The 42344-nt window shown below is 64.1% G+C and carries 35 protein-coding genes (1 of these 35 only partly in view); 20 read left to right on the top strand and 15 right to left on the bottom strand.

Annotated elements, in window-relative coordinates; translation table 11 throughout:
- Positions 1–307 (bottom strand): dephospho-CoA kinase (locus GTP90_RS12555; protein ID WP_161083859.1); only part of this gene is annotated, 307 nt, incomplete at its 3' end.
- Positions 308–314: 7 nt separating this feature from the next.
- On the bottom strand, positions 315–1190 hold the full coding sequence (locus GTP90_RS12550; RefSeq protein ID WP_161083858.1) for a prepilin peptidase: 876 nt from the start codon (positions 1188–1190) through the stop codon (positions 315–317).
- A gap of 186 nt (positions 1191–1376) precedes the next feature.
- Here GTP90_RS12550 and GTP90_RS12545 point away from each other — a divergent pair, with 186 nt between their 5' ends.
- Complete coding sequence (locus GTP90_RS12545; RefSeq protein ID WP_161083857.1) at positions 1377–1694, top strand: sensor histidine kinase; 318 nt, start codon at positions 1377–1379, stop codon at positions 1692–1694.
- Here the strand turns inward: GTP90_RS12545 and GTP90_RS12540 are convergent.
- The 6 genes from GTP90_RS12540 to uraH form a co-directional block, all read right to left on the bottom strand.
- Entirely contained in the window at positions 1672–2895 is a 1224-nt protein-coding gene (locus tag GTP90_RS12540) for a type II secretion system F family protein (protein WP_161083856.1), read from the bottom strand. The two genes, GTP90_RS12545 and GTP90_RS12540, sit on opposite strands and share 23 nt — an antisense overlap.
- Before the next feature lie 11 nt (positions 2896–2906).
- Positions 2907–4649 carry a type IV-A pilus assembly ATPase PilB gene (pilB, locus tag GTP90_RS12535; RefSeq protein WP_161083855.1) on the bottom strand — a complete coding sequence of 581 codons (1743 nt, stop codon included), beginning with the start codon at positions 4647–4649 and terminating at the stop codon, positions 2907–2909.
- Between the two features lie 118 nt (positions 4650–4767).
- Complete coding sequence (locus tag GTP90_RS12530) at positions 4768–6057, bottom strand: HlyC/CorC family transporter (RefSeq protein WP_161083854.1); 1290 nt, start codon at positions 6055–6057, stop codon at positions 4768–4770.
- A 222-nt stretch (positions 6058–6279) separates the two neighbouring features.
- Complete coding sequence (locus GTP90_RS12525; RefSeq protein WP_161083853.1) at positions 6280–6534, bottom strand: type II toxin-antitoxin system Phd/YefM family antitoxin; 255 nt, start codon at positions 6532–6534, stop codon at positions 6280–6282.
- Positions 6535–6634: 100 nt separating this feature from the next.
- Positions 6635–8140 (bottom strand): tetratricopeptide repeat protein, encoded by a 1506-nt coding sequence (locus tag GTP90_RS12520; protein WP_161083852.1) that lies wholly within the window; start codon positions 8138–8140, stop codon positions 6635–6637.
- A 46-nt stretch (positions 8141–8186) separates the two neighbouring features.
- Positions 8187–8540, bottom strand: a complete 354-nt coding sequence (gene uraH / locus GTP90_RS12515; protein ID WP_161083851.1) for a hydroxyisourate hydrolase — start codon at positions 8538–8540, stop codon at positions 8187–8189.
- A 109-nt stretch (positions 8541–8649) separates the two neighbouring features.
- On the opposite strand from uraH, the gene puuE reads away from it, so the two are divergent.
- The 10 genes from puuE to GTP90_RS12465 all read left to right on the top strand — a co-directional run bounded on the left by puuE (position 8650) and on the right by GTP90_RS12465 (position 25511).
- Positions 8650–9603 carry an allantoinase PuuE gene (gene puuE / locus GTP90_RS12510; RefSeq protein ID WP_161083850.1) on the top strand — a complete coding sequence of 318 codons (954 nt, stop codon included), beginning with the start codon at positions 8650–8652 and terminating at the stop codon, positions 9601–9603.
- 7 nt (positions 9604–9610) lie between these two features.
- Positions 9611–11080, top strand: a complete 1470-nt coding sequence (gene xdhA / locus GTP90_RS12505) for a xanthine dehydrogenase small subunit (protein ID WP_161083849.1) — start codon at positions 9611–9613, stop codon at positions 11078–11080.
- 11 nt (positions 11081–11091) lie between these two features.
- On the top strand, positions 11092–13425 hold the full coding sequence (gene xdhB / locus GTP90_RS12500) for a xanthine dehydrogenase molybdopterin binding subunit (protein WP_161083848.1): 2334 nt from the start codon (positions 11092–11094) through the stop codon (positions 13423–13425).
- Positions 13426–13435: 10 nt separating this feature from the next.
- Entirely contained in the window at positions 13436–14476 is a 1041-nt protein-coding gene (gene xdhC / locus GTP90_RS12495; RefSeq protein ID WP_161083847.1) for a xanthine dehydrogenase accessory protein XdhC, read from the top strand.
- A 28-nt stretch (positions 14477–14504) separates the two neighbouring features.
- Positions 14505–15812 carry a guanine deaminase gene (gene guaD, locus GTP90_RS12490; RefSeq protein WP_161083846.1) on the top strand — a complete coding sequence of 436 codons (1308 nt, stop codon included), beginning with the start codon at positions 14505–14507 and terminating at the stop codon, positions 15810–15812.
- Positions 15813–15829: 17 nt separating this feature from the next.
- Positions 15830–17308 (top strand): amidohydrolase family protein, encoded by a 1479-nt coding sequence (locus GTP90_RS12485; protein WP_161083845.1) that lies wholly within the window; start codon positions 15830–15832, stop codon positions 17306–17308.
- A 608-nt stretch (positions 17309–17916) separates the two neighbouring features.
- A complete protein-coding gene (locus tag GTP90_RS12480; protein ID WP_161083844.1) occupies positions 17917–21339 on the top strand; it encodes a TonB-dependent receptor in 3423 nt (1140 codons plus the stop codon).
- A 163-nt stretch (positions 21340–21502) separates the two neighbouring features.
- Positions 21503–23200 (top strand): bifunctional metallophosphatase/5'-nucleotidase, encoded by a 1698-nt coding sequence (locus tag GTP90_RS12475; protein ID WP_161083843.1) that lies wholly within the window; start codon positions 21503–21505, stop codon positions 23198–23200.
- An 8-nt stretch (positions 23201–23208) separates the two neighbouring features.
- A complete protein-coding gene (locus tag GTP90_RS12470) occupies positions 23209–24435 on the top strand; it encodes a phospholipase D-like domain-containing protein (protein WP_161083842.1) in 1227 nt (408 codons plus the stop codon).
- Entirely contained in the window at positions 24432–25511 is a 1080-nt protein-coding gene (locus GTP90_RS12465; RefSeq protein WP_161083841.1) for a S1/P1 nuclease, read from the top strand. Before GTP90_RS12470 ends, GTP90_RS12465 begins: the two co-directional genes overlap by 4 nt.
- Positions 25512–25517: 6 nt before the next feature.
- Here the strand turns inward: GTP90_RS12465 and GTP90_RS12460 are convergent, their stop codons facing one another.
- The gene (locus GTP90_RS12460) at positions 25518–26414 is read right to left on the bottom strand and encodes a transporter substrate-binding domain-containing protein (RefSeq protein WP_254451841.1); all 897 of its coding nucleotides are present in this window, start codon (positions 26412–26414) and stop codon (positions 25518–25520) included.
- A gap of 241 nt (positions 26415–26655) precedes the next feature.
- Between GTP90_RS12460 and GTP90_RS12455 the strand changes: the two genes are divergently transcribed.
- Both GTP90_RS12455 and GTP90_RS12450 read left to right on the top strand, forming a co-directional pair.
- A complete protein-coding gene (locus tag GTP90_RS12455) occupies positions 26656–27441 on the top strand; it encodes a TorF family putative porin (protein ID WP_161083840.1) in 786 nt (261 codons plus the stop codon).
- 19 nt (positions 27442–27460) lie between these two features.
- Positions 27461–29563, top strand: coding sequence for a methyl-accepting chemotaxis protein (locus GTP90_RS12450; protein ID WP_161083839.1), 2103 nt, complete (start codon positions 27461–27463; stop codon positions 29561–29563).
- A 27-nt stretch (positions 29564–29590) separates the two neighbouring features.
- On the opposite strand, the gene GTP90_RS12445 is transcribed toward GTP90_RS12450, so the two are convergent.
- Complete coding sequence (locus GTP90_RS12445) at positions 29591–30361, bottom strand: DeoR/GlpR family DNA-binding transcription regulator (protein WP_161083838.1); 771 nt, start codon at positions 30359–30361, stop codon at positions 29591–29593.
- Positions 30362–30437: 76 nt separating this feature from the next.
- Between GTP90_RS12445 and GTP90_RS12440 the strand changes: the two genes are divergently transcribed.
- The 4 genes from GTP90_RS12440 to GTP90_RS12425 all read left to right on the top strand — a co-directional run bounded on the left by GTP90_RS12440 (position 30438) and on the right by GTP90_RS12425 (position 32227).
- Positions 30438–31022: an NUDIX domain-containing protein gene (locus GTP90_RS12440; protein WP_161083837.1), complete on the top strand. Its 585-nt coding sequence runs from the start codon at positions 30438–30440 to the stop codon at positions 31020–31022.
- Between the two features lie 88 nt (positions 31023–31110).
- On the top strand, positions 31111–31419 hold the full coding sequence (locus tag GTP90_RS12435; protein WP_161083836.1) for a type II toxin-antitoxin system HigB family toxin: 309 nt from the start codon (positions 31111–31113) through the stop codon (positions 31417–31419).
- Positions 31416–31871: a helix-turn-helix domain-containing protein gene (locus tag GTP90_RS12430; protein WP_161083835.1), complete on the top strand. Its 456-nt coding sequence runs from the start codon at positions 31416–31418 to the stop codon at positions 31869–31871. Before GTP90_RS12435 ends, GTP90_RS12430 begins: the two co-directional genes overlap by 4 nt.
- Positions 31868–32227, top strand: coding sequence for a c-type cytochrome (locus GTP90_RS12425; RefSeq protein ID WP_161083834.1), 360 nt, complete (start codon positions 31868–31870; stop codon positions 32225–32227). The genes GTP90_RS12430 and GTP90_RS12425 overlap by 4 nt, the downstream gene beginning before the upstream one ends.
- Here the strand turns inward: GTP90_RS12425 and GTP90_RS12420 are convergent.
- The 5 genes from GTP90_RS12420 to tal all read right to left on the bottom strand — a co-directional run bounded on the left by GTP90_RS12420 (position 32224) and on the right by tal (position 38106).
- A complete protein-coding gene (locus GTP90_RS12420) occupies positions 32224–33195 on the bottom strand; it encodes an ABC transporter permease (protein WP_161083833.1) in 972 nt (323 codons plus the stop codon). The two genes, GTP90_RS12425 and GTP90_RS12420, sit on opposite strands and share 4 nt — an antisense overlap.
- Before the next feature lie 7 nt (positions 33196–33202).
- Positions 33203–34282 carry an ABC transporter permease gene (locus GTP90_RS12415; RefSeq protein WP_161083832.1) on the bottom strand — a complete coding sequence of 360 codons (1080 nt, stop codon included), beginning with the start codon at positions 34280–34282 and terminating at the stop codon, positions 33203–33205.
- Entirely contained in the window at positions 34279–35808 is a 1530-nt protein-coding gene (locus GTP90_RS12410; RefSeq protein WP_161083831.1) for an ABC transporter ATP-binding protein, read from the bottom strand. The genes GTP90_RS12415 and GTP90_RS12410 overlap by 4 nt, the downstream gene beginning before the upstream one ends.
- A 99-nt stretch (positions 35809–35907) precedes the next feature.
- Positions 35908–36903, bottom strand: a complete 996-nt coding sequence (locus tag GTP90_RS12405; RefSeq protein ID WP_161083830.1) for a BMP family lipoprotein — start codon at positions 36901–36903, stop codon at positions 35908–35910.
- A 120-nt stretch (positions 36904–37023) separates the two neighbouring features.
- The gene (gene tal, locus GTP90_RS12400) at positions 37024–38106 is read right to left on the bottom strand and encodes a transaldolase (protein ID WP_254451840.1); all 1083 of its coding nucleotides are present in this window, start codon (positions 38104–38106) and stop codon (positions 37024–37026) included.
- Positions 38107–38647: 541 nt separating this feature from the next.
- Here tal and GTP90_RS12395 point away from each other — a divergent pair.
- The 3 genes from GTP90_RS12395 to GTP90_RS12385 all read left to right on the top strand — a co-directional run.
- Entirely contained in the window at positions 38648–40978 is a 2331-nt protein-coding gene (locus GTP90_RS12395; RefSeq protein ID WP_161083828.1) for a TonB-dependent receptor, read from the top strand.
- Between the two features lie 76 nt (positions 40979–41054).
- Positions 41055–41762, top strand: coding sequence for a DUF969 domain-containing protein (locus GTP90_RS12390; RefSeq protein ID WP_161083827.1), 708 nt, complete (start codon positions 41055–41057; stop codon positions 41760–41762).
- On the top strand, positions 41759–42344 hold the 5' portion of the coding sequence (locus GTP90_RS12385; RefSeq protein WP_161083826.1) for a DUF979 domain-containing protein. 371 nt of this gene lie beyond the right edge of the window; only the first 586 of its 957 coding nucleotides appear in the window; the start codon lies at positions 41759–41761; its stop codon lies off the right edge, out of view. Before GTP90_RS12390 ends, GTP90_RS12385 begins: the two co-directional genes overlap by 4 nt.

Below are 42344 nucleotides of genomic sequence, written 5' to 3'. Positions count from 1 at the left end.
CCAGCAGCGCCGGCAGCAGCGCCAGCGTCAGGAAGCCGTGCGCCACCGTCGCGCCGTACGGCGACTCGCGCGCGGCCCGCTCGGCGTCGGTGTGGATCCCCGGGAGCGCGCCGGCGGCGTCGGCGAATTCGGGGCCGAATTCGGCCACGATGGCCGGCATCGCGGCGCCGCCGGGCGCGGTCAGGCTGTGGGCGATCTGGTCGGTGTCGACGATGCTGGCGCCGCGCGCGGCGAACAGGTCGGCCACCGTGCTCTTGCCGCTGCCGATGCCGCCGGTCAGGCCGATGGAGAAGGGCAGTGTGGTCATTGGTGGCTTACAGGTAGGGATAGAAGTTGCGGGTGAATGCCATGATCGGGTCGCGGTACAGGAACACGATCAGGCCGGCGGCCGCCAGGTAGGGGCCGAACGGGATCTGGTAGTCGAAGCCGCGGCGGTTGGCGACCATCAGCCCGATGCCGATCACCGAGCCCACCAGCGAGGACATCAGCACGATGGCCGGCAGCATCGCCCAGCCCATCCACGCGCCCAGCGCGGCCAGCAGCTTGAAGTCACCATAGCCCATGCCGTCGCGGTGACGCACCAGTTTATACAGCAAATTGACGGACCACAGCGCCATGTAGCCGGCCACCGCGCCGATGACGGCGTCGCGCAGCGGGACGAAGGTGCCGTCGATGTTCATGATCAGGCCGGCCCAGATCAGCGGGTAGGTCAAGTCGTCCGGCAGCATCTGGGTGTCGAAGTCGATGAAGGTCATGGCGATCAGCAGGTACAGGAACAGCAGGCCGGACAGGCCGGCCCAGCCGCTGCCGAAGTGCCACACCACCACCGCCGACAGCGCCGCCGTCAGCAATTCGATGGCGGGGTAGCGGGCCGAGATCGGCGCCTTGCAGTTGCTGCACTTGCCGCGCAGGACCAGGTAGCTGAGCACCGGGATGTTCTCCAGCGCGGTGATCTGGTGCTGGCAGTGCGGGCAGGCCGAGCGCGGCACCATCAGGTTGTAGCGGTCGGTGTGCGGCTCGTCCTTGCCGGCCTCGACGGCGCAATAGTTGTCCGACTCGCGCTGCATCATCTTTGGCAGCCGGTGGATCACCACGTTCAGGAAGCTGCCGAACAGCAGGCCGAACAGGCCGGCGATCAGGCTGACGGCGAGTTGGCCCGCGGGCGCAAACAACAGGGTCGGTTCAAGCATGGAAGGTCAGGCCGCGTAGATAGTCACAGAGGCCCATATTAAAGCATTGCAGCAACATTGCGGTCGGTTTTTCAGGCATCGAGTCCCTCCTTGGGGGTATGGTAACTAAGTTGGAACTCAGGCAAGGTAGAGAACCTGCCACCCGTGTCGCGGAGCTCGTTCTTGTCCTGCCTTGTCGAGATCTTATTGCTGCTCCTGTCGGGCTGCCTGGTGCTGGCCTGCTTGTTACGCGCCAGGCGCCGCCATCGCCGGCAGTTGGCGCGGATGGCGGAGCGCGAACGCGCCGCGCTGATTTTGCAGGATACGCTGCTGCAGAACCTGCAGGGCCTGATCCTGCGCTTCCAGGGCGTGAGCCACCGCCTGCCGGAGGACAGCGCCGAACACGCCACCATCGAGGCCATCCTCGACCAGGCGGACGAGGTGCTGGCCGACGCGCGCGACCGCATGCTGACGCTGCGCGGCGCGCCCGGGGACGACGGCCCTAGACCACCGAACCGAGCTTGAAGATCGGCAGGTACATGGCCACCACCAGGCCGCCGATCAGCACGCCCAGGATGACCATGATGGCCGGCTCCATCAGGCTCGACAGCGAGGCCACCGCGTCGTCCACTTCCTCCTCGTAGAAGTCGGCCACCTTGCCCAGCATGGCGTCCAGCGAGCCGGACTCTTCGCCGATGGCCACCATCTGCGTCACCATGTTGGGGAACACCTCGGCGTTCTGCATCGCCACCGTCAGGCTGGTGCCGGTGCTGACCTCGTTCTGGATCTTGCGGGTGGCGTCCAGGTAGACCGCGTTGCCGGCCGCGCCACCCACCGAATCGAGCGACTCCACCAGCGGCACGCCGGCCGCGAACATGGTGGCCAGCGTGCGGGTCCAGCGGGCGATGGTGGCCTTGCGGATCACATCGCCGAACACGGGCAGGCGCAGCAGCAGGCGGTCCATGAAGCGCTGCATCTGCAGCGAGCGCTGCCACGCCCGGAAGAAGAAGTAGATGGCCGCGAACAGGCCGCCGAAGATCAGGTACCACCAGGCCACGAAGAATTCCGACAGCGCCATCACGAACAGCGTGGGCGCCGGCAGGTTGGCGCCGAAGCTCTTGAACACTTCCTTGAACGCCGGCACCACCCAGATCATGATCACCGCCGTGACGATGAAGGCCACCGCCAGGATCGACACCGGATACATCAGCGCCGACTTGATCTTGGCCTTCATGGCCAGCGTCTTTTCCTTGTAGATCGCCAGCCGGGTCAGCAGGTCCTCCAGGATGCCGGCCTGTTCGCCGGCGCCCACCAGGTTGCAGAACAGCGGATCGAAGTACAGCGGGAACTTGCGGAACGCCTGGTTGAGGCTGGTACCGGTCTCGATATCGGCGCGCAGGTCCATCACCAGCTTGGACACCGACGGATTGGCGTGGCCCTTGCCGACGATGTCGAACGATTGCAGCAGCGGCACGCCGGCCTTCATCATGGTGGCCAGCTGGCGCGTGAACAGCGAGATATCCTTGTCGGTGATCTTCTTGCCGCTGCGGTAGGCCTTCTTCTTGACCTTGGTGACCATGATGCCCTGGCGGCGCAAGGTGACGTTGACCACGGCCTCGCCGCCGGCGCGCAGCTCGCCGCGCACCGTCTTGCCGGTCTTGTCCTTGCCCTCCCAGGCGAAGATCGATTCCTTGACCTGGTTGCCCGCGTTGCCCGTAGTCGCCATGGCGTTGCTTCCTATTCGTTGGTACAGCCAAGTACTTCTTCAAGGCTGGTCAGGCCGTTCCTGACCTTCACCAGCCCGGACTGGCGCAGCGACTTCACGCCTTCCTCTTCCGACTTGGCGGCGATTTCCATGGAGTTGCCGTGCGCCAGGATGATGCTTTCGATGGCGGGCGAGATCGGCATGATCTGGTAGATGCCGACCCGGCCCTTGTAGCCGCCGCCGTTGCAGCGCTCGCAGCCGACCGGGCCGTAGGGCTTCCAGCTGCCGTCCAGCTCATGCTCCTTGAAGCCGGCCTTGAGCAGCAGCTCGTGCGAGATCTCCACCGGCTGCTTGCAGGTGCACAGCCGGCGCGCCAGCCGCTGGGCGGTGATCAGGATCACCGACGAGGCGATGTTGAACGGCGCCACGCCCATGTTCATCAGCCGCGTCAGCGTGGACGGCGCGTCGTTGGTGTGCAGCGTGGAGAACACCATGTGGCCGGTCTGCGCCGCCTTGATGGCGATGTCGGCCGTCTCGAGGTCGCGGATCTCGCCGACCATGATGATGTCCGGGTCCTGGCGCAGGAAGGACTTGAGCGCCACCGGGAAGGTCAGGCCGGCCTTGTCGTTGACGTTGACCTGGTTCACGCCCGGCAGGTTGATCTCGGCCGGGTCCTCGGCGGTGGAGATGTTGATGCCGGGCTTGTTGATCACGTTCAGGCAGGTGTACAGCGACACCGTCTTGCCCGAGCCGGTTGGGCCCGTCACCAGCACCATGCCGTAGGGGCGCTGGATGGCGTCGAGCAGCAGTTCCTTCTGGTCCGGGTCGTAGCCGAGCGCGTCGATGCCCATCTGCGCCTGGGTGGCGTCGAGGATACGCATCACGGTCTTCTCGCCGAACAGCGTCGGCAGGGTGGAGATGCGCAGGTCGATGGTCTTGGTGGGCGAGACGATCAGGCGCATGCGGCCGTCCTGCGGGATGCGCTTTTCCGAGATGTCCAGCTTGGCCAGCACCTTGATGCGCGAGACCAGCTTTTCCTTGATCGAGATCGGCGGCTGGGCGTGCTCCATCAGCACGCCGTCCACGCGGAAGCGCACGCGGTAGAACTTTTCGAACGGCTCGAAGTGCAAGTCCGAGGCGCCCATGTTGACCGCGTCCATCAGCATCTTGTTGAGGAAGCGCACCACCGGGGCGTCCTCGACCTCGTTGGCGCCGGCCTCGGCGGCAGCGGCGTTGGCGGCGGCCGAGGCGTCCTCCTCCTCGGCGAACTGGATGTCGGACTCGTCGCCGCCCAGGTCGCTGATGGCTTGCTCGCTGCTCTTGTTCAGGCGCGCCAGCAACTGCAGCAGCGCGTCGTGCGCCACGATGACGGGCTCGACGGTGGACTCGGTCTGGAACTTGATCTGGTCCAGCGCCTGGGTGTTGGTCGGATCGGAAATCGCCACCGACATCTTGTTGCCGCGCTTGGCCAGCGCGATCACGCGCTGCGCCTGCATCAGCTTGTTGTCGATGATCTTGGCAGGCAGTGCCTCGATGTTGAGCGCCTGCACATCCATCAGCGGATAGGCGAAGGTCTCGGAGCAGAACATGGCCAGCGCGCGGGCGTCGATGGCGCCGCTGGCCAGCAGCACGTCGATGAAGGCCAGCTTGTCGGCCACGGATTTTTTTTGCAGCATCTCGGCCTGGGCCGCGGAAAGGCGCCCGGCTTGCATCAATGCCCGTGCCAGCCCCGGCATCGGGGCGCCTGGCGCGGCGTTGGGTAGGACTGCTGCCATAGATGCGTCTGCTGGATGGGGGGCGTCACAAAATGATGCCTTCAGGCATCATATTTGTAAAGGCGTTTGTCGTTCCTCGGAAACGATTGTACTCCCCAATGTTGTATATCCAGCCGGATTAGTGCGTGCGGCGACTCCCCGGGCGTATCAATTTGACGACTTTGATCGCCTGGTCGTGGACTTGCACCACTTCGATGATGCAGTTGGCGACCTTGATGCTGATGGGTGCGTCTGGAATTTCTTGCAACAGTTCCAGCAGCAGGCCGTTCAGCGTCTTGGGGCCGTCCAGCGGGAAGCCCAGGCCGAGGCGCTTGTTGATGTCGCGCAGCGCGGTCGAGCCCTCCAGCAGGCATTCGCCCTGCTCGGTCCAGCCGAAGCTGTCGGCGCGGGCCGCGCCCGGCATCGATGTTGTAAATTCACCGATCATTTCCTCGATGATATCGTCCAGGGTGACCAGGCCCTGCACCTCGCCGTACTCGTCGACGATGATGCCCAGCCGTTCCTTGTTCTCCTGGAAGTACTGCAACTGGGTGAAGACGCCGGTGTCCTGCGGGATGAAGTAGGGCGTGCTGAGCAGGGAGCGGAAATGCTCGACGGTCAGCTCGTCCTCCTGGTTCAGCAGCGCCACCGCCTTGCGCACATGCAGGATGCCGATGATGCGGTTGATCTCGCCCTCGTAGACGGGCAGCTTGTTGTGGTAGCAGGTGGTCAGCTCGCGCTTGATCTCGTCGACCGTCAGCTCCAGGTTCAGCGCCTCGATCTGCGAGCGTGGCGTCATGATGTCCTCGACCGAGATGGTCTCCAGGTCGAACAGGTTGAGCAGGATGCTCTTGTGCTTTTGCGGGATGAAGTTGCCGCCCTCCAGCACGATCGAGCGCAGCTCCTCCGGCGACAGGCGCGCCTCGTGGGCGTGGGCGCCGGCCTTGATGCGGAACAGCTTGAGCACCAGCGAGACGAACAGGTTGACGAACCAGATCACCGGCTTGGCCAGCGCCATCAGCGGCTTGAGCACCATGCTGGTGGGCAGGGCGATGCGTTCCGGGAAGGTGGCGCCGATCACCTTGGGCGAGATTTCCGCGAACACGATCAGCAGGAAGGCCACCACGCCGGTGGAGATGGTGATGACGTTGTCGTCGTGGCCGAAGGTCTGGATGGCGATGGCGGTGACCAGCGCTGTGGCCATGGCGTTGATCAGCGTGTTGGCGATCAGCACCAGCGACAGCAGCTTATCGGTGCGGTCGAGCAGCCACAGGGTGGTGATGGCGCGGCGGCTGCCGCGTTTGGCCATATGGCGCAGGCGATAGCGGTTGGCCGCCATCAGGGCGGTTTCGGCCATGGCGAAGAAGGCCGAGCACAGTATCAGGAGGGCGAGCGCCAGAAATTGCGCCCAAAACGGCACGGTATCCAAGGGTCACCGTAAAGAATCTTGCGTGGGAAACTGGTCGGCCTGATCACTGCACCGGCCCAGACGGCATGGCCCCGAACCGCGGCCACAGAGTGTCGAATTCTAAGGCAAGCTTGGCTTCCATGCAAGTTGGGCGATGTTGCCTTATTTGGGTTTGCGGAGTTGAGCGAGGTTATAAGCTTTGTTTTTGTCGCGCTTCGATACGCTGAGGACGATGACGGTATGTCATAGTTCATCGAGGGAGACCTTGACGGTCTTTCCGCCCCGGCGTTGCCTTGCCAGTTCGGCTAACTCCAGATCCTCCAGCTTATCGATCAGTGCTTCGAATGCTACGGCTGACACCAGGTACGCGGTTGGCCGATTGTGGTTCAGAATCGCAATGGCCTCATCGCCGGCCTCCTCGATAATGGCGCCGAGATTGCGGCGCAGCTCAGTAATGCTGATAGTGCTTGTCGCGTAAATAGGACTCGTCAAAGCCATCTAAGCCTCCCGTGCGGAATACGAAAAATGTACATTTATTTGTACATTTTCGCATGCAATCTTAGACGTTGTGGCGGGTCTCCAGCAAGCTGGATCGGTCTCACCGTTTGACGAGCATCAGGGCCAGGGCGGCGATGGGGACGCCGTTTTCCTGGCGGGCGGTCAGCGGCTCGGCGGCTTTGAGCTGGAAACCGGTCTCGGCGGCCAGGCGTTCCAGGTAGGCCTGCGTGTGGGCGTAGCGGTTCGATGGACGCAGCGCGTAGTCGGCGCCTTCGCCCGCTTCCACCGTGAAGCAGAAGTGGCCGCCTGCACGCAGCGCACCGTGTACGCCGGCGAACACCGGCGCCAGGTCGCCGATGTAGACGAAGACGTCGGCCGCCACCGCCAGGTCCCAGGCGTCGCGCTGGCCGTCGAGATAGGTGGTCAGGTCGTCGCAGACGAGGGTGTCGTACAGCTTGTGCTCGGCGGCCTTGTCCAGCATCTGCCGCGACAGGTCCACGCCCGCCAGCTTGCCCGCGTAGGCCTTGAGGTAGGGCCCGCACAGGCCGGTGCCGCAGCCCAGGTCCAGCGTGTCGAACGTGCCGGGACCGGCGGTGCGGCGGATCAGGCCATCCAGATAAGACGGCGTTTGATAGTCCAGCACCTCCACCAGGTGCTGGTCGAAGTGATTGGCGTACTGGTCGAACAGCGAGCGGACGTATTCGGCCGGCAGCGCGGCCGGCGTCTCGCCCGCGCCCACCGAGGCCAGCGCGAAGGCGATGGTCTCGGGATTGTCGCCATGCGCCAGCGCGGCGCGGTAGGCGGCGATGGCCTCGTCGTTGCGCCCCATCGAGCGCAGCGTGTTGCCGCGCGCGTAGTGGGCCAGCGCGTAGTCCGGCTTGAGCGCCAGCGCCTGGTCGTAGCTGTCCAGCGCCGCGTCGAAGATACCCAGCCGGTGCATGGCCGCGCCCTGGCCGTTGTAGGCTTCGGCCCATTGCGGACGCAAGTGGATGGCGCGGTCGTAGCTTTCCACCGCTTCCGGCAACATGCGCAGGCAGTGCAGCGCGTTGCCGCGCGCGAACCAGGCGTCGGCGTTGCGGCTTTGCAGATGCAGCGCGTCTTCCGCCGCGCCCAGCGCGTCGAGGTAGCGACCCTGGTCCTGCAGCACGATGGCGCGGTTGCAGTGCGCTTCGGCGTAGGACGGCTGGATCGCCAGCGCGCGCTGATAACTGAGCAGCGCTTCGTCGAGCCGCCCCAGCCGGCGCAGCGCGTTGCCGCGATTGCTCCAGGCCATGGCGTAGTCGGGCAGCAGGGCGAGGGCGCGCTCGTGGCTGGCCAGCGCTTCATCGGCGCGGCCGGCGTCGAGCAGCGCCACGCCGAGATTGCAATGCGCCTTGGCCTGCGCGCCATCGACCGCGATCGCTTGCGAGATCAGCGCGATGGACGCCTGCGCATCGCCCTGCTGGCGCGCGATCACGCCCAGCAGATGCAGCGCGTCGAACTGGCGCGGGTCGAGTTCCAGCACCTGGCGGTACAGCGCCTGCGCCGGTTCCAGCCGGCCCTGTTGGTGCAGTTCCACGGCTTGTTGCAGAAAGGAGGCGATCAGCGCCGAGTGAGTTCCAGTCATAGTGTGCGCATCTTAGCCGATGCGGCACCGGGACGGGCGAAGATTATCAGCTGCCGCGATAAGTCGAATACGCCCACGGCGAGACGACCAGCGGCACGTGGTAGTTCTGGTCCGCGCTGGCGATGCCGAAGGCCAGCGTCACCTCGTCGATGAAGCGCGGCTCGGGCAGGTCCACGCCCTGCGCCGCGAAGTAGGCGCCTGCGCCGAACACCAGCTCATACTTCCCCGGCTTCATGGTCTCGCCCTCCAGCAGCGGCACGGAGCAGCGGCCGTCGGCGTTGGTGACGTCGGTCTTGAGCAACTCGCGGCCCTGCGCCGTGACGGCGTACAAGGCCACCTTGACGCCGGCGCCCGGCTTGCCGGCGGTAATATCGAGAACGTGTGTACTAAGCTTGCCCATATTAAGTCCTATATCGGGAGGTGATGAGTATCTATTGGACAAATCATATACCGATGCCGTTCTACGCATATATGATTGCAGATATATTCCTCATAGACTAGCCAGCGCCATGACCAACTACGACAACTATCCGCGCGACTTGATCGGCTACGGCCCGAAGCCGCCGCACGCCCAGTGGCCCAACCGGGCCCGCGTGGCCCTGCAATTCGTCCTCAATTACGAAGAGGGCGGCGAGAACAACGTGCTGCACGGCGACGCCGGCTCCGAGACCTTCCTGTCCGAGATCATCGGCGCGGCCTCGTTCAGCAACCGCCACATGAGCATGGAATCGATCTACGAGTACGGCTCGCGCGCCGGCTTGTGGCGCCTGCTGCGCATGTTCGAGGAGCGCAAGCTGCCGCTGACGGTGTTCGGCGTCTCGATGGCGCTCAAGCGCAACCCGGAGGCGGTGGCCGCGTTCCAGCAGCTGGGCCACGAAATCGCCTGCCACGGCCTGCGCTGGATCACCTACCAGAACATGGACGAAGCCACCGAGCGCGCCCACATGCAGGAAGCGGTGCAGATCATCCGCGAGCTGACCGGCAGCGCGCCGCAGGGCTGGTACACCGGCCGCGATTCGCCGCAGACCAGGCGCCTGGTGGTGGAGCACGGCGGCTTCCGCTACGACGCCGACAACTACGGCGACGACCTGCCGTTCTGGCAAAAGGTGGACTACACTGATGCCGAGGGCAAGCCCGCCGTGGCGCCGCAGCTGATCGTGCCGTACACGCTGGACACCAACGACATGCGCTTCGCCGCCGCGCAGGGCTTCAACTCGGGCACGCAGTTCTTCGATTACCTGAAGGACGCCTTCGATGTGCTGTACGCCGAGGGCGACCCGGCGGGCCTGAACCAGCCGAAGATGCTGTCGATCGGCCTGCACTGCCGCATCGTCGGCCGGCCGGCGCGCGCGGCGGCGCTGGCGCGCTTCCTCGACTACGTGCAAAAGCACGATAACGTGTGGATCACCCGCCGTATCGACATCGCCGAGCACTGGCGCAAAACCCATCCCTTCGCAGGTTGAGGCCAAGATGTCCGAACCGATTCGTTTTTACTACCGTGGCGCAGTGCAGGAAATCTCTGGCGCCGCGCCCACGCGCACCGTGCTGCAGCACCTGCGCGAGGATCTGCACTGCACCGGCACCAAGGAAGGCTGCGCCGAAGGCGATTGCGGCGCCTGCACCGTGGTGGTGGGCAGCCTGAACGCCGCCGGCCAGCTGGAGATGAAGGCCGTGAACTCCTGCATCCAGTTCGCCCCCACGCTGGACGGCAAGGCGCTGTTCACCGTCGAGGACCTGCAGCAGCCGGACGGCGCGCTGCATCCCGTGCAGCAGGCGATGGTGGAATGCCACGGCTCGCAGTGCGGCTTCTGCACGCCGGGCTTCGTCATGTCCCTGTGGGGCATGTACCTGGACAAGGACGGCCGGCCAGCGCAGCGCAAGGAGATCGACGACTGCCTGTCCGGTAACCTGTGCCGCTGCACCGGCTATCGTCCGATCATCGACGCCGCTCACCGCATGACCGAACTGTCGAAGATCGGCTTCGACCGCGCCGCGCTGGCCGAACAGCTGCGCGCCCTGCAGCGCGACGCCGGCGCCAGCTACAGCGCGCACGGCCAGACCTTCCACGCGCCGCGTACTTTGGATGAACTGGTGGCGCTGCGCGCCGCGCATCCGAAAGCCACGCTGCTGTCGGGTTCCACCGACGTCGGCCTGTGGGTCACCAAACAGATGCGCGACCTTGGCGACATCATTTATCTCGGCCATGTCAGCGCGCTGCAAACCGTCAGCGAGGCGGACGGCATGCTGAACATCGGCGCTGGCGTATCGCTCAACGATGCATACGAGGCCTTGTGCCGCCTGTATCCGTCGCAGTTGAGCGAGATGTGGCAGCGTTTCGCATCGCTGCCGATCCGTAACGCCGGCACCCTGGGCGGCAACGTCGCCAACGGTTCGCCGATCGGCGATTCGATGCCGTGGATGATAGCTGTCGGCAGCGAGGTGGTGCTGCGCGGCCCGGCCGGCGAGCGCGTGATGCCGCTGGAAGCGTTCTATCTCGACTATCAGAAGAAGGACATGCGGCCCGACGAATTCGTGGCCGCCGTGCGCGTGCCGCTGCCTCGCGAGGGCGTGCAGTTCCGCACCTACAAGCTGGCCAAGCGCTTCGACCAGGACATCTCGGCCGTCTGCGCGGCGTTCGCGTTCAAGCTCGATGGCGATCATATCGTCGACGCCCGCATCGCTTTCGGCGGCATGGCCGCCACGCCGCGCCGCGCCGCCCGCGCCGAAGCCTCGCTGAATGGCTTGCGCTGGAACGAAGCCAATCTGCGCGTGGCGATGGACATGCTGGCCCAGGACTTCGCGCCGCTGTCGGACATGCGCGCCTCCAGCACCTACCGCATGCAGACGGCGCAGAACCTGCTGCGCCGCTTCTGGTTCGAAACCCGCGCCGATGCACCGCTGGCGGCCGATGCCGTCAACGCCTTCGCCTGCCGCGCTTGAAAGGAGCCATCATGAATCAACCAGTCGCTCCCTCGCTGCTTGCCGCGCAGGCGTGGAAGGCGGTCGGCGTCGCCCGTCCGCATGAATCGGCCGAGCTGCACGTGCTTGGCCAGGCCACCTACACCGACGACATCCCCGAGCTGCACGGCACGCTGCATGCGGCGCTGGGACTGTCGTCCAAGGCGCATGCCCGCATCAACGCGATGGACCTGTCGCCGGTGCGCAGTGCGCCCGGCGTGGTGGCGGTCTACACGGCCGAGGACATTGTCGGCACCAACGATTGCGGTCCTATCATCCACGACGATCCTATCCTGAGCGCGGGCGAGGTGATGTACGTCGGCCAGCCGATCTTCATCGTCATCGCCGACACGCACGACAACGCCCGCCGCGCCGCGCGCCGCGCCGTGATCGGCTACGACGAGCTGCCCGCCATCTTCACGCCGCAGGAAGCGAAGGCCGCGCAGTCGTATGTGCTGCCGCCGATGCATCTCAAGCGCGGCGATTACCAGGCCGCGTTCGAGCAGGCGCCCAATGTGGTCAAGGGCCAGTTGTTCGTCGGCGGCCAGGAGCAGTTCTACCTGGAAGGCCAGATTGCCTACGCGATCCCGAAGGAAGACCACGGCATGCTGGTGCAGTGCTCGACGCAGCACCCGAGCGAAATGCAGCACGTGGTGGCGCATGCGCTGGGCGTGCATTCGCACAAGGTGCAGGTCGAGTGCCGCCGCATGGGCGGAGGCTTCGGCGGCAAGGAATCGCAATCGGCGCTGTGGGCGGCTTCGGCCAGCATCGCGGCGGCCAAGCTGCGCCGCCCGGTCAAGCTGCGCGCCGACCGCGATGACGACATGCTCGTCACCGGCAAGCGCCATTGCTTCTTCTACGAATATGAAGTCGGCTACGACGACAGCGGCAAGATCCTCGCCGCCAAGGTCGACATGACTTTGCGCGCTGGCTTCTCGGCGGATTTGTCCGGCCCCGTGGCCACGCGCGCGGTCTGCCACTTCGATAACACCTACTATCTGTCGGACGTGGACATCCGCGCCGGCTGCGGCAAGACCAACACCCAGTCCAATACCGCCTTCCGCGGCTTCGGCGGCCCGCAAGGCGCAATCGCCATCGAGTACATCGTCGACGAAATCGCCCGCAACCTGGGGCGCGACGCGCTGGATATTCGCCGCTTGAACTTCTACGGCAAGACCGAACGCAACGTCACGCCGTACGGCCAGGAGATCGTCGACAACGTGATCGAGGCGTTGACGGCGGAGCTGGAACAGACCAGCGAATACCGCGCCCGCCGCGCCGCCATCGAAGCGTACAACGCCACCAGCCCCGTGTTGAAAAAGGGGCTGGCGATGACGCCGCTGAAATTCGGCATCGCCTTCAACGTCACGCACCTTAACCAGGCGGGCGCGCTGGTGCATGTGTATGTGGATGGTTCGGTGCTGGTCAATCACGGCGGCACGGAGATGGGGCAGGGCATCAACACCAAGGTGATGCAGGTGGTGGCGCATGAACTGGGCCTCGACCTGGATAATGTGCGCGCCACGGCCACGGACACGAGCAAGGTCGCCAACACCTCGGCGACGGCCGCCTCCACCGGCGCGGACTTGAACGGCAAGGCCGCGCAGGACGCCGCGCGCCAGATCCGCGAACGCCTGGCCGCCTTCGCCGTCAAGCTGTATGGCGATGAGGATGGCGTGCCGGTGCAGTTCTTCAACAACGCCGTGCATGTGAATGGCCATGTGGTGCCGTTCGCGGAGCTGGTGCAGCGCGCCTACCTGGCCCGCGTGCAGCTGTGGTCCGACGGCTTCTACGCCACCCCCAACCTGCATTGGGATCCGAAGACGATGAGCGGCCATCCGTTCTCTTACTACGCCTACGGCGCCGCGGTCTCCGAAGTGGTGGTCGATACGCTGACCGGCGAATGGAAGCTGCTGCGCGCGGACGCGCTGTACGACGCGGGCCGTTCGCTCAACCCGGCCATCGACCTGGGGCAGGTGGAGGGCGCGTTCATCCAGGGCATGGGCTGGCTGACCACCGAGCAGCTGTGGTGGAACCCGGCCGGCAAGCTGATGACGCATGCGCCGTCGACGTACAAGATCCCCGGCGTGTCCGACTGCCCGGAGGACTTCCGCGTGCGGCTGTTCGACAACGGCAACGTCGAGGACAGCATCCACCGTTCCAAGGCCGTGGGCGAGCCGCCGTTGCTGCTGCCGTTCTCGGTGTTCTTCGCGATCCGCGATGCGATTTCCGCCGTCGGCGGGCACCGCGTGAATCCGCCGCTGAACGCGCCGGCCACCAGCGAGGAAATCCTGCGCGCGGTGGCCATCGTGGAAATGTCGGCTTGAGGAGTTCGGCATGAACGAGTGGCTGACAACTGTGATGGCGGAACCGGCGGTGCTGGTGACGGTGGCGATCGTGGAGGGCCCCGGCCCGCGCGAACCCGGCGCCCGCATGCTGGTCACGGCCACCGGCCAGGTGGACACCATCGGCGGCGGCCATCTGGAGATGTGCGCGGTCGATGTCGGCCGCAGCATGTTGAAGAGCGCTGCCAAGTCGCCCGACGGCGTGCACGCGCGGCTGGAGCGTTACGCGCTTGGCCCCACGCTGGGCCAGTGCTGCGGCGGCGTGGTCCATCTGGCGTTTGAGCTGATCGACGCACCGCTGGCCGAGGTGATGGCCAGCCTGCGCAAGCGCTGGCGCGAGGACAGCTGGCGCCTCAGCGCCATCGACGGCGCGCCGGTCTCCTTGCTGCTGGACGCCGATGGCACGATCCTCGCCGGCGCGGGCGAGGCATTCCCCATCATCAACCACCAGCGCGGCACCCACATCCTGCGCGACACGGCCGGCCGCCGCTGGCTTGCCGATCCCTGCCTGGCGCCGCGCGCGCACTTGCTGCTGTTTGGCGCCGGCCATGTCGGCGCGGCCATCGTCCGCATGCTAGGCGAGCTGCCGTGCACCGTCATCTGGATCGACGAACGCGAGGACATGTTCCCGTCAGCGATACCGCCCAACGTCACCGTCGAAGCCACCGATGCACCGGAAGCCCTGGTGGCCAGCGCCCCTGCGGGCGCAAGCTATCTGGTGATGACCCACAGCCACGCGCTGGACCAGCGCCTCAGCGAAGCGATCCTCGCGCGCGCCGATGTCGGCTGGTTCGGCCTGATCGGCTCCAAGACCAAGCGCGTGCAGTTCGAGCGCCGCATGGCCGCTCGCGGCCTGCCCGAAGACCGCATCGCCGCCATGGTCTGCCCGATCGGCATCGCCGGCATCACCAACAAACTGCCGGCCGCGATCGCCGCCTCCGTCTGCGCGCAATTGCTGACGGTGTGGGAAGCGCAGCAAATCGCCGCACTCGAAACGAAGGCCGCGCCGGTGCGCCTGGCCGCATCGCGCTAGAATCAGCAATCCTCTTCAGGACATCGCCATGCCTAACAACTTGCAAGCCTACCGCGGCAGCTTGCTGCACTTTCTCGCCGATCCGGCGTTCAGCGCACAGTCGCACGCATGGCATGAAGACGGCCTGCTGATCGTCGCCGACGGCAAAGTGCAGGCGGCGGGCGACTACGCCACGTTGCGCGCCACACTGCCGCCCGGCGCCGGGCGGCACGACTACAGCGGCAAGCTGCTGATGCCCGGCTTTATCGACACCCACGTCCATTATCCGCAGACCGACATGATCGCCTCGCCGTCGGATGGGCTGCTGCCCTGGCTGGAGACCTACACCTTCCCCACCGAGCGCCAGTTCGAAGACCCTGCCCACGCGGCCGGCGTGGCCGACTTCTTCCTCGACGAGCTGCTACGCTGCGGCACCACCACCGCCATGGTCTACTGCACCGTGCACCCGCAATCGGTGGACGCCTTCTTCGCCGCCAGCGAACAGCGCGGCCTGCGCATGGTGGCGGGGAAGGTGATGATGGACCGGAACTGCCCCGACTTCCTGCGCGATACCGCCGAATCCAGCGCCCGCGACACCGAGGCGCTGATCCGGCGCTGGCATAAGCGCGGCCGCGCCCTGTACGCGATCACGCCGCGCTTCGCGCCCACGTCCACCGAAGCGCAGTTGCAGCTGGCGGGCGAACTGGCGCGCGCCTATCCCGACACCTTCATCCAGACCCACGTCTCCGAGAACGAAGCCGAATGCGCGTGGGTGCGCGAGCTGTTCCCCAACTCGCGCAGCTACATCGACGTCTACGACAGCTACGGCATGCTGCGGCCGCGCGCCATGTACGGCCACTGCATCTGGCTCAATGAGCAGGACCGCCTTCGCATGGCGCAAACGCGGTCGGCCGCCGCCATCTGCCCGACCTCCAACCTGTTCCTCGGCAGCGGCCTGTTCGACTTCCAGCGCGCCGACCAGGCGGGCGTGTTGCTGTCGCTGGCGAGCGATGTGGGCGGCGGTACTTCCTTCTCGATGTTGCAAACGATGAATGAAGCCTATAAAGTAGCGCGACTGAAGGGCAGTTACCTGCCGGCCCTGCGGATGTTTTATTTGGCCACGCTGGGCGCGGCGCGCAGCATGCAGCTCGAAGGCACGGTCGGTAATTTCGCCGTTGGCGCCGAGGCGGACTTCATCGTGCTCGATCCGCAAGCCACGCCGCTGCTGCAACGGCGGACCGCGCGCGGCGCGAGCCTGGAGGAACTGCTGTTCGCGCTGGCCCTGCTGGGTGACGACCGCGCCGTGGCGGCCACCTATTCGGCCGGCCGCCAGGTGCACGCCCGCATAATGACTTAAACCACATTGGAAGACTCATGCAAAAAAATATCGCCAGCCTGAAGGCCGCCGCCATCGCCGCCGCCCTGTTCTGCGCCTTGCCGCACGGCGCGCAAGCAGTCAGCAACGAGGAGATCACCAAGCGCCAGTTCGCGGCGCTGGTCGCGGGCCCGGAGCCCAAGACGGCCGAGCTGACGATGTTCCTGACCATGATGCCCAAGGGCGGCGACCTGCACCACCACTACTCGGGCGCGATCTACGCCGAGCAGTATCTGGAGTGGGTGGACAAGGAAGGCTACTGCGTCAACAAGAACACCTACCTGATCGACACCAGCAAGGCCGACGCCACCGCCGAACAGGCCAAGCCGCTGGCGGACCGCGTCTGCCTGTCCGGCCAGGACGTGATGAACAATAACACCGTGCTGGCCAACCTGCTGCAGCGCTGGGCGGACAAGGACTTCTACAACCACGGCGCGCTGCAATCGCCGCCGGACCGCCAGTTCTTCGACACCTTCGGCTTCTTCGGCCCGGTCTCATCGACCAACGCGGCCGACGGCCTGCAGCGCCTGAAGCAGCGCGCCATCCAGGAAAACCTGAGCTACATCGAAACCATCTACGAGATCGCGCCGATGGCGCAGGACGCCGATTTCGACCGCAAGGCAGCCGCCGGCGCCATCACCGACGCCGACCTGGCCGCCTACGCCGCCAAGCTGGAAACCAACGGCGACTTCCAGGGCTGGATCGCGTCCTACCTGAAAAACGTGGACACCGCCGGCGCCGGCATCGACGACGCCAGCTTCACGCTGCGCTACCAGCCGTTCGCGCTGCGCTTCCTGACGCCATCGCAGGTGTTCTCGCAGATGGTGTCGAGCTTCAAGCTGGCCACCTCCAATCCGAAAATCGTCGGCGTGAACATCGTTGGACAGGAGAGCGTCAACGTCTCGATGCGCGACTACGCGCTGCAGATGCGCATGTTCAAATTCCTGAAGACGAAGCAGCCTGGCGTGAAACTGGCGCTGCATGCGGGCGAACTGGCGCTGGGCGTGGTGCCGCCGGAGGGCCTGACCTTCCACATCAAGGACGCCATCGACGTCGCCGGCGCCAGCCGCATCGGCCACGGCATTGACATCGCGCACGAGACGGACTCGCTGGCGATCATGAAAAAAATGCGCGACCAGCGCATCCCGGTGGAGGTCAACCTGACCAGCAACCAGTTCATCCTGGGTGTGAAGGGCGAGGCCCATCCGGTCACGCTGTACCGCAAGTATGGCGTGCCGTTCGTGCTGTCGACGGACGACGCCGGCGTCTCGCGCAACAACCTGTCCGGCGAATACGTGCTGTACGCTTCCCGCTACAAGCCGAACTATGCCGAGATCAAGAAACTGTCCTACGACAGCATCCGCTATTCCTTCCTTGCCGATGTTGATAAACAACGTTTATTGAAGGCATTGGACGGCAAGTTCGTCAAATTCGAGGCCGCCATCGCCGCGGCACAAGCGGGCGCCGCCGCACGCTGAGTGGCGGACGCGCGGGCGCTTGTGGCGTTCAGTCCACAGGCGCCCAGCGTTTGTTACAAAAAACTTCCCCTCGACAGCGGCGTTCAGTTGTTGTCAAAAAATCCACGATCGACGCATCCTTTCGCAGAAGAAGGGCGATAATGTGGTGATCAAGCTACAGAAATTAGTGGGCATCCTCGGGCTTGCCCCTATTTTGGCAATGAAAAGATTTCATTCAACTGGGGCTGACTTATAATTTCGCCCTATTGTTTTTGTTGACCGTCTGCAACGTTGGCGCCGAACACGATTCCCACTATTTATATATATAACGTCTAAATTCATAAATTAAATCGTATTTGTCAGACAATTTTCATTAATGCATAGTTGGATAAAATTGATCCAAAAAGGCAAGATTTCTGCCTTTCTTACGGTCCTCACCGCGCCTGCGCGGATGTCACAGAATTGTCATAAATACGTCATCACCCTGACATATTACGTCCTTACACTCACCCGCTGCCCTTGGCGCGCTGAGCTTTGGGCAATTAATCGGTTTGCAGCAATCGTAAAGAGGGAATACCTGCCATCAGCAAGGGTTCCGAATAACTATTAGTCCATTTTGGGGTTATACAATGATCAATCATAAACGGCTCAAGTTGACGCAAATCGCGCTCAGCCTGTCTATCGCACTAGCGGCAGCGCCGGTCTTCGCACAGAACACCACCTCGGCGATCGGTGGCCGGATTTCGGTTGCGGACGGCAAGCCAGCCGCTGGCGCCACCGTATCCATCGTGCACGTCGAGTCGGGCACCGTCAGCACCGTCGTCACCGATGCGGAAGGCCGTTATGTTCAGCGCGGCCTGCGTACCGGTGGTCCGTACACGATCACGATCACCAAGGACGGCATCTCCGAGAAACGCGAAAACGTGTACACCCAGTTGGCCGAGACCGCCAGCGTGGATGCCACCCTGGGCGCGCAGATGCAAACCGTGACCATCGCCGGCACCGCTGGCGGCCGTTCGGAGAAGTTCTCGAAGACCAACATGGGCGCCGGCACCAGCATCACCGCGACCGAACTGGCGATCCAGGGTTCGATCAACCGCAACCTGCAGGACTACGCCCGTTCCGACCCACGCGTTTCGCAGACCGACAAGGAACGCGGCGAAATGTCCGTGGCCGGCCAGAACTCGCGCTACAACTCGCTGACCATCGACGGCGTGGCCGTCAACGACACCTTCGGCCTGGAATCCAACGGTTCCCCGACCGCCAAGCAGCCGATCTCGATCGAAGCGATCCAGTCGGTGCAGGTCAACGTCGCCAACTACGACGTCACCCAGAAGGGCTACACCGGCGGTAACATCAATGCCGTGACCAAGTCCGGTACCAACACCGTCAAGGGCAACGTCTACTACGTGTTCCGTAACGACCGCCTGGCCGGCGACCGCTACAACAACGCCACCGACACCTACTTCGCGCCGGCGCCGTTCAAGGAAACCACCAAGGGCGCCACCGTCGGCGGCCCGCTGATCAAGGACAAGCTGTTCATCTTCGCTGCCTACGAGAAGCTGGAATCGACCCGTACCGCGCCGGCATTCGGCCCGATCGGCAGCGCAGTGACCAACGTCGGCATCGCGCCGTCGACCATCGCTGGCGCCACCGCCATCGCCAAGAACACCTACGGCTTCGACACGGGCGACTTCAGCCAGGTCACCGGTTCGCAGCTGACCGTCGACGACAGCCTGGTCAAGGTCGACTGGAATATCAACGACAACCATCGTGCGATGTTCCGCTACTCCAAGACCAAGCAATCTGAGCCGCAATTCACCGGCATGTCCGCTACCGGCCTGTCGCTGAACTCCGAGTGGTACTCGCAGGGCAAAACCATTGAAACCATGGTTGGCCAGTGGACCGCCGACTGGACCCCGAACTTCTCGACCGAGTTCAAGGTCTCGTCGCGCGACTACGACAGCATCCCTAAACTGAATTCGCAACTGCCGCTGATCGGCCTGAGCATCACCGGTCCGACTCCGGACGGCACCGCGGCCAATGTGCCGACCACGTCGCGTACGCTGAACTTCGGCACCGACAACAGCCGTCAGCGCAACATCCTGGGCACCAAGACCAAGGACGCCTACCTGGGCGCCAACTGGTCGCTGGGCGAGCACGAAGTCAAGTTCGGTGGCGACTACTCCAAGAACGACGTGTACAACGCCTTCCTGCAAAACGTCTGGGGCAACTACACCTTCTCGTGCCAGAACAACTGGGCGTACGCCTTCCTGGGCGGCAAGAGCCTCGATTGCGGCAAGGCCTCTGCCGCCCAGATCGAACAAGCCGTACTGGAAAACTTCAAGACCGGCCGTCCATCGTCGTACAGCACCCAGGTCGCGCTGCCAGGCCACACGCTGGATGAAGCCGTGTCGCAGTTCAGCATGAAAAACTATGGCACCTTCGTGCAAGACACCTGGACCGTGACCCCGCGCCTGACCGTGAGCTACGGCGTGCGCATGGACGCCACCCGCGTCAGCGACCGTCCGGCCCGCAACGATGCGGTTGCCGCACCTATGGTCGCAGGCAACCCGGCCACCGGCGCACGCCAGACCGGCGGCTTCGGTCTGGACAACACCACCACGTTCGACGGCCAGAACATCTGGCAGCCGCGCGCCGGCTTCAACTACACCTTCGACAGCCCACGCCAGATGCAAGTACGCGGCGGCTTCGGCCTGTTCCAGGGTGCGGCTGCAACCGTATGGCTGTCCAACCCGTTCTCCAACCCTGGCGTGCTGACCCGCAGCGTCGGTTGCGGTGGTTCGTTCCCCGCTTGCCCGACCACCGGCGGCACGTTCAGCACCGACATCAACAAGCAGCCGACCAACTTCGCCGGCGCCGCGCCAGCGGCGGCAGTCGATGCACTGGCCCCTGGCCTGAAACAGCCATCGGTCTGGAAGGGCAATATCGCCTTCGACACCGAACTGCCATGGTATGGCCTGGTGGTGGGCGTGGAATACCTGAAGACCACGGCCAAGGATGCGATCTACTATCGCAACCTGAACCTGGGCGCCGCCACCAAAATTGGTACCGACGGTCGTGAGCTGTATTACAGCCCGCAAGGTTTCAACGCTGCCTGCTGGACTGCCGCCGGCGTCGCTGTGAACACCGGCACGACTTGCTCCGGTAATACCAGCAAGGCACTGAGCAACCGTTCGTACACCAACGTACTGGTGGCGACCGGCACCGACAAGGGCGGCAGCAGCCTGGCCACCCTGTCGCTGAGCCGTCCGATGACCAACGGCCTGTCCTGGTCGGTGGCCTACACCTACACCGATGCGAAAGAAGTGTCGGGCCTGACCTCGTCGACCTCGAGCTCGAACTTCAGCGGCCGTTCGGTGTTCAACCCGAACGAAGATGTCAGCGCCAACTCGAGCTACCTGGTGAAAGACCGTATCAACGCGCTGATCAACTTCCAGAAGCGTTTCTTCGGTTCGTACAAGACCACCGTCGGCATGTTCTATGAAGGCCGCGCCGGCAAGCCATACAGCTGGACCATCAACAACGACTTGAACGGTGACGGTCTGGCCGGCAACGACCTGATGTTCATCCCTTCGGCGCCAGGTTCGGGCCAGGTCGTGTTCGCAGGCGACACCGCCAGCAACCACGCCAATGAAGACAAGTTCTGGTCTGTGGTCAACAGCAACAAGGTACTGAAGCAAGCCGCTGGTGGCGTTGTCGGCCGTAACACCGACTTCTCACCATGGACCAACACCTTCGACCTGCGCCTGTCGCAGGAAATCCCAGGCCTGTACAAGAACAACAAAGCATCGTTCACCTTGGACATCTTCAACTTCGGCAACCTGCTGAACAAGAAATGGGGCCGTATCAATGAGGTGGGCTTCCAGCCTGCCGGTGCTCAAGCTCGCAGCTTCGTCGACTACGTCGGTCTGGATGCCAGCGGCAAGTACATCTACAAAGTCCGCGATGCGGTGGAAGCGCTGGACGTTCGCCAGGTTAAAGGCGAATCCCAGTGGGCCATCCAGGCTACCGTCAAGTACGAGTTCTAATCTCGTCTTAGCGTAACCGGCACTGCCAGGATAAACGACGGCTGATGGCGACATCAGCCGTCGTTTTTTTTCGGGCGTGTAACGTACTATGTCATCCCGCCGCGAGTGGCGTCGCCAGCCCGTTGGCGCTGTAAAATATCGACTTTCTTCCGAGCAGTATGCAATGAAAAAATATCTGAGTCCTGTGGCGGGTCTGCTGTTGGCGAGCCTGCTGGCCGCCTGCGCAACACACCAACAGCAGCCCGGCACGGCGCAAGTCGAACTGGTCACGCTGAACGATTTCCACGGCAATCTCGAAGCGAGCAAATACGTGCTCGACAGCGCCTATGCCCGCGGCGAACGCACCATCGTCGCCGGCGGCATCGACACGCTGGGCGCGGCGCTGCAGGCCTGGCGCAAGACCGATCCCGAACTGCTGCTGGTCGGCGCGGGCGACTTGATCGGCGCCAGTCCCGCGATCTCGTCGATGTGGGCCGACGAGCCGACCATCGGCGCGATGGACCTGCTGGGCCTGCGCGCCAGCTCGGTCGGCAACCATGAATTCGACGCCGGGCGCCTGGAGCTGCTGCGCCAGCAAAAGGGCGGCTGCAATTCGCCGCGCGCCGACAAGGCCTGCAAATTCGAGAACCCCTACAGTGGCGCCAAGTTCCAGTACCTGGCCGCCAACGTCATCGACATGGTGACCAGGAAGCCGGTGCTGCCGGCCTACAAGATCGAACAGGCGCATGGCGTCAAGATCGGCTTCATCGGCGCAGTGCTGCGCGAGGCCACCGAGAAGGCGCCGGCATCCGGCATCGCCGGCCTGGATTTCGTCGACGAGGCGGACGCCATCAACCGCCAGCTGCCGGAACTGCGCAAGCAGGGCGTGGGCGTGTTCGTGGTGCTGATCCACCAGGGCGGCCGCACCACCGATAAATTCGACCAGCAGGAATGCAGCCACTTGAGCGGACCTATCGTCGATGTGGTCAAGCGCCTCGATCCGGCGATCCGGCTGGTCGTCAGCGGCCACTCGCACCGCGGCTACCTGTGCCGCGTGGACGGGCGCCTGGTGACGCAGTCGGACATGGGCGGCCACGTCCTGTCGCGCATCACGCTCACCGTCGACACGGCCAGCAATACGCTGCGCGACGTCAGCGCCAAACAGGAGGTGATGATTCCCGGTGCTTGGCCCGCCGATCCGGCGCTGGACGCTTACATGAAAAAAGTCCGCGACCGCAGCGCCGCCGCGCTGGCGCGTCCGGTGGCGGCGCTGGCCGTGCCGAGCGTGCCGCGCGAAAAACAGGACGACGGCGAATCCGCGCTGGGCGACCTGGTCACCGACGCCACGCTGGCGGCCGGCCGCCCGTACGGCGCGCAGATCGCCTTCGTCAACAACGGCTCGTTGCGGCATGACCTCGACACCAGCGCCGGCAACCGCGTCAACGTCGGCCAGCTGCTGGCGGCGCTGCCGTACACGAATTCGCTGGTGGTGATGAACCTGCGCGGCTCGCAGATCCGCGAGCTGCTGGAGCAGCAGTGGAGCGGCGGCCGCGATATCACGCGCGGCCTGCTGCAGGTGTCGGACGGCTTCAAATACACCTGGGACCCGCGTCGCGGCGAGGGCAGCAAAGTGCTGGCCGATACCCTGACGCTGAACGGCGTGCCGATCGAGAACGGCACGGTCTACCGCGTGGTGGTCAACAACTTCCTGGCCGAGGGCGGCGACGCTTTCCCCACCTTCACGCAGGGCAGCAACCAGGCCATGACCAATATCCGCGACATCGACGCGCTGACCGATTACCTGACCCGGCGCGAGCAATATGGCAAGCCGGCCGGCCGTAGCGAAACACAGGGCCGCATCAAGCGCCTGCAACAACCTTAGGAGTCACCATGCGTCGCGTTTTACTTTCCGTTTTGTTGCCAGCGTTGCTGGCGTCGGCCCTGCCTGCGCGCGCCGAGTTTTCGATACCCGGTTTTGAACTGGTGCAGACCGCGCCGGTGGAGACCCCGCTGCACAGCGCTGATTTGCGCGACCCGGCCACCGTGTGGACTGAATTGTTCGACGGCGCCAAAAGCGAGATCGCGATCGGCCAGTTCTACGTGGTCGGCCATGAGGGCAGCGTCTTCAACAAAGTGGTGGAGCACCTGGAGGCGGCCGGCAAGCGGGGCGTCAAGATCCGCTTCCTGCTGGACCAGAAGGGCGTCGGCCTGTCGGACAAGGCCACCATCGAGCGCTTGAAGGCGATACCGAACCTGGAATTGCGCATCATCGATTTCAACAAGTTGACCGGCAACGGCATCCTGCACGCCAAGTACCTGGTGGTCGACGGCGCCATCGCCTACATCGGCAGCCAGAACTTCGACTGGCGCTCGTTTGAGCATATCCACGAGACTGGCCTGCGCATCACCGACGCGAAGATCGTCGGCCAGGTGCAGGCGGTGTTCAACCAGGACTGGCGCGCGCAGGCCATCACCGCGCAGGGCCTGGTGGCGCCGGCGTTGAACGTCAAGGTGGCCACGCCGGACATCCACCAGTCGACCTTCCTGCTGTCCAGCCCCAACCAGTTCAACCCGGCCGGCGTCGGCGATTCCGAAGCGGGCCTGCCGGCGCTGCTGGCCGAAGCGAAGAACGAAGTGCGGGTGCAGTTGCTGGACTACGCGCCGCTGAGCTACGGCCCGAAAGGCACGCGGCCTTACTACGCCGTGATCGACAACGCGGTGCGCGCCGCCGCCAACCGTGGCGTAAAGATCAAACTGATGGTGTCGAACTGGAACCTGGAAGAGCCGGCGCTGGTCTACCTGAAAAGCCTGGCCGTGCTGCCCAACGTGGAGATCCGCGTGGTCACGCTGCCGGTGGCCAGCAGCGGCTTCATTCCGTTCGCGCGCGTCATCCACAGCAAGACCATGGTGATCGACAACCAGGTGGCGTGGGTCGGCACCAGTAACTGGAGCGGCGGCTACATGGACCTGTCGCGCAACCTGGAGGTGGTGATGCGCAACGAGAAAATGGCGCAGCGCCTGGCCGCGCTGCAGGAGCAGACGTGGAACTCGCCGTACGCCCAGCCGCTGGACATCAACAGGAAGTACGCCAAACCCGCCAAAGGCAGCCCCGAATGAACAAGCTTGTTTTGACTGTGGCGCTGAGCGGCGCCCTCGTTTCGTTCAACGCCCACGCATGGGGCAATGACGGCCACCGCGCCGTCGGCGCCATCGCCGACCAGCTGATCCAGGGCAGCAATGCGGAACAGCGTGTGAAGGCCTTGCTGCTGCCGGGTGAGAGCCTTGAAAAGATCTCCACCTGGGCCGACTGCGTCAAGGGCACGTATTGCGGTCCGCTGAGCGAAGAGATGACGGCCTATGTCGCCGCCAATCCGCAGCACAGCACCTACCACTACACCGACGTGCCGTTCCAGAACGCGCACTACCACGACCACGACGCCGGCACCGCCGACGACGATATCGTGCAGACGCTCAAGCAGTGCATCGCCACCCTGCAGGGCAAGGGCGACAAGACCAGCAACCCGCACAACTTCACGCCGCGCCAGGCGCTGCTGATCCTGACGCATCTGGCGGGCGACGTGGTGCAGCCGCTGCACGTGGGCGCGGCCTATGTCGACAAGAACGGCGCCTTCGTGGTGCCGCAAAAGCAGGCGCAGATCGACGCGGTCCATATGTACGATGCGCGTGGCGGCAACGACCTGCTGCTGGACGACATCAAGATGAGCGCCATCAGTGCGCAACTGATCCCGGCCGCGCCGGCGGAGGTCAAGCCGGCCGCGCAGGCCGTGGCGCCAGGCACGCCGCCGCGCGCGCCGCAGGCCACGCGACCGTTCCATTCGTATTGGGACACCACGGTGGTGAACTACGTCTTCCGCCGCATCGGCGCGCGCTCGCCGCAGGAGTTTGCGCAACTGGTTATCGCGTCAAAGCCGGCGGTGGAGGCCAACACCGGCGATCCAATCAGCTGGCCGTACGCGTGGGCCGACCAGTCGCTGGCGGTGGCCAAGCTGGCGCACAGCGGCGTTACGGCCGGCGCCATCGGCCAGCAGACCAGCAAGACCGGCGAGGTGTTTAACGTCTGGTCGCTGACGGTGCCGGACGATTACCCGGTTCCCAGTTCGGCCGCCGCGAAGACGCAGCTGATCCAGGGCGGCTACAACCTGGCCGCCGTGCTCAAGGCGATCTGGCAGTAAGGCGGGTTATTTTCCGGTGAGGGGATTGAACCACAGTTCGCCGCGTGTCAGCGGCGTCTGTGGCGTCAGTTTTGGATTGGCGAGGTGGATGACACGGCGCTTTTGCATGGCCGTGTTTTTGATTAAGTCGCCCTTGTAGCGCTGGAATAGCGTATCCAGCGTGCCGTCCTTGATCATCATTTCCATACCCGCTTCGATGCGCTTGGCCAGCAGCTTGCCTTCGGCATCGCGCCGCACGAAGAAGTAGCGCGGCAGCGGATAGTGCAGCAGCAGCGTTTGTTCCACCGCCATCCGCGGATGGGCGTTATGGCGCTCCTGGAACTCGCGCAGCGCCTCGTCGGCCGAGCGCGAATAGAAATCGAAGCGGTCCGCTTCCAGCATGGCGAACAGCCCGTCGTAGCTGCTGCCTTCAACCACCGGCACGCCGGCTTTCTCGAAGATGGGAACATCGGCCCAGCCCTGGCCCAGGCCCGCGCGCAGATGCCGCAAGTCGGCGATGGACTTGACCTTGGAGAAGCGTTGCTGGTCGGCGCCGCGTATCAGCAGCAGCCGGTAGCCCAGCAGGCCGCGGTCGACCGGCAGCCGCACCGGCATGAACTGGCGCTCCAGTTCCGGCGAGGTGGCGCGCACGAAGATGTTGATGCGTCCCGACGACGACGTCATCTCCTGCACCACGCGCGGCGGCGACATCGCCACGTCGGACTGGTGTTGTTCAAACACGCCATAGCGTGGCGTGGTTTTTTCCAGCGCGGCGCGCAACACCGCCCAGTCGTAGTCGTAGCGGCTGTCGATGCCGCCGCTGGTGAGCGGATAGGTCAAGTGAGTCGCGGCCCAGGCCGGGGACGTGAGCATGCAGGGCAACAGCAGCAGCGCGCGCCATATTCCCCGCAGTCTGTCCACCATGTTCCGCATCATGCCGCCCGCAACTTTTCAAATGGCTAGTGTGCCACGCCGGGCGGCGCGACGCCAAATTTTTCGGCGCGGTGGGATAACAACGGATCGTCGCGCTTCCTCCCCATACAATTGACTTAATCTGGGCAAACTGTCTATCCTAGAGTTGCGCTCACATGTGCAACCCCGGCCCAATCCCCGCCGCTCGTTCAGGCTATCGCCTGTCTTTCAACGCAGTCGGAGGTGTCGAAATATGAAGTATGCATTTTGGGTAAGCATCGCCAGCACCCTGGCCTTGGCCGCGAGTGCGCCTGTATCGGCGCAGACCGCCGCCGATCCGGTTCCCGCGTCCTCGCCGGTTACCGCCAACGTGACGCTGGCATCCCAATATATCTCGCGCGGTTTTCGCCAGACATGGGGCAAGCCCGCGCTGCAGGGCGGCTTCGATTACACTGGCCCGGGTGGTTTCTCGGCTGGTACCTGGCTGTCCAACGTCAGCAACCGCTTCGTCGAAAACGGCACGCTGGAGTGGGACCTTTACGGGGCTTACGGCGGCGCAGCCGGCGATGTCGGCTACAGTGCGGGCGTCTACTACTACAAATATCCCGGCGCCGAGATTCACGCGACCCACACCACCTACGATTATGCGGAGCTGGCGCTGGGGCTGACCTACAAGGCCGCCTACGCCAAGTACAACTACACGGTGACCAAGGAGTTCTTCGGTATCGAGAACGCGCGCGGCACCGGCTACCTTGACCTGGGCGCCAATGTCGACCTGGGCGAAGGCTATACGCTCAACCTGCACTTCGGCCATGGCCGCGTAGCCAACAACAGCATGTGGAGCTGGCGCGATTACAAGGCCGGCGTGACCAAGGTGCTGGCGCCGGGATGGGCCGTGTCGGCCGCGTACACCAAGGCGCACGGCAAGACCGGCGCCTACGACAACTACACGCTGGGGATACCCAATTCCGCCGGCGTAATCGAAACCTCGAACCCGGCCGACGGCACGCTGGTGCTGGCACTTACCCGGACCTTCTGACCTTTTTCGGGGACCTTATATGTCCAGAGTTTTTTCGACCTCTCTTTCATTGAACGGCAAGATCTGCGCAGCGGCGACCGCGCTGGTGGTGATCAGCCTCGCCATCACCGCCACGGTGATAGGCATCCGCAGCAGCGCAAGCGCCGAGGCGGCGGCCATGAACCTCGCCCGCACCTCGGCGCGGGAAGTGGCGGGCGCGCTGCAGGCGCGCATTGCCAGTAACCTGTCGTCGGTGATCAACCTGGCCGGCGCCATGCGCGGCACGCGCGGCGCCAACCAGGCGTTGTCGCGCGACCAGGTCAACGAGATGGTCAAGGCCACGCTGCTTGGGTCGGAAGACCTGATCGGCTCCGCCGTTACCTGGGAACCGAATGCGCTGGATGGCAAGGATGCCGACTTCGCCGGCAAGCTGCCGTTGTACGATCCCAGCGGCCGCTATATGCCTTACTGGACCCGCGCCAGCGGCGGCGGCACCCACGTCGAGCCGATCGTGTTCGATAGCGCGCCTGGCGCCAACGACTGGTATGACATCCCGAAGCGGAACGGCAAGGTATTTTTCACCGAACCGTATGTCTATCCGGTGGACGGCAAGCCCACGCTGATGGCGTCCCTGGTGGCGCCGATCATGATCGAAGGTAAATTCCAGGGCACCGCCAGCGCCGACTTCATGCTCACGCGCCTGACCAGGATACTCAACGAATTGAAGGTGATCGACGGCGCGAAACTGAGCCTGATATCCAATGGCGGCCTGTATGCCAGCCATCCGGTCGCCGAAAAGCTGGGCAAGAAGGCGGAAGACATACCGGCGGCCGGCCTCGATCGCGTGCGCCAAGGGCAGGCTTACGAATACGAGGACGGCCAAGGCCTGGTGCACCTGCTGCAGCCCTTGTTCATCCACCCCGAGACCGGCCCGTGGTCGGTGCAGCTGACCTTCCCGAAAAGCGTGGCGCTGGCCCCCGCGCGCGAGCTGCTGATGTACACGCTGATCGTGTCGGTGGTGTGTGCGGTGGCGACGGCGCTGGTGCTGATCGCTGTGCTGTTCCGCCTGACCGCGCCGTTGCGCACCCTGGCCGCGCGGATGACGGCACTGTCCAGCGGCGACGCGGACCTGAGCGTGAAGCTGGAGGTGAACGGCAGCGACGAACTGGCCGTGATCGGCAATGGCTTCAATCAATTCGTCGGCAACATCCACGATGTGCTGGTGCAGGTGAGCGACAGCGCCGAGAACGTGGCGCGCGGCAGCGCTGAAATCTCGCACGGGAATTCCGATCTGTCGGCGCGCACCGAGCAGCAGGCCAGCGCGCTGGAGGAAACCGCCGCTTCGGTCGAGCAGCTGACCAGCACCGTCAAGGAGAATGCGGAGAATGCCCGTCAGGCCAACGAGCTGGCCGGGTCGGCGTCCGCGGTGGCGCAGCGCAGCGGCGCGGTGGTGTCGCAGGTGGTGGCGACGATGGCGTCGATTAACGATTCGTCGAACAAGATCGTCGACATCATCAGCGTCATCGACGGCATCGCGTTCCAGACCAACATCCTGGCGCTGAACGCGGCGGTGGAGGCGGCGCGCGCGGGAGAGCAGGGACGTGGCTTCGCGGTGGTGGCGTCGGAAGTGCGCAACCTGGCGCAGCGCAGCGCGGCCGCCGCCAAGGAGATCAAGCAGCTGATCGACGACTCGGTCGGCAAGGTGGCTGCCGGCAGCCGTCTGGTCGACGAAGCCGGCAGCACGATGGAAGAAGTGGTGTCCAGCGTGCAGCGCGTGACGGCGATCATGAGCGAGATCACGGTGGCCACGGCGGAGCAGAGCGAGGGCATCGCCCAGGTCAACCAGGCCATCGTGCAGATGGATGGCGTGACGCAGCAGAACGCCGCCCTGGTGGAGGAAGCCGCTGCGGCGGCGGAAAGCCTGCAGGAGCAGGCGGCCCATCTGGCGCAGGCGGTCAGCGTGTTCAAGCTGGATCGTGGCCCGGCGGTGGCGGCTCCGGCGACGCGTGCGCCAGCGCCGGTGGCGCGGCGCGTGGCGCCACCCGTGGCCCGTGCATCGGCATTGCCGGCCGCGCCGAAGCGCGTGGTCGCCGACAAGCCCAAGGCACCGGCCAAGGCCGACAGCGAGTGGGAGGAGTTTTAAAAAGCCAGCGCCGCCAAGCTCCGATTGTCAGGACGCCAGCACCACCTCGATGCCCAGTTCGCGGTAGGGCGCCAGCAGCGCTGCGGACACTCCGGCGTTGACCACGATCGCGCCGACGCGCTCCAGCGGCGCTATCTGGAACGGCGAGGCGGTGTCGAGTTTTTCGGGCGACGCCAACACCACCGTCCTGACCGACGCCGCCGCGATGGCGCGCTTGATGCCCGCCTCGTCGTAGTCGCCGGTGCTGATGCCTTGCAGCGGATGCAGGCTGCACACACCCATGAAGAAGATATCGGCGCGGATCTGCGCGATGGCTTCCAGCGCGGACGGTCCCATCGCCACGATGGAGTGCTTGAACAGGCGGCCGCCGATCAGGATCACTTCGATCAGCGGATGCCCGGCCAGCTCCACAGCGATGCTCGGGCTGTGCGTGACGACGGTGCAGCGCAGCGCCGGCGGCAGCGCGCGCGCCAGCTGGACGGCGGTGGTGCCGCCGTCGATGAACACCACATGTCCAGGCGCGATCATGGCCGCCGCCGCGCGCGCAATGGCGGGCTTGGCGTCGCTCGAGAGCTGCTGGCGCTGGGCGAAACTGCCCATCGCCGGCGAGGCGGGCAGGTCGAGCGGCAGCGCGCCGCCGTGCACCCGCTGCAGCAGGCCTTCCGCCGCCAGCTCGCGCAGGTCGCGGCGGATCGTGTCTTCCGATAGTCCCAGCTCCTCGCTGAGTGTTTTTGCGACGATCTGGCCGTCCTGTTTCAGGCGGGCGATCAGCAGTTCCTTGCGTTGACGTGTCAGCATGTGCATGAATTTTCTTGATGTTGCACGATATTGCATGATATCGTAAAAAAACGCAACCTTGATCAAGGAGATCGACATGCCCGAAGACCGCATCCGCATCCACAAAGTGGAGACCCTGTCCGACGACTGGTTCCTGCTGCAAAAGACCACCTTCGACTACCGCCGCAACGACGGCAGCTGGCAGCGCCAGACGCGCGAGACCTACGACCGTGGCCACGGCGCCACCATCCTGCTGTACAACCGCGAGCGGCGCACGGTGGTGCTGGTGCGGCAGTTTCGCTTTCCGACCTACGGCAACGGCCATGACGGCTTCCTGATCGAAGCCGCCGCCGGACTGCTGGACCGGGCCAGCCCGGAGGAGCGCATCAAGGCCGAGGTGGAGGAGGAAACCGGCTACCGCGTGGGCGAGGTGCGCAAGGTGTTCGAAGCCTTCATGAGTCCCGGCTCGGTGACGGAGCGGCTGTACTTCTTCGTGGCCGAATACGAGCCGGCGTCGCGCATCGGCAGCGGCGGCGGCATCGAGGAGGAGGGCGAGGACATCGAAGTGCTGGAGTTGACGATGGCGGAAGCGATGCAGATGATGGCCGACGGCCGCATCGCCGACGGCAAGACCATCATGCTGCTGCAATACGCCGCGCTGCATCTGATGCCCGCGTCCTGAACCGAACTGGGCCGCAAAAATCCGCAGCCCCGGCCACACACTTTGTGTGCGCTCAATCGGTAAAAGGACTACAGTCATACAGTGGCGTATGCAACTGATCGCCACCAACCTGCTTGATGATTTCTGCATGCGTCATCCGAACGCGCGGATTCCCATCGCTCATTGGCGGAAAGTAATGGCAGGTGCTTTTTTCCCTGACTATGTCCATCTTCGGCGAACTTTTCGGCATGCGGACTACGCCGCACCGTTCACGATATTTAACGTCGGGGGCAACAACTATCGCATCATTTCGAGAATTGAATATAGCAGAGACATTGCGCAGATCCGCTGGGTGCTGACCCATTCCGAATATGACAAGTGGACCCGGCGGTTTCTAAAGGGAGAAATTAAATCATGAACAATCCGAGCGATCCAGGTTCTGTTGGGCCTGACATTGCTGAACTTCAAGCTGCTTGGTTGTCATTTGAGCGGCTTACAAACTTGCGGCCTTTGCGGACTGACGCGGATCATCGGGATGCGTTGAAATTACTGGATGCAATTTGGAATGCTGTTCATGAAAAACCCTCTCATCCCTTATCCAGTCTGTTTGACTTGCTAGGGGAAATGATCAGTGAATATGAAAAAAAACGCTACCCGATGCCGGAAAGTGAACCGCACGAGATGCTGGCGTTTCTCATCGAGCAGGGCGAACGGACTGCGGAGGACTTTCATGGGATAATGGATCAGGTCGAGCTGGATGCGGTGCTTGCCGGGCGGCGCAAAATTGATGGCGACTTGGCGGGAAAACTGGCAAGCTTGTTCGGCGTGCCGGCTACGGTGTTCCTGAAAAGCGCTACCATCAACGCATGAGAACATATTTTTTAGCGGTGCTGCTGGCCGCCGGCCATGCTGCGGCGGCGGGCGATGCCAAGGTGGGGGAGGCGCTGTTCAAGCGCTGCGCGTCCTGCCATCAGGTCGGGACTTATGCGCAGGGTGGCTTCGGGCCGCAGTTGAACGCCATCGTCGGCCGGCGCGCGGCGTCGACCAAGGACTACAAGTACTCGGAAGCGATGAAGAAGTCGGGACTGGTGTGGGACGAGAAAACGCTGGCCGCATTCCTGCGCGCGCCGCACGACGTGGTGCCGGGGACCAGCATGCGTTTTTGGGGGATCAAGGATGAACAGCAGGTCGCCGACCTGCTGTCCTATTTGCGTTCACTGCATTAGCGCGATTTGACGAACGGCGTACCCAGCGCCTTCGGCGCCACCGACTTGGCCATCAGACCGGCCAGCACGATCACGGTGACCACGTACGGCACCATCTGGATCAGCGAACCTGGCAGGCGGCCCACCACCGGCAGGTCCACGCCTTCGATCTGGATCTGCACCGCGCCGAAGAAGCCGAACATCAGGCAACCGAGGAAGGTGTACACCGGACGCCAGTTACCGAACACCATCGCGGTCAGCGCCAGGTAGCCGGCACCGGCCGACATATCGCGCAGGAAGAAGCCACTCTGCACGATCGCCAGGTAGGCGCCCGAGAACGAGCACAGTACGCCCGCGATCAGCATCGCGATATAGCGCTGGCGCTCGACGCTGACGCCGGCCGCATCGGCCGCGTGCGGGTTCTCGCCGCAGGCGCGCAGGCGCAGGCCGAAGCGCGTGTGGTACAGCACCCAATGCACCAGCGGCACCAGGCCAAACGCCAGGTACACCAGCACCGAATGGCCGCCGATCAGGTGCGCGTACAGCCAGCCGATGAACGGTATGCCTTCCACCGCCGCGCTGCCGGGCAGCACCACGTCGAACAAGCGCGCCTGGCCCAGGTCCGGCGTGCGTCCGCCCTGCTGGAAGAAGAACTGCGCGACCACGAAGGTCAGGCCGCTCATGGCGATGTTGATCGCGATGCCGGCCACCAGCTGGTTGCCCTTCTGCGTGATCGCGACATAGGCTTGCAGCGTCGCCAGCAGCACCGATACCAGCATGCCGGCGGCCACGCCGTACCAGGGGTTCTGCGTGGCGAAGGCCACGGCCGCCGACACGAAGGCCGACGCCAGGATCTTGCCTTCCAGGCCGATGTCGATCACGCCCGAACGTTCGGCGAACAGGCCGGCCATGCCGGCGAAAATCAGCACCGGCGCGTTGCGCACGGTCGATACCAGGATGCTGCCGATTTGGAGGTCTTCAAAAGTCATGTCGGTCTCACTTCTTCCGTTTGATCAGGGCGGCGATGGCCGGGGCGTAGAAGTTCTCCATCGCGCCGCAGAACAGGATGATCAGGCCCTGGATGAAGATGAAGGTTTCGGGCGGAATGTTCTGCTTTTCCAGCGACAGGTCGAAGCCGCCCTGGATCAGCGCGCCGAACAGCACGGCCGACAGGAAGATCCCCACCGGATGCTGGCGTCCCATCAGCGCGATCGCGATGCCGACGAAGCCCGCGCCGCCGACGAAGTTCAGTGACAGGTAGTGGGTCGAGCCCATGATGGAGTTGACCGAGCCCAGGCCGGCCAGCGCGCCGGAGATCAGCATGACGGTGATGATCATCTTGCTGATGCGGACGCCCGCGTAGTGCGCCGCGTGCTTGTTCAAGCCCGTGGCGCGCAGCTTGAAGCCCCACGAGGAACGCGACACCATCACGCCATAGATCACCAGCGCGATGATCGCCAGGAAGAAGCTGATGTTGAGCGGCGTCTCGCCCAGCACCGGGAACCACTGGTTCAGGCGCGGCATCTCGGCGGCGGCGCTGAAGGCGCGGCTGGCCGGATTCTGCTCGCCCGCCGGCACCAGGTACTTGACGATCACGGTGTTCATCAACGCGCCGGCGATGTAGTTGAACATGATGGTGGTGACCACCACATGGCTGCCGCGTTTCGCTTGCAGGTAGCCGGGCAGGAAGGCCCACAGCGCGCCGAACAAGGCCGCGCCGATCATGCCGACCGGGATCAGTAGCCACATCGGCAGCGAGCTGTCGAAGGCCAGCATGGCCAGCGTCAGGCCCAGGCCCGCGAAGTACATCTGGCCCTCGGCGCCGATGTTGAACAAGCCGGCCTGCATGGCGATCGAAACCGCCAGGCCGGTGAAGATGAAGGTCGAGGCGTAGAACAGCGTGTAGCTCAAGCCTTCGGGATTGACGACGGCGCTGTTGATCAGGATGCCCATCGATTCGACCGGGCTTTCGCCCAGCAGGTAGATCACCAGCGCGGCCACCAACAGGGCCGACAGCAGGTTCAGGATGGGCATTACAAACGCGGTTGCCCAGCGTGGCAGGTCGTGGTTATTCATGATTTGTGCATCCCGCCCATCAGCAAGCCGATACGGGTCGTGTCGAATTCTTCAATTTTCAGTTCGCCGGTGATGCGGCCGCCGCACATGACCAAAATACGGTCCGCCAGCGCGCGCACTTCTTCCAGCTCCACGGACACCAGCAAGATCGCCACGCCGGAATCGCGCAGCGCGAGCAGCTGCTTGTGGATGCTTTCGATGGTGCCGATGTCGACGCCGCGCGTCGGCTGGCCGACCAGCATCAGCTTGGGCTGCGCCAGCACTTCGCGGGCGATTACCACCTTTTGCTGGTTGCCGCCCGAGAGCAGGCCGATACGCAGGTCGTGGTTGTTGGGGCGGACGTCGAAGTTCTTCATCAGCTCCGCGCAGCGCGCGGCTATGGCCTTGAAGTCGAACAGGCCCCAGCGGTTTTTCAGCTTGTCCTGGTAGCCGAGGATGGTGTTGTGCATGACCGAGAAGGCCTTCACTACGCCGTCGCGCAGGCGGTCTTCCGGAATGTGGGCGATGCCCAGGTCGCGGAAGGTGCGCGGCAAGCCGTCGGCGTCGGAGCGGCCGGCGAAGGGCAGCGCCTTGCCGAGGAATTCCAGCTTGCCGGAGGTCGGCAGGCGCATGCCCGACAGGATCTCCATCAACTCGCTCTGGCCGTTGCCGGACACGCCGGCGATGGCGACGATCTCGCCGGCGCGCAGCGTGAAGCCGATATCGGCCAGCAGCTTGACCTGCTGTTCGTCCTGCAGCTGCAGGCCTTCGACCTGCAGCACCGGCGCGCCCGGATTGTAGGGCGCGCGCGGCAGGTTGTTCTCAATCGGACGGCCGACCATCATGTTGGCCAGGTCTTCCTTGGTGGTGCCGGCGGTCGGCACGGCGCCGATCACGCGGCCGCCGCGCATCACGGTGACGGTGTCGGTGATGTCGAGGATCTCCTGCAGCTTGTGCGTGATCAGGATGATGGTCTTGCCCTGTTCCTTGAACAGGCGCAGGATCTCGAACAGCGACTCGGTCTCCTGAGCGGTTAGCACGGCGGTCGGCTCGTCCAGGATCAGGATGTTGGCGCTGCGGTAGATCTGCTTGAGGATCTCCACGCGCTGCTGCGCGCCCACCGACAGATCGTGGATGGTGGCCAGCGGATCGACGTCGAGGCGGTAGCGGGTGCAGATCTCGCGCAGCTGCGCTTCGACGGCGGCGCGCTTGGACTTGAGCTTGAAACCGCCCTCGCTGCCCAGCATCACGTTATCGAGCACGGTCATGTTCTCGACCAGCATGAAGTGCTGGTGCACCATGCCGATGCCCAGCTCGATCGCTTCCTGGCTGTTGTGGATGCGGCGCGCCTGGCCATCGAGCAGGATCTCCCCGCCGTCGGCGCGGTAGTATCCGTACAGGATGCTCATCAGGGTCGATTTGCCGGCGCCGTTCTCGCCCACCAGGCCGTGGATGGAACCCTTGGCGATGGTGAAGCTGACGTCCGTGTTCGCTTTGACGGCTCCGAAATGCTTGGAGATGCCGCGAAATTCTACTGCTGGCTGCATAGGATCGTTTTCGGTGCGGGGTTAGATAAAAATACGCAAAATGTTAAACGCGCCGCACGGGGAGTGTCCCCGGCGGCGCGCTCAATGTTCAAACATGGGTCAGGCCGGGCAGGCTGCGCCCGAACGGATGTCGATGACTTTGACCTTGCCGTCGATGATGTCCTTGCGGGCACCCATGACGCGCTTCTCGATTTCCGGCGTGATCAGCTTGCGGTTGTTCTCGTCCAGCGCCCAATCGACGCCGCCTTCCTTCAGGCCCTTGGCGGTGACGCCGGCCTTCCAGGTACCGTTCTTCATCTGCATGAAGGCGTCGTACACGGCCACGTCGACGTGCTTGACCATCGAGGTCAGGATGGTGCCGGGATAGAGGCCGTTCTGGTTCGAGTCGACGCCGATCGCCAGCTTGCCTTTTTCCTTGGCCGTCTGCAGCGTGCCCAGGCCCGAACCGCCGGCCACGGCGAACACCACGTCGACGCCACGGTCGAACTGCGAGCGTGCCAGCTCACCGCCCTTGGCCGGGTTGTTCCACGAATCGGAGGAGGTGCCGACCATGTTGGAGTTCATCTCGATCTTCGGGTTGACCGCCTTGGCGCCCTGGGCGTAGCCGCAGGCGAAGGTGCGGATCAGCGGGATGTCGACGCCACCGATGAAGCCCAGCTTTTTCGATTTCGACGCCATGGCTGCGGCCACGCCGGCCAGGTACGAGCCTTCCTCTTCCTTGAAGGTGATCGAGTTGATGTTGGCGCCTTGCGCCACGCCGTCGATCAGCACGAAGCGCACTTTAGGGAATTCCTTGGCGACCTTCTGCACGGCGGCCTGCTGGGCGAAGCCGATCGAGGCGATCATGTCCAGGTTCTTGCGGGCCAGGCCGCGCAGCACTTGCTCGGCCTGGGTGTCGCTGGAGGCTTGCACCTCGATGAAATTGATGTTGGTTTCCTTCTTGAAGCGCGAGGCGCCTTCAAAAGCGGACTGGTTGAACGACTTGTCGAACTTGCCGCCTGCGTCATACACGATGCCCAGCTTTGGGTCAGCCGCGGACGCGCTGGCAGCGATGAACAGTGCTGCAACCGTCAAACTAAGTTGTGAAAGTTTCATGAATAGGCTCCTGGAAGATCGATATTGTATATTTTTATTGGACGAAACATGTAATTCGAGGCCGCTTTATCGCGGCAAATCCCTGATTTTTAGAGGTTTGCCTCGGAGATGGCGGCCGATTTACGCCGTCAGCGCCAGCAGTTGGTCAAAAGCTTGTTCAAATTGCAGCAGGCCGGCGGACAGCAATTGCTGGCCCACCGTTTCCAGATCGATGCCGTGGCGCGCCAGTTGCGCCATCACGGCCCGGTCGGCGTCGATGTCGGTGTCGAGCAGCGTGGCGGCCGCCTCGCCGTGGTCGCGGAAGGCGGCCAGCGTGGCGTCGGGCACGGTGTTGATGGTGTGCGGGCCGATCAGGCCTTCGACATAGCGCACGTCGCGCTGGTCCGGGTGCTTGGTGCCGGTGCTGGCCCACAGCAGCCATTGCGGCGTGGCGCCGAAGGCCGCGAACACGGCGAAGCCGCCGTCGTTCGTCCAGTCGTGGTAGGCGATGCGGGCGGCGGCCATGGCGGCGCGGCCGCGCAGGGCGACCGCGGTCTCGTCGGCCGAGTTCTCCAGCAGGGCGTCGACCGCGACGTCGATGCGGCTGATGAAGACGCTGGCCACGCTGGCGATGCGCTGCACCGAGGAGGTGTCCTGCAGGCGGCGCGCCAGGCCGCGGCGGTGGGCGGCGCGCACGGCCTGGATCTGGCTGGCGGTGAAGATCAGCGTCATGTTGACGTTGATGCCGGCGTAGATCACTTCCTCCAGCGCGGCGATGCCGGCCGGCGTGGCCGGGATCTTGATCATGGCGTTGGGCCGGTCGATCGCGGCCCACAGGCGCCGGGCGGCGGCGATGGTGCCGTCGATGTCGTGGCTCAGGCGCGGCGAGACTTCGAAGCTGACGAAGCCGGCCTTGCCGTCGGACTCGCGGTACAGCGGCGCGAACAGGTCGCAGGCGCGCTGCACGTCCGGCAGCACCAGCGCCTCGAAGCGCGCCTCGGGCGTCGCCAGCGAAGTGCGCAGCTGCGGCAGCGCGGCCTGGTAGGCGGCGTCGTGGCGGATGGCGTGGTGGAAGATGGCGGGGTTGGACGTCAGGCCCTGGATGCCGTCGGCGGCGATCAGCTGCGCCAGTTGGCCGGAGGCGAGCAGGCCGCGGCTCAGGTTGTCGAGCCAGATTTGTTGTCCCAGCGCGCCGACAGCGCGCAGCCGGCTTTGTTCGAGCATGTTATTCATCTACATCTACCGTCCAAGATTGTGTCCCGGCGACCATTGCCGGGAGTCATGTCGCACTGCCGCAACAGTTGAGGCCGAATTTAATATTGTTGTGCTGTTGCTTTTTTGTCCGTTTGGAAAAATTTCCTGCTTGTTGGATAACTTGATTTCCGCATGTTCAGGGGCTGCCGGGGCATCCCGAGGGAGCTTGGAAATCGCTTGTTTAGCTGCAAGCGGGGTGGTTTTGCCGTACTAAACAGCCCGTTTTTTAGGCCGTCCACTACTATGCATCAGCGTCGATATGTAGGGCAAATTCGATTTTATTTAGCTATTTATATAAAATTGATATGAATCGCATCGTTGAAAATGTGAGTTTCTGCCATTTTTTTCCATGCTAGCATGGTTGGTAGTTTGCATATTCTTATGCGAAACAGCGTAGTTTCGATACATTTTTACCAACAAAAAACAAGGACATCGCCCGCCGCGATCCGCGGCGAAGGTGAGATTTTGGAGTGATATTTCAACCTTGCCTACACAATAGGGAGCAGGACTCATGAGCAAAAAAAGTAGTGGTTACGCAGCGCGGACACTGATCGCGCTGGCAGTTGCAAGCGCATTCCCTCTGCACGCGGCGATGGCCGCTGAAGCGGCGGCCGCCACCGCAGCAGGCCAGCCGGCGGCCGACGCCCCGGAAACCGCCACCAAAGGCCAGCTGGAAACCGTGATCGTGACCGCGCAGCGCCGCGCCGAAAACATCAAGGACGTGCCGATGTCGATCGCCACGCTCAAGGGCGACAAGCTCGACGTGCTGACCTCGGGCGCCGCCGACATCCGTTTCCTGGCCGGCCGCTCGCCGTCCGTCAACGTGGAATCGGACTACGGCCGCACCTTCCCGCGCTTCTACATCCGCGGCCTGGGCAATACCGACTTCGACCTGAACGCGTCCCAGCCGGTCGGCCTGGTGATGGATGACATCGTCCAGGAAAACGCCATGCTGAAAGGCTTCCCGGTGTTCGACGTGGACCAGGTCGAAGTGCTGCGTGGCCCGCAGGGCACGCTGTTCGGCCGTAACTCGCCGGCCGGCGTGATCAAGTTCGACTCGGCCAAGCCGGTCTTCAAGCAAGAGGGCTACCTGACCCTGGGCCTGGGCAACTACTCGTCCAAGACCGCCGAAGGCATGTTCAACATTCCGGTCAACGATGTGGTCGCGCTGCGCTTCTCGGGCACCAGCCAGCACCGTGGCAACCGCGTGCACAACACCAATCCAACCGCGAACAAGGGCACCCAGGACTTCGAAGGCTACGGCGACAACGCCTTCCGCCTGCAGGCGCTGGTCAAGCCGAACAAGGACTTCAGCGCGCTGTTCAACTACCACGAGCGCGACTACCACGGCAGCGCCACGCTGTTCCGCGCCAACATCATCAAGAAGGGCAGCAGCGACCTGGTCGATGGCTTCGACTACAGCTCCTACCCGACCGACGGCATCAACTACCAGAAGCTGACCACCAAGGGCGGCAACATCCGCCTGAAGTACAACCTGGACGACATCACGCTGCACTCGATCACCGGCTATGAAACGCTGAAGTTCAACAGCCGCGCCGACGTGGATGGCGGCTACGGCTGCAACATCGGCGGCTGCCAGGTGCTGCCGGCCGGCCCGGGCGCGATTCCGTTCCCGGTCGAGACCGCCGACCTGCTGCCTAACCACAAGCAGTTCTCGCAGGAGTTCCGCGCCGAGTCGAACTACAAGGGTCCGCTGCAGTGGATCGGCGGCCTGTTCTTCTTCAACGAAGACATCCAGATCGATTCGATCGGCTTCAACTCCTTCGCGCCGGGCAATCCGCAGAGCCCGAACTTCGCGCAGCAGTTCCAGCACGCCAAATCGTGGGCGGCATTCGGCTCGCTGAACTACACCGTCAGCGACAAGCTGAAGGTGCGCGGCGGCCTGCGCTACACCACCGACAAGAAGGAATTCTCGGCCCTGCGTTACGAACCGCCTCTGATGTCCGGCCCGTTCGGCATCGAAAACACCTCGCACAACCTGAGCTGGGACCTGAGCGGCACCTACGAGCTGAGCAAGACCACCAACCTGTTCGGCCGCGTGGCCACCGGCTACCGCGCGCCATCGATGCAGGGCCGCCTGAACGGCCTGGGCGACAAGCCATCGTTTGCCGGCGCGGAAAAAGCGCTGTCGTATGAAGCCGGCATCAAGCAGGACCTGTTCGACAAGCGCGCCCGACTGAGCGCGTCGGTGTTCCAGTACCGCGTCAAGGACAAGCAGCTGACCGCGGGTAGCGGCTCGGTCAACATGAACCAGCTGATCAATGCTGAGAAAGTGACTGGCCAGGGCGTTGAAGTGGACTTCCAGGCCAACCTGAGCGACGAGTTCAGCATGACCCTGGGCGGCAGCTACAACGACACCGAGATCAAGGATCCGAACCTGTTCGTGCAGTACTGCGGCAACTACGGCAACAACCCGACGCACCTGAGCGGCTGCACGCCGACCAATGCGGCGGGCCCGTTCGCCGGCACGTCCAAGATCAACGGCAACCCGCTGCCGCGCGCGCCGAAGACCCAGCTGAACTTCACCCTGAAGTACAGCAAGGAGATCGGCAACGGCGAGTTCTATGCCTACACCGACTGGACCTACCGCAGCAGCTACAACTTCTTCCTGTACGAGGCGCCTGAGTACAAGGCCCGTCCTCTGACCGAAGGCGGCGTACGTGCAGGCTACAAGTGGGGCAACGGCAAATACGAGGCAGCGCTGTTCGGCCGTAACATCACCGACAAGCGCGTGGTCATCGGCGCCATCGACTTCGACAACCTGACCGGCATGTTGAACGAGCCACGCACCTGGGGCGGCACCTTCAAGGTCAACTTCTAAGGAATTGACCGCTATGTGAAAATCCCCGCGCATCGTAAGATGTGCGGGGATTTTTTTTATTGATGGAGCCTGATTCGTGAATCATACCGTCGTCAATTTGTGGCCGCTGCTCGGTGTGGCCGTCATCATACTGGGCTTCGCGCTGCGCGCCCATCCGGTACTGGTGGTGATCGTGGCCTGCGCCGTCACCGGCTTTGCCGCCGCCATGCCGGTCGAGCATTTGCTCGCAACCCTGGGCACGGCCTTCATCAAGACCCGCAACCTGCCATTGATCCTGCTGCTGCCGCTGGCGGCCATCGGCCTGCTCGAGCGCTTCGGATTGAAGGAGCACGCGCAGGCGTCGATCGCGCGCATCAAGTCCGCCACCACCGGCCGCCTGCTGATCGTCTACCTGGCGATTCGCGAGATCAGCGCCGCCTTCGGCCTGACCAGCATCGGCGGCCACCCGAACATGGTGCGCCCGCTGATCGCGCCGATGGCGGAGGGCGCCGCCGAAGTGCGCTACCCGGCGCTGACCGGGGAGCTGCGCCACCGCATCCGCGCCATGTCGGCCGCCACCGACAACGTCGGCCTGTTCTTCGGCGAGGACGTGTTCGTGGCCTTCGGCGCCATCCTGCTGATGCAGACCATCCTGCGCGGCGAAGGGCTGGAAGTCGATCCGCTGCACATGGCGCTGTGGGGCATACCGACCGCGGTGACGGCCTTCCTCATCCACTCCTGGCGCCTGCACCGGCTGGACGCGCAGATCGCCCGCGCCATGCTGGCGGTGAAGGAGCCGGCATGATACTCAAGCTCGAATACTTCTACTATGTGCTGGGCGCCATGCTGCTGCTGGTCGCCTGGATGTCGCTGACGGACAAGCACAATCCCAAGCGCTGGTCCAGCGCCCTGTTCTGGGCCTTGTACGCGGTGGTCTACCTGGCCGGTGACTTCCTGCCGCCGGTGGCGGCGGGCGTGCTGATGGTGGTGATGGCGCTGATCGCCGGCTTCGGCGGCGTGGCGCTGGGCCGCTACGGCGAACGCACGCAGGAAGAACGCAAGAGCAGCGCGCAGCGCCTCGGCCATCGCCTGCTGATCCCGGCGCTGATCATCCCCGCCACCACGGTGATCGGCTCCACGCTGCTCAAGGATGTGCACCTGGGTGGCCTGCCGCTGCTCGACCCGAAGAACGCCACCTTGGCCAGCCTGGGGTGCGGCTCCTTGTTCGCGGTGGTCACGGCCTGCTGGCTGACGCGCGCCACGCCGATGCAGGCGATGCGCGAGTCGCGCCGCCTGATCGACCATCTGGGCTGGGCGGTGGTGCTGCCGCACATGCTGGCGGTGCTTGGCCTGCTGTTCACCGAAGCCGGCATGGGCAAGGCGGTGG

This window comes from Duganella vulcania (assembly GCF_009857655.1).
GTDB lineage: Bacteria > Pseudomonadota > Gammaproteobacteria > Burkholderiales > Burkholderiaceae_D > Rugamonas > Rugamonas vulcania.
Note: the sequence above shows the minus strand (reverse complement) of the source record. Positions and strands in the feature narration are given on the sequence as shown.

Excerpts from the sequence above, each read along its gene's own strand:
- GTP90_RS12420 (WP_161083833.1), bottom strand. The coding sequence starts at position 33,195 with ATGACTTTTGAAGACCTCCAAATCGGCAGCATCCTGGTATCGACCGTG.
- tal (WP_254451840.1), bottom strand. The coding sequence starts at position 38,106 with ATGCTCGAACAAAGCCGGCTGCGCGCTGTCGGCGCGCTGGGACAACAA.
- GTP90_RS12480 (WP_161083844.1), top strand. The coding sequence starts at position 17,917 with ATGATCAATCATAAACGGCTCAAGTTGACGCAAATCGCGCTCAGCCTG.
- GTP90_RS12440 (WP_161083837.1), top strand. The coding sequence starts at position 30,438 with ATGCCCGAAGACCGCATCCGCATCCACAAAGTGGAGACCCTGTCCGAC.
- GTP90_RS12550 (WP_161083858.1), bottom strand. The coding sequence starts at position 1,190 with ATGCTTGAACCGACCCTGTTGTTTGCGCCCGCGGGCCAACTCGCCGTC.
- guaD (WP_161083846.1), top strand. The coding sequence starts at position 14,505 with ATGCCTAACAACTTGCAAGCCTACCGCGGCAGCTTGCTGCACTTTCTC.
- GTP90_RS12410 (WP_161083831.1), bottom strand. The coding sequence starts at position 35,808 with ATGCAGCCAGCAGTAGAATTTCGCGGCATCTCCAAGCATTTCGGAGCC.
- GTP90_RS12430 (WP_161083835.1), top strand. The coding sequence starts at position 31,416 with ATGAACAATCCGAGCGATCCAGGTTCTGTTGGGCCTGACATTGCTGAA.
- GTP90_RS12540 (WP_161083856.1), bottom strand. The coding sequence starts at position 2,895 with ATGGCGACTACGGGCAACGCGGGCAACCAGGTCAAGGAATCGATCTTC.
- GTP90_RS12450 (WP_161083839.1), top strand. The coding sequence starts at position 27,461 with ATGTCCAGAGTTTTTTCGACCTCTCTTTCATTGAACGGCAAGATCTGC.
- GTP90_RS12460 (WP_254451841.1), bottom strand. The coding sequence starts at position 26,414 with ATGGTGGACAGACTGCGGGGAATATGGCGCGCGCTGCTGCTGTTGCCC.
- GTP90_RS12470 (WP_161083842.1), top strand. The coding sequence starts at position 23,209 with ATGCGTCGCGTTTTACTTTCCGTTTTGTTGCCAGCGTTGCTGGCGTCG.
- GTP90_RS12445 (WP_161083838.1), bottom strand. The coding sequence starts at position 30,361 with ATGCTGACACGTCAACGCAAGGAACTGCTGATCGCCCGCCTGAAACAG.
- GTP90_RS12520 (WP_161083852.1), bottom strand. The coding sequence starts at position 8,140 with ATGACTGGAACTCACTCGGCGCTGATCGCCTCCTTTCTGCAACAAGCC.
- GTP90_RS12465 (WP_161083841.1), top strand. The coding sequence starts at position 24,432 with ATGAACAAGCTTGTTTTGACTGTGGCGCTGAGCGGCGCCCTCGTTTCG.
- GTP90_RS12415 (WP_161083832.1), bottom strand. The coding sequence starts at position 34,282 with ATGAATAACCACGACCTGCCACGCTGGGCAACCGCGTTTGTAATGCCC.
- GTP90_RS12435 (WP_161083836.1), top strand. The coding sequence starts at position 31,111 with ATGCAACTGATCGCCACCAACCTGCTTGATGATTTCTGCATGCGTCAT.
- GTP90_RS12395 (WP_161083828.1), top strand. The coding sequence starts at position 38,648 with ATGAGCAAAAAAAGTAGTGGTTACGCAGCGCGGACACTGATCGCGCTG.
- xdhC (WP_161083847.1), top strand. The coding sequence starts at position 13,436 with ATGAACGAGTGGCTGACAACTGTGATGGCGGAACCGGCGGTGCTGGTG.
- GTP90_RS12485 (WP_161083845.1), top strand. The coding sequence starts at position 15,830 with ATGCAAAAAAATATCGCCAGCCTGAAGGCCGCCGCCATCGCCGCCGCC.
- GTP90_RS12455 (WP_161083840.1), top strand. The coding sequence starts at position 26,656 with ATGAAGTATGCATTTTGGGTAAGCATCGCCAGCACCCTGGCCTTGGCC.
- GTP90_RS12475 (WP_161083843.1), top strand. The coding sequence starts at position 21,503 with ATGAAAAAATATCTGAGTCCTGTGGCGGGTCTGCTGTTGGCGAGCCTG.
- puuE (WP_161083850.1), top strand. The coding sequence starts at position 8,650 with ATGACCAACTACGACAACTATCCGCGCGACTTGATCGGCTACGGCCCG.
- pilB (WP_161083855.1), bottom strand. The coding sequence starts at position 4,649 with ATGGCAGCAGTCCTACCCAACGCCGCGCCAGGCGCCCCGATGCCGGGG.
- GTP90_RS12405 (WP_161083830.1), bottom strand. The coding sequence starts at position 36,903 with ATGAAACTTTCACAACTTAGTTTGACGGTTGCAGCACTGTTCATCGCT.
- uraH (WP_161083851.1), bottom strand. The coding sequence starts at position 8,540 with ATGGGCAAGCTTAGTACACACGTTCTCGATATTACCGCCGGCAAGCCG.
- GTP90_RS12525 (WP_161083853.1), bottom strand. The coding sequence starts at position 6,534 with ATGGCTTTGACGAGTCCTATTTACGCGACAAGCACTATCAGCATTACT.
- GTP90_RS12425 (WP_161083834.1), top strand. The coding sequence starts at position 31,868 with ATGAGAACATATTTTTTAGCGGTGCTGCTGGCCGCCGGCCATGCTGCG.
- xdhA (WP_161083849.1), top strand. The coding sequence starts at position 9,611 with ATGTCCGAACCGATTCGTTTTTACTACCGTGGCGCAGTGCAGGAAATC.
- xdhB (WP_161083848.1), top strand. The coding sequence starts at position 11,092 with ATGAATCAACCAGTCGCTCCCTCGCTGCTTGCCGCGCAGGCGTGGAAG.